39 protein-coding genes and 1 tRNA gene (1 of these 40 running past the window's edge) are annotated in these 57,671 nt (G+C 41.9%); 21 read left to right on the top strand and 19 right to left on the bottom strand.

Features of this window, described 5'->3' with window-relative positions:
- Positions 1-1,271, bottom strand: partial view of an ATP-dependent chaperone ClpB gene (gene clpB, locus BLU80_RS04970; RefSeq protein ID WP_091394406.1) — the 5' portion only. Its footprint begins 1,342 nt before the window's first position; only the first 1,271 of its 2,613 coding nucleotides appear in the window; it begins with the start codon at positions 1,269-1,271; its stop codon lies off the left edge, out of view.
- Positions 1,272-1,885: 614 nt separating this feature from the next.
- Between clpB and BLU80_RS04965 the strand changes: the two genes are divergently transcribed.
- From BLU80_RS04965 to BLU80_RS04930, 8 genes are all read left to right on the top strand, one after another.
- Positions 1,886-3,028 (top strand): efflux RND transporter periplasmic adaptor subunit, encoded by a 1,143-nt coding sequence (locus BLU80_RS04965; protein ID WP_091394403.1) that lies wholly within the window; start codon positions 1,886-1,888, stop codon positions 3,026-3,028.
- 121 nt (positions 3,029-3,149) lie between these two features.
- Entirely contained in the window at positions 3,150-6,380 is a 3,231-nt protein-coding gene (locus BLU80_RS04960; protein WP_091394399.1) for an efflux RND transporter permease subunit, read from the top strand.
- Positions 6,381-6,452: 72 nt separating this feature from the next.
- A complete protein-coding gene (locus BLU80_RS04955) occupies positions 6,453-7,853 on the top strand; it encodes a TolC family protein (RefSeq protein ID WP_211481750.1) in 1,401 nt (466 codons plus the stop codon).
- A 179-nt stretch (positions 7,854-8,032) separates the two neighbouring features.
- Positions 8,033-9,589, top strand: a complete 1,557-nt coding sequence (gene porX, locus BLU80_RS04950; RefSeq protein WP_091394396.1) for a T9SS response regulator signal transducer PorX — start codon at positions 8,033-8,035, stop codon at positions 9,587-9,589.
- A gap of 27 nt (positions 9,590-9,616) precedes the next feature.
- Positions 9,617-10,879, top strand: a complete 1,263-nt coding sequence (locus tag BLU80_RS04945) for a DUF1835 domain-containing protein (RefSeq protein ID WP_091394391.1) — start codon at positions 9,617-9,619, stop codon at positions 10,877-10,879.
- A 203-nt stretch (positions 10,880-11,082) separates the two neighbouring features.
- Positions 11,083-11,889 carry an OmpA/MotB family protein gene (locus BLU80_RS04940; RefSeq protein WP_091394388.1) on the top strand — a complete coding sequence of 269 codons (807 nt, stop codon included), beginning with the start codon at positions 11,083-11,085 and terminating at the stop codon, positions 11,887-11,889.
- Positions 11,890-12,135: 246 nt separating this feature from the next.
- Complete coding sequence (locus tag BLU80_RS04935) at positions 12,136-12,684, top strand: MarR family winged helix-turn-helix transcriptional regulator (RefSeq protein ID WP_091394384.1); 549 nt, start codon at positions 12,136-12,138, stop codon at positions 12,682-12,684.
- Between the two features lie 49 nt (positions 12,685-12,733).
- Positions 12,734-14,347, top strand: coding sequence for an MFS transporter (locus BLU80_RS04930; RefSeq protein WP_091394381.1), 1,614 nt, complete (start codon positions 12,734-12,736; stop codon positions 14,345-14,347).
- 273 nt (positions 14,348-14,620) lie between these two features.
- Here BLU80_RS04930 and BLU80_RS04925 read toward each other — a convergent pair whose 3' ends face one another.
- Complete coding sequence (locus BLU80_RS04925) at positions 14,621-15,202, bottom strand: MarC family protein (protein WP_091394378.1); 582 nt, start codon at positions 15,200-15,202, stop codon at positions 14,621-14,623.
- Positions 15,203-15,302: 100 nt separating this feature from the next.
- Between BLU80_RS04925 and BLU80_RS04920 the strand changes: the two genes are divergently transcribed.
- Together BLU80_RS04920 and rpe are read left to right on the top strand one after the other, a co-directional pair.
- Positions 15,303-16,100 carry a tetratricopeptide repeat protein gene (locus tag BLU80_RS04920; RefSeq protein ID WP_091394375.1) on the top strand — a complete coding sequence of 266 codons (798 nt, stop codon included), beginning with the start codon at positions 15,303-15,305 and terminating at the stop codon, positions 16,098-16,100.
- A 33-nt stretch (positions 16,101-16,133) separates the two neighbouring features.
- Positions 16,134-16,784 carry a ribulose-phosphate 3-epimerase gene (gene rpe / locus BLU80_RS04915; protein WP_091394372.1) on the top strand — a complete coding sequence of 217 codons (651 nt, stop codon included), beginning with the start codon at positions 16,134-16,136 and terminating at the stop codon, positions 16,782-16,784.
- Between the two features lie 36 nt (positions 16,785-16,820).
- Here the strand turns inward: rpe and pdxH are convergent, their stop codons facing one another.
- From pdxH to rlmD, 4 genes are all read right to left on the bottom strand, one after another.
- Entirely contained in the window at positions 16,821-17,489 is a 669-nt protein-coding gene (gene pdxH / locus BLU80_RS04910; RefSeq protein WP_091394369.1) for a pyridoxamine 5'-phosphate oxidase, read from the bottom strand.
- A gap of 105 nt (positions 17,490-17,594) precedes the next feature.
- Complete coding sequence (locus BLU80_RS04905; protein ID WP_091394366.1) at positions 17,595-18,521, bottom strand: rhomboid family intramembrane serine protease; 927 nt, start codon at positions 18,519-18,521, stop codon at positions 17,595-17,597.
- Positions 18,522-18,601: 80 nt separating this feature from the next.
- Positions 18,602-19,321 (bottom strand): rhomboid family intramembrane serine protease, encoded by a 720-nt coding sequence (locus tag BLU80_RS04900; RefSeq protein WP_091394364.1) that lies wholly within the window; start codon positions 19,319-19,321, stop codon positions 18,602-18,604.
- A gap of 27 nt (positions 19,322-19,348) precedes the next feature.
- The gene (gene rlmD, locus BLU80_RS04895) at positions 19,349-20,791 is read right to left on the bottom strand and encodes a 23S rRNA (uracil(1939)-C(5))-methyltransferase RlmD (protein WP_091394361.1); all 1,443 of its coding nucleotides are present in this window, start codon (positions 20,789-20,791) and stop codon (positions 19,349-19,351) included.
- A gap of 213 nt (positions 20,792-21,004) precedes the next feature.
- Here rlmD and rpsO point away from each other — a divergent pair, with 213 nt between their 5' ends.
- From rpsO to BLU80_RS04875, 4 genes are all read left to right on the top strand, one after another.
- The gene (gene rpsO / locus BLU80_RS04890) at positions 21,005-21,277 is read left to right on the top strand and encodes a 30S ribosomal protein S15 (protein WP_091394360.1); all 273 of its coding nucleotides are present in this window, start codon (positions 21,005-21,007) and stop codon (positions 21,275-21,277) included.
- 174 nt (positions 21,278-21,451) lie between these two features.
- A complete protein-coding gene (gene pnp / locus BLU80_RS04885; protein ID WP_091394357.1) occupies positions 21,452-23,704 on the top strand; it encodes a polyribonucleotide nucleotidyltransferase in 2,253 nt (750 codons plus the stop codon).
- Between the two features lie 184 nt (positions 23,705-23,888).
- A tRNA-Gln gene (locus tag BLU80_RS04880) sits at positions 23,889-23,959 on the top strand.
- Positions 23,960-24,177: 218 nt separating this feature from the next.
- Positions 24,178-25,008 (top strand): hypothetical protein, encoded by an 831-nt coding sequence (locus BLU80_RS04875; RefSeq protein ID WP_091394356.1) that lies wholly within the window; start codon positions 24,178-24,180, stop codon positions 25,006-25,008.
- 64 nt (positions 25,009-25,072) lie between these two features.
- Here the strand turns inward: BLU80_RS04875 and BLU80_RS04870 are convergent, their stop codons facing one another.
- From BLU80_RS04870 to BLU80_RS04860, 3 genes are all read right to left on the bottom strand, one after another.
- Positions 25,073-27,817 (bottom strand): family 20 glycosylhydrolase, encoded by a 2,745-nt coding sequence (locus BLU80_RS04870; protein ID WP_139188089.1) that lies wholly within the window; start codon positions 27,815-27,817, stop codon positions 25,073-25,075.
- 188 nt (positions 27,818-28,005) lie between these two features.
- Positions 28,006-31,770, bottom strand: a complete 3,765-nt coding sequence (locus BLU80_RS04865) for an AAA family ATPase (RefSeq protein ID WP_091394350.1) — start codon at positions 31,768-31,770, stop codon at positions 28,006-28,008.
- Positions 31,770-33,038: an exonuclease SbcCD subunit D gene (locus BLU80_RS04860; RefSeq protein ID WP_091394348.1), complete on the bottom strand. Its 1,269-nt coding sequence runs from the start codon at positions 33,036-33,038 to the stop codon at positions 31,770-31,772. Before BLU80_RS04860 ends, BLU80_RS04865 begins: the two co-directional genes overlap by 1 nt.
- Positions 33,039-33,307: 269 nt before the next feature.
- On the opposite strand from BLU80_RS04860, the gene BLU80_RS04855 reads away from it, so the two are divergent.
- Together BLU80_RS04855 and BLU80_RS04850 are read left to right on the top strand one after the other, a co-directional pair.
- Positions 33,308-33,637 carry a nucleotide pyrophosphohydrolase gene (locus tag BLU80_RS04855; protein ID WP_091394346.1) on the top strand — a complete coding sequence of 110 codons (330 nt, stop codon included), beginning with the start codon at positions 33,308-33,310 and terminating at the stop codon, positions 33,635-33,637.
- The gene (locus BLU80_RS04850; RefSeq protein ID WP_091394344.1) at positions 33,634-35,775 is read left to right on the top strand and encodes a DUF2075 domain-containing protein; all 2,142 of its coding nucleotides are present in this window, start codon (positions 33,634-33,636) and stop codon (positions 35,773-35,775) included. The genes BLU80_RS04855 and BLU80_RS04850 overlap by 4 nt, the downstream gene beginning before the upstream one ends.
- Before the next feature lie 82 nt (positions 35,776-35,857).
- Here BLU80_RS04850 and BLU80_RS04845 read toward each other — a convergent pair whose 3' ends face one another.
- The 3 genes from BLU80_RS04845 to BLU80_RS04835 all read right to left on the bottom strand — a co-directional run bounded on the left by BLU80_RS04845 (position 35,858) and on the right by BLU80_RS04835 (position 41,942).
- A complete protein-coding gene (locus BLU80_RS04845) occupies positions 35,858-38,314 on the bottom strand; it encodes a hypothetical protein (RefSeq protein WP_091394341.1) in 2,457 nt (818 codons plus the stop codon).
- Positions 38,280-39,344: a hypothetical protein gene (locus BLU80_RS04840; protein ID WP_091394340.1), complete on the bottom strand. Its 1,065-nt coding sequence runs from the start codon at positions 39,342-39,344 to the stop codon at positions 38,280-38,282. Before BLU80_RS04840 ends, BLU80_RS04845 begins: the two co-directional genes overlap by 35 nt.
- A 264-nt stretch (positions 39,345-39,608) precedes the next feature.
- The gene (locus BLU80_RS04835; protein ID WP_170831143.1) at positions 39,609-41,942 is read right to left on the bottom strand and encodes a TonB-dependent receptor domain-containing protein; all 2,334 of its coding nucleotides are present in this window, start codon (positions 41,940-41,942) and stop codon (positions 39,609-39,611) included.
- 279 nt (positions 41,943-42,221) lie between these two features.
- Here BLU80_RS04835 and BLU80_RS04830 point away from each other — a divergent pair, with 279 nt between their 5' ends.
- The 3 genes from BLU80_RS04830 to BLU80_RS04820 all read left to right on the top strand — a co-directional run bounded on the left by BLU80_RS04830 (position 42,222) and on the right by BLU80_RS04820 (position 46,164).
- On the top strand, positions 42,222-42,701 hold the full coding sequence (locus tag BLU80_RS04830) for a hypothetical protein (RefSeq protein ID WP_091394336.1): 480 nt from the start codon (positions 42,222-42,224) through the stop codon (positions 42,699-42,701).
- Between the two features lie 20 nt (positions 42,702-42,721).
- Positions 42,722-43,246 carry a DUF3347 domain-containing protein gene (locus BLU80_RS04825; RefSeq protein WP_091394335.1) on the top strand — a complete coding sequence of 175 codons (525 nt, stop codon included), beginning with the start codon at positions 42,722-42,724 and terminating at the stop codon, positions 43,244-43,246.
- A gap of 332 nt (positions 43,247-43,578) precedes the next feature.
- Positions 43,579-46,164: a multicopper oxidase domain-containing protein gene (locus BLU80_RS04820; protein ID WP_091394332.1), complete on the top strand. Its 2,586-nt coding sequence runs from the start codon at positions 43,579-43,581 to the stop codon at positions 46,162-46,164.
- A 257-nt stretch (positions 46,165-46,421) separates the two neighbouring features.
- Here the strand turns inward: BLU80_RS04820 and BLU80_RS04815 are convergent, their stop codons facing one another.
- Genes BLU80_RS04815 through BLU80_RS04805 form a run of 3 tightly spaced genes read right to left on the bottom strand, consistent with a single transcriptional unit; the run spans position 46,422 to position 50,024 of the window.
- Positions 46,422-46,859 carry a molybdopterin-dependent oxidoreductase gene (locus tag BLU80_RS04815; RefSeq protein WP_091394331.1) on the bottom strand — a complete coding sequence of 146 codons (438 nt, stop codon included), beginning with the start codon at positions 46,857-46,859 and terminating at the stop codon, positions 46,422-46,424.
- 40 nt (positions 46,860-46,899) lie between these two features.
- Positions 46,900-48,030 (bottom strand): cytochrome-c peroxidase, encoded by a 1,131-nt coding sequence (locus BLU80_RS04810; RefSeq protein WP_091394328.1) that lies wholly within the window; start codon positions 48,028-48,030, stop codon positions 46,900-46,902.
- On the bottom strand, positions 48,030-50,024 hold the full coding sequence (locus tag BLU80_RS04805; RefSeq protein ID WP_170831142.1) for a TonB-dependent receptor plug domain-containing protein: 1,995 nt from the start codon (positions 50,022-50,024) through the stop codon (positions 48,030-48,032). The genes BLU80_RS04810 and BLU80_RS04805 overlap by 1 nt, the downstream gene beginning before the upstream one ends.
- 952 nt (positions 50,025-50,976) lie before the next feature.
- Here BLU80_RS04805 and BLU80_RS04800 point away from each other — a divergent pair.
- The gene (locus tag BLU80_RS04800) at positions 50,977-51,435 is read left to right on the top strand and encodes a SufE family protein (protein ID WP_091394321.1); all 459 of its coding nucleotides are present in this window, start codon (positions 50,977-50,979) and stop codon (positions 51,433-51,435) included.
- Positions 51,436-51,712: 277 nt separating this feature from the next.
- Here BLU80_RS04800 and BLU80_RS04795 read toward each other — a convergent pair whose 3' ends face one another.
- Both BLU80_RS04795 and BLU80_RS04790 read right to left on the bottom strand, forming a co-directional pair.
- Positions 51,713-53,572 carry a TonB-dependent receptor plug domain-containing protein gene (locus tag BLU80_RS04795; protein ID WP_170831141.1) on the bottom strand — a complete coding sequence of 620 codons (1,860 nt, stop codon included), beginning with the start codon at positions 53,570-53,572 and terminating at the stop codon, positions 51,713-51,715.
- A gap of 199 nt (positions 53,573-53,771) precedes the next feature.
- A complete protein-coding gene (locus tag BLU80_RS04790; RefSeq protein ID WP_170831140.1) occupies positions 53,772-54,965 on the bottom strand; it encodes a DUF4185 domain-containing protein in 1,194 nt (397 codons plus the stop codon).
- Positions 54,966-55,212: 247 nt separating this feature from the next.
- Here BLU80_RS04790 and BLU80_RS19385 point away from each other — a divergent pair, with 247 nt between their 5' ends.
- Entirely contained in the window at positions 55,213-55,446 is a 234-nt protein-coding gene (locus BLU80_RS19385) for a GNAT family N-acetyltransferase (RefSeq protein WP_139188088.1), read from the top strand.
- Between the two features lie 921 nt (positions 55,447-56,367).
- On the opposite strand, the gene BLU80_RS04785 is transcribed toward BLU80_RS19385, so the two are convergent.
- Both BLU80_RS04785 and BLU80_RS04780 read right to left on the bottom strand, forming a co-directional pair.
- Positions 56,368-56,862 (bottom strand): nucleotidyltransferase, encoded by a 495-nt coding sequence (locus BLU80_RS04785; RefSeq protein ID WP_139188087.1) that lies wholly within the window; start codon positions 56,860-56,862, stop codon positions 56,368-56,370.
- On the bottom strand, positions 56,840-57,280 hold the full coding sequence (locus BLU80_RS04780; RefSeq protein ID WP_091394311.1) for a hypothetical protein: 441 nt from the start codon (positions 57,278-57,280) through the stop codon (positions 56,840-56,842). Before BLU80_RS04780 ends, BLU80_RS04785 begins: the two co-directional genes overlap by 23 nt.
- Between the last annotated feature and the right edge of the window lie 391 nt (positions 57,281-57,671).

The raw sequence follows: 57,671 nt of genomic DNA, 5'->3' as shown, positions 1-57,671 counted from the left end.
TCCAGCTGGCGGATTTTTCGTTCCAGCTCATCGAGCTCCTCCGGCATGGAGTTCATCTCCAGCCGCAGTTTGGCGGCACTCTCGTCAATCAGATCGATGGCCTTGTCAGGTAAAAAACGGTCGGTTATATAACGATTAGAGAGCTCGACGGCGGCAATGATGGCTTCATCCCTGATCAGGACATGATGGTGTGTTTCATAACGTTCCTTCAGTCCCCTTAAAATGGACACCGCATCTTCAATGGTTGGTTCATCCACCATTACTTTCTGGAACCGGCGCTCCAGCGCTTTGTCTTTTTCAAAGAATTTCTGGTACTCATTTAACGTAGTGGCGCCAATGGCTCTGAGATCACCTCTGGCCAGGGCCGGCTTTAAAATATTAGCGGCATCCATGGCGCCTTCTCCGCCTCCGGCGCCGACCAGCGTATGGATTTCATCAATAAACAAGATGATCTCCCCGTCACTGGTGGCGACGTCCTTGATAACGCCTTTAAGCCTTTCCTCAAACTCGCCCTTATATTTAGCGCCGGCAATCAACAGTCCCATATCCAGACTGTAGATAATCTTGGATTTAAGATTTTCAGGCACGTCGCCATTGATGATCCGGTGTGCAAGACCCTCCACGATGGCGGTTTTACCTACCCCGGGTTCTCCCACTAAAATTGGATTGTTCTTGGATCTTCTGGATAATATATGCAGGGTCCGGCGAATTTCTTCATCCCGGCCGATAACCGGATCCAGTTTGCCGGCCTGCGCCAGCTCATTGAGATTCTTTGCGTATTTTTTCAGGGAGCCGACTTCCTGGTTGGCCGTCTGGGAATTGACGGATCCGGCGCCCTGGCGTAAATCCTTGATGGCGGCCACCAGTCCCTTTTGTGTAAGCCCCGCGTCTTTTAGGATTTTAGCGGTATCATCACTGCCCTGCACCAGGGCCAGCAGTAAATGTTCCGGATTGATAAACTCATCGCCGAACTGACTGATATCTTTTGCGGCTCTGAGTAACGTGTTATTCATTTCGCGGCCGACCTGCTGGGCAGGCTCTCCGCTGGCAGCCTTGGGCAGCCTGCTGAGTGAATCTCTGATCTTTTGCTCGGTATAGGCAATATTGACATCGTTTTTCTTCAGCAGAAATTCAATGGCACTTTCCTTTTCGCCCAGCAGGGCCAGCAGGAGGTGATTGGTCTCAATATTTAAATCGCCGTTATTATAGGCGATTTGTTGAGCAGCCTGAATCAATTCCTGTGCTTTAATGGTATAATTATTTGGATTCATATATTATAAGTTTCTTTTTTTATGATAAGACTTGTTCAAAGAAAACTTGGTCAACCACTGATTCAAAGTTATAGCTTCTAATGCTAAACCTATTTTAAAGGTTGCAGCTGCCGGCAGTTTCCCTTCGGGATTTCCCTGTGGTGCCCTGGTGCGATCAGGCCCACTTCAAAAGAAATCCCACCCTGCACTCATAGCAAGAAATATACAAACCGGAAAAATGATGAGCATTACTGTTATATTGGCATAATTTATTGACCTTTACTGCCTTATCGTCATAAAACTTGCCCCCGAAGTGTAATTATGTCCTGAAAACCATGTGCATATTTTTGTAGCAGATGTTTGGCTTTTGCCGTAATTTTAAACGGGCGGAGTAAAGGGGACTGCCTGAGTAACAATCAGGTTGCAGAACCGCTTCTGCTGTAGCGGGGACAGCTGCGGTCCACCCGAGACTGAAGCAGGGGTTTACATAAAATTGATACTATTTTGGGAAATTTATATAATTCCGCCGTCATTATTAAACCTGTCGGGGCGCTGGCTATCCAACTGCCGTTCTGACGACAAGTAGTCCTGCCCGAATATTTATATTTGAATAAAAATAATATATTTAATTTATTATGCGTTCACTCTCTATGCTTTTAGGTGCCTGTTTTTTATTACTGGGTGTTTCCTGTAAAAGCAAGGCCAAAAAAAGCCATCAGGTCACCAATAATAGTTATCCGGTGATAATGGTAAAATCAGATACGGCGACTTTATATGCAGATTATCCAGGCACTATTCAGGGAATAGAAAACGTAGAAATCCGGCCTAAGATAGATGGATTCATATCCGGGATTTATGTGGACGAAGGAGCCAGTGTCACCAAAGGGCAGCTGCTTTTTAAAATTGATGCCCCGCAATATGAACAGGATGTAAGGACGGCCAAAGCCAATATCAATATTGCCAAAGCAGACGTCGATGCGGCGGTGATGAATGTCAATAAAGTGCAGCCACTGGTGGAAAAGGGCATTATCAGTGACTATGAACTTAAGTCTGCCAAATATACCCTGGAAGCAAAAAGAGCGGCGCTCTCCCAGGCAGAAGCTGCCTTGGAAAATGCCAGAATAAACCTGAGTTATACCTCTATTTACAGTCCGGTTACCGGGGTTATCGGCATGCTGCCTTTTAAAGTGGGTAGCCTGGTAGGCAGCTCCACTGCCACCGCGCTTACCACGGTCTCCAATATCTCGCAGATCTATTGTTATTTCTCTATCAACGAAAAGCAGGAGCTGGACTTTTTTGCCTCGGCCAAAGGAAATACCATCCAGGAGAAACTCTCCACGCTGCCGCCGGCGATGCTGGTGCTCGCCAACGGGAGTATTTTTTCTCACCGCGGTAAAATTGAATCGGCCAGCGGCTTTATCAATGCGCAGACCGGGGCCGTGAACCTGAGAGCCGTTTTTGCAAACCCCAACGGTATTATCCGCAACGGCAGCAGCGCGGTCGTTCGTGTTCCGACAACGATTGCTGATGCTATCTTAATTCCTCAGAAAGCCACCTATCAGATCCAGGGGGCTTTATTTGTTTATAAAGTGGATGCGGACAATAAAGTAAGCTCCGTTAGCGTCAGTGTGAACAGCGCTAATAATGGTAAGTTCTATGTGGTGAAAAGCGGCCTCAAGCCTGGTGACAGGATTGTGGCAGGGGGTATTGATAACCTGAGAGAAAACCTGGTGATTGAACCCAAGGTCGTGACCCTGGATCAGGCGGTCAATGATTGATAAATAATCCGTGCGGATAATCGCAAGATTTTTCTAAGGCAGGCGAGGATTTTAAAAATGTAAAGCAAAAAAATCTGGTGTTCTTTTATGTGGATGGGAGGCGCCAGAGATTCTTCATATTATGCTAAAGATATTTGTAAAAAGGCCGGTACTGGCAACCGTCATTTCTGTATTAATTGTAATACTGGGGATTATCGGTATCATTACGCTTCCTATCTCTCAATACCCGGATATTGCGCCGCCGACTATTTCTGTCCAGGCCAAGTATTCAGGGGCCAATGCGGATGTCGTTCTTAAAAGTGTGGTCGTACCTCTGGAGCAGCAGATTAACGGAGTGGAGAATATGGACTATATTACTTCCACGGCCGGTAATGACGGCTCTGCCAGCATTACCGTGAATTTTAAAATCGGCAGTGATCCGAATATTGCGGCGGTCAACGTACAAAACGCCGTTGCCAGGGCTACACCGCAACTGCCTCAGGAGGTAACCATCGCCGGGGTCACGGTTAAAAAAAGACAGACCAGTACCTTACTGGCCTTTTCCGTATACAGTGATAATCCTGCTTTTGACCAGACCTTTCTTCAGAACTATGCGGATATTAATATCGTTCCTATCATTAAACGTATCCAGGGAGTAGGGGATGCGTCTGCGTCCGGTTCCATGGATTATTCCATGCGTATCTGGCTGAATGCCCCCAAAATGGCCTCTTACGGACTGGTGCCAGCCGATATTACGGCTGCCCTTAAAGAACAGAATATTCAGGCCGCCCCTGGCCAGTTCGGGGAAAGCAGTAATCAGTCCTTTCAGTACGTGATTAAATACCCCGGAACGCTGACGGACACCAGCCAGTTTGGCGATATCGTCATTCGTAGTGATTTAAGAGGCAGGCTGCTCAGATTAAGGGATGTTGCCAGAATAGAGCTGGGTGCCTATAGTTACCTGCAGACTTCCTCTACCAACGGCCATCCGAGTGTTTCCATATACGTAAGTCAGGTGGCAGGTTCCAATGCCCGGGATGTGATCCGCCAAACCTTACAGGTGATGCAGGATGCAGAAAAATCTTTTCCCAAAGGTGTACACTTTGCCGTGCTTAAGAATGTGGATGAGTTCTTAACGGCTTCCATTGATAAGGTGGTCCATACTTTTATCGAAGCGTTTATATTGGTTTTCATCGTCGTCTTTATTTTTTTACAGGATTTCAGGTCTACGCTGATTCCTGCGATTTCCGTACCGGTGGCCATTATCGGTACCTTTTTCTTTTTAAAGCTTTTTGGCTTTACCATTAATTTGTTAACCTTATTTGCCCTGATCCTGGCCATCGGTATTGTGGTGGATGATGCCATTGTGGTGGTGGAGGCCGTCCATGCCAAGCTGGATGAGGGGTATAAATCGGGCAGAAAAGCCAGCATTGATGCCCTGGGAGAAATTTCCGGAGCGATTATCTCCATTACGCTGATCATGGCGGCTGTGTTTATTCCGGTTAGTTTTATCGGTGGTTCTGCCGGACTGTTCTATAAGCAGTTCGGTCTGACGCTGGCCATAGCCATTACGCTTTCGGCCATTAATGCGCTGACCTTGAGCCCTGCCCTTTGCGCCCTATTTTTAAAGGGACACCATAAGAAAAAAGCGCATAAGGGCTTTGTGCAAAGATTCTATACGGCTTTTAATGCTTCCTTTGAAAGGGTTACCGGACGCTATGTGCAGGCGATTTCTTTTTTTAACCGTAAAAAATGGATACCCGTTGGCATATTAGTTGTCTTTACGGCAGCCTTATATTTAATCAGCCGTACGACTCCCACCGGATTTGTTCCCAAAGAGGATCTAGGGTCACTTAACTGCGAAATTTCCCTGCCGCCGGCGGCTTCTTTGGAGCGTACGGGCATGGTGACCCGTAAGGTGGCCGCCATTGCCGCTACCATACCTGAAATCAGCAACGTGATGGCTGAGACCGGCCGCGGACGACTGGCGGGGTCGGGCAATAACTACGGTATGCTGGTCATGTCGCTGGTTCCCTGGAATAAAAGACACCGGGATGTAGATGAAATTATAGAAGAACTTTTTGCCAAGACCGCCGATATAAAAGATGCGGAAGTGAAATTCTATACCCCTGCCACGATCCAGGGGTTTGGTACCACCAGCGGTTTTTCTTTCCAGTTACAGGATAAGACCGGCGGAGATATCGCCCGTTTTTATAAAGTAAGCAAGGATTTTTTAAGTGATCTGAATCAGCGCCCCGAAATCCAGTATGCCAATACTTCCTTTAATCCGAACTTTCCGGAATATCTGATGAATGTCAATGTGCCGAAGGTCAAGGATGCCGGACTCTCACTAACAGATATAACAGGCGCCATGCAGGGTTATTTCGGGGGGATTTATGCTTCTAATTTTAATAAATTCGGGCAACAGTTTCGTGTAGTCGTACAGGCGGATCCAAAATACCGGATGACTCCTGAGAGCCTGAATGCTATTTTTGTCCGGACTAAATCCGGGCAGATGGTGCCTATTACAGAATTTGTTTCATTGTCCACTATTTATAGTGCGCAGACCATTACCCGTTTTAATCTGTTTAACTCAATTAGTGTGAATGGCTCCCCGGCAACAGGTTACAGCTCCGGCCAGGCCATTGCGGCTATTGAGCAGGTAGCTAAAGAAACACTGCCTCCTGGATTTAGTTATGAATATTCCGGTCTTTCCCGTGAAGAGCAGCATTCCGGCAGTCAGACCATTTATGTATTTATGCTTTGTCTGATTTTTGTTTACCTGTTATTGAGTGCGCAGTATGAGAGTTATATATTGCCGCTGTCCATTATACTGACCATTCCAATCGGCATGTTTGGCGCCTTTCTTTTTATTAAGCTGTTAGGCGTCAGTAATAATATTTATGTTCAGATCACCCTGATAATGCTGATCGGACTGCTTGCAAAAAACTCCATCTTAATTGTGGAGTATGCCGTGAAGCGCCGCAAGGCAGGCATGTCCATACGTGAGGCAGCGGTATCGGGAGCTAAAATGCGTTTAAGGCCGATTCTGATGACTTCCTTCGCCTTTATATTCGGACTTTTACCGCTGATGCTCACCACCGGTGCCGGCGCAAACGGGAATCATTCCATCGGCACCAGTGCGGTAGGCGGTATGTTAATCGGAACTGTCTTCGGTGTGTTTATTACGCCGGTCCTGTTTGTTATTTTCCAGGGCATTCAGGAAAAATTACGTAAAAATAAAGATGGGGACGAGGATGAGGAAGATGACGCGGCAGCGGCCTCTTCTAAAGCCTTGCTTTTAAAAGATCAGCCCCGTTCAGATACTTACGCAGGTCCCTCGGGTACGCAAAAGGGTTTGCAGCCGGGGTAGATTCAAGCAGTTGGATGACCTCCGGGCTATTAACCGGCATTATTAAAGATTACAAAAAGGATAAGAACACTGATGCATAACAAACAATCTTATTTCAAGATACTGATTTTTACCGGCTGCCTCATGATCTTTTGGGGCGGCTGTAAATCTGTCGTGAAAACCTATCAATCACCAAACGTAGAAATTGACAGCCTTTTCAGGGGTAATCATTTAATAACAAATGACAGTGCCAATATCGGGTCACTGCATTGGAAAGAACTGTTCAGGGATTCTCTGTTGCAGGCACTCATTCAGGAGGGCATTGATAATAACCTGGATTTAAAGGTGGCCTATTCCAGGATTTTCCAGGCGGCGGCCTATTTAAAACAAAGTGAATTGAGTAACTATCCCAGCCTGGATGCAGATGCGAGTATTGAATATTCAAAGAAAATAAGCACTTCAGGGGCTGTCAGTCATGTGCATCAGTATTCTTTAGGTGTGGACGCCAGCTGGGAAGCGGATATCTGGGGAAAACTGAAGAGCGCAAAAAAAGCCCAGATGGCTGCTGTCTTGTCTTCCGAAGCCGCCGCGCAGGCTATAAAGACAAACCTGGTAGCTTCCATTGCCAGAAACTATTATTCTTTAATGGCCTATGATAAGGAGTTAAGTGTTACGCTGACCACAGTAGATACCTGGAAACAAACGGTTAAAGTGATGAAAGACCTGAAAACCGGAGCAAAGGTAACCGAAGCCGCAGTTGTGCAAAGTGAAGCTGAATTATATGCAACGCAGGTGTCTGTGCCGGATCTGAAAAGAAATATCCGGGAAACAGAAAATGCGCTGTGTTATCTGTTGGGCAGAGACCCCGGAAAAATTGCCCGGGACAGCCTTTCTGTGAAGGAATTTATCCCGCTGTTTAAAACAGGCGTCCCTGCCGAGATTCTGGCCGGCAGACCGGATGTCAGGGAAGCTGAGCTGGATTTCAGGCAAGCTTTTGAATTGACCAATGTAGCCAGAACGTATTTTTATCCCTCACTGAATATTACCGCTAACGGAGGTTTAAGCAGTAATGATTTATCCCGTTTTTTCAGTACCGGCTCCTTGGTCGGGGGCATTATCGGCGGACTGACCCAGCCTATCTTTAATAAAAGAGCCAATAAAACCAGGTTGGAAATTGCCAAACAGGATCAGTTGCAGGCCTTGTATAATTTTAAGCAGAAATTACTGGGCGCGGGTCAGGAAGTGTCCAATGCGCTGTATAGTTACCGCTCTGCCACGGACAAAATAGCGCCCAGGACCCTGCAGCTGAGCAGCTTACATAAAGCCGTTGATTATACGCAGGAGTTGGTACGCAATGATTTTGCTGACTACAGTGAAGTGCTGATTGCCATGCAAAGTCTGCTATCTGCGCAGATTAATCAGGTCACTGATTTTTTGCAGCGCAATGAGGCGATTGTGAACTTATATGCTGCCATGGGCGGCGGCTGGCAATAGGCTTTGGTGGCGGGCTATTGAGTTGGTTTTGTGGATATTAATAATTTATAAATCATTGATTTACCGAAATTTATATTTAATTTAAGTTTATTTTTCTTGTAAAATTGTATCTTTAAATGCTTAAAGACTTTTTTTGAAGTTTTTAAACCGAAATTTAAATAAACCAAGCGAGAGAATAAATGGCAAATGCGCGTATTGTATGGGTGGATGATGAGATTGAAAGCCTCAAAAGCCAGAAAATGTTTTTGGAACAAAAAGGGTATGAGGTGATTACCTTCGCCAACGGCTATGATGCAATTGAATATATAAAAGAAAACAGGCCTGATGTGGTGCTACTGGACGAATCCATGCCCGGTATCAGCGGATTGGAAACGCTGGCGGCCATTAAGGAAATATACAGAAGTCTGCCTGCCGTCATGGTGACCAAAAACGAGACGGAAAACCTGATGGAAGAAGCCATCGGCAGCCAGATTGCCGATTACCTGATCAAGCCGGTTAACCCCAATCAGGTACTGCTGAGCCTTAAAAAAATACTGGATAATAAAAGGCTGGTAGCAGAAAAAACCACTACTGCCTACCAGATGGAATTCAGGAATCTGTTTATGGCGCTCAGTGACAATCCGGATGCGGAAGGCTGGCCGGAGATTTATAAAAAGCTCACCCACTGGGAACTGGAAATGGAAAAGACCGGCAGTCCGGAGATGATGGAAATCCTGCAGTCCCAGAAACAGGAAGCGAATAGCGCGTTCTTTAAATTTATCAGCAAAAATTATCTGGACTGGATTCAGGCAGGCAGCGGCAACAGGCCCGTAATGAGCCCTGATCTGATGAAAGAAAAAGTGGTGCCTTTACTGGAAGCGGGTGTGCCGACATTTTTTATACTGATAGATAATTTAAGATTTGATCAGTGGAAAATGATTCAGCCTTTGCTGGAAGAGGATTTCCGGCTCACGAAGGAAGAAACCTATTACAGTATTTTACCTACCGCAACCCAGTATTGTCGTAATGCCGTCTTTGCAGGCATGATGCCGCTGGAGATTGCTGAGAAGTTCCCGGGTCAATGGAAAAATGATGAGGAAGAAGGGGGTAAAAATCTACAGGAAGAGGAGTTTTTAACCGCTTTTATTAAGAAACTGCAGAAAAAAGATATTAAATACAGTTATACCAAAGTGGTCGGTAATCAGGATGCGCAGCAACTCGTCAGCGGCATTCATAATCTGCTGCATAATGATTTAAATGTGATTGTCTACAATTTTGTCGATATGCTAAGCCACGCCCGAACGGAAATGGAGGTCTTAAAAGAACTGGCCGGGGATGAGCAGGGGTATCGCAGCATTACCAAAAGCTGGTTTGAGCATAGTCCGCTCCGCCAGGCCCTGAAAAAAATTGCGGACCGAAAAATACGCATCGTTATCTCCACCGATCATGGGAGTGTTCAGGTGAAAACACCCTACAAGGTTATCGGAGATAAACAGACCACCAGTAATTTACGGTATAAGCATGGTAAAAACCTGAATTACAATTCAAAAGACGTACTTGCTTTTAAAAATCCAAAAGAAGGGGGGCTTCCCTTGCCTCATGTTAATAGTTCTTTTATTTTTGCCAAGGAGGATGGATTTCTTTGCTACCCTAATAATTATAATTATTATGTCAATTATTATAAAAACACCTTTCAGCATGGTGGGGTAAGTATGGAAGAAATGATTATTCCGGTCATCCAATTGGAAAGTAAATAAGAAACAGGTATATAGAAAAATATTTATATGAGTATTGACGCGCATAATTTAAACGAACAAGAAGAAAATAACCTAAATACGCAGGATCACTTGGCAAAGGATTCGGGAGAAAATGAACAAAGCCGCACAGAGGCTGATGACACGGATGAACTGCAGGAGGCTGAAATTTCAGCGCCGGATCCTCAGCAGGCAAAGGAGCCGGAGGAAGCACTGTCAGCAGACACAGAAATTTCAGAGGCGCTATTAAGCGAACAGGGTACGGGTGATGAAAAGATAATTGAGGCGGACGCGGCAAGCGAAGATGCGTTGGAAATGGATGCAGATGCCGATGCAGAAGAAGGTGAAACCCCTGCAGTACAGGGTGAGCTAAAACCTAAGGCAAAGCGAAAACGTAAGCAGTCAAAAGAAGCAGAACCGGAAAAACCGGTGACTATTTTACATATGGTATTTGATGAGCCGGGAGGCGAGCAGATCAGACAAAGTTTTGAACTGGATCCCGCCAATACCGGAGAGATTATTTATATAGAGGATAATTACAGCCTGGGGCCGGTGGGAGAACTGGAAACTCCGGAAGGCTGGCAGCTCAGAAAAGGCTGGTGGCAGGCGGTGCTTGGCCTGGATCCTGAAACGCAGCCCGAAGTAATGAGCGCGGATAAGATGAAGCTGCATCAGTTGCTCCAGCGGCTGGAAGAACAGCAGGATACTGTTTTATGGATCTGGATGGGGCAGAACGAAAGAGATGTAGCCGGATATTATTACATCATTAGTCATTTAATGGATTTTCAGGGGCGGATTTATGTCGTTTATTTAAATAATTTACCTTTTATAGATGAGAAGGGACATATTTTTTATCCAAGACAGTTATCGGAAATCCTGCCCAAGGAATATGTGAAGGCGGCAAGACTTGCCCGCATAGTTACCTTAAGTGAATTTGAACTGGATCCGGAAGAATGGGAAAAGTTATCCCAGTTACCGGGATCGGTTCGGTTACTGGAAGGCGGTAAAAAATTAGCTGTAAAAGAAAATGATTATTATGATAAAATCATTTTAGATCAATTAGGCGCTGCTGCCATGAAATTGTCCAGGCTGTTAGGGCTGCTCGCGACCAAGGCTAAACTGGGATTGCCGGAGTATTATATCATCTGGCGCATTAAATCTTTAATCGAGACTGGCCAGGTAATTAGTCAGGGAGAATTTGAGAAGGGTGGCAAAAATGTGACGCTGAAGGCTACACAGGGGCAAATGTTTGTGGAGCTTAATGCTGAGCAGGAGGAGGACAGCGCTGAATAAGCGCCCCGATTTTTTTAAACAGCTGGCTTTGAATGGCTTAAAACCGAGCTAACAAATTGTAAAGGATTTTAGGCATGGTGTTGGTATAACCATATATGTAAGTAATTGTTTATTTATCTAACTATGTGATTCATAATTATTTACATTTGAAAACCAGGTTTTGAAACATAAATTGAAAATCGAAAAATCAAAAATCAAATATAATGAAAAGCAATACATTGAAACTATGCGGGTTAGCGCTCGTTTGTTTTGTATTTATCTTTAGCAGTTGTGTTCCTAAAAGGGATCTTGTAGCCTCACAGCTGCGCACCAGACAATTGCAGAGCGATAGTGCGAGAATGGCTAGTAATATCAGTGATTTACAGGACCGGATTACCGGCCTGAAAAATGATATCGCTAATCTGAATGATCAGGTAGCCTCTTTGTCACACAATAACAATACAAAAGAGAACCAGCTGGCACAAAGTAAACAGGCCTTACTCAGTCAGCAACAGAAACTCAAACAATTACAGGATCTGCTGGCAGCGCAGAAAGCAAAATCCGATGAATTAAGAAAGAAAATGGCAGACGCCCTGTCCGGATTTAGCTCTAGTGAGCTGACGGTGACGCAGAAAAACGGTAAAGTATATGTGAGCATGCAGGAAAGCCTGCTGTTTCCTTCCGGAAGCGCTGTGGTCAGCCAAAAAGGGGTAGACGCCCTGGCTAAACTAGCGGCAGTGCTGAACACCAATCCTGATATTCAGATTGATATTGAAGGACACACGGATTCTATTCCCATCAGGGGTCGATTCCAGGACAACTGGGAATTGAGTACGGCAAGAGCCAATTCCATTGTCCGTATTCTGGTAGACCGTTACCGGGTTAGCCCGTTAAATCTGGTGGCCTCAGGACATAGCCAGTACGATCCGGTCGCATCCAACAGTACACCGGAAGGAAGAGCGCAGAACCGTCGTACGGAAATTATTCTGAGCCCTAAACTGGATGAGCTGTATAATCTGATTAATCAATAAACAGCGCATCAAAAATATTTTCAGCATCATTAAGCAGATCGCCCCTTGTCCCCAGGTTACTTAGGACAAGGGGCGATTTATTTAAGTTAAGTGGTGCCGCGGCGGCTTTGTTGAGCAGGCGTGCTGACCAGGGAGCGCAATAAATTAAATTAGTTAAATGTTTAACTAATTCGTATCTTTGTACCCGCAGACAAAAAAGAGAAGCAGAAAATAGCGCATAAAACGGGGAAGGAAATAAGGACGAAAATGGAGAAGAAAAATAATAATACGGGTAATAAGACGCCTCCTGCGCTAAAGACTGCAGCAGGTGGAAGGCAGGCTCTCCCGAAATCTGTTCTTTCAAATGAAGACAACGGGCAGACTGCACGCCTGCTTAAAAAAGCCATTACACGTTCCATCAGTAAAGTACATACCGCTACCCGCCTTCAGCTGAATCAGTCCCTGAGCAGGGCTGGTATTGATATCACCCCCGATATGTATTTAATCCTGCGCGCCCTCTGGGAAAAAGATCAGCGTAGTCAGCAGGAGCTGGCTGACGATGTATTTAAAGACAAGGCCAGTCTGACAAAACTGGTGGTGAATCTGGAAAAAAGAGGACTGATATACAGAACGGAAGGCGAGCTGGACAGGCGGAGTAAAATTGTGGCCCTCACGGCTGAAGGCCGCGCGTTAAGGCACCGCGTTTATCCAATTGTGCTGGACCTGATTGAAACACTGGAAACGGGATTTTCAACCGGGCAATTAGCCATGATGCAGCAGATGCTGGAAAAAATGTATGCGCGTTTAAAAAGATAATTTTTTGCATAAATAGTTAAATGTTTAACTATATTAAAGAGGATGAAGTATGTTAGTGGGCAGCAAACCTGCAGGTAGCAGTAGTTTTTACAAGGAAGTGCCGGGATGGCTGAGTGATCTGTCTATTTTTATATTACTGCTCAGTCAGTCTTTCGTCAGCGGCGTGTCGGCCTATTCGATATCTGAGGTGACCTCTTTTTTAGGAAGCTCCAGTGAACTGATACATATGGCATTTTATGCCAGCAGTATAGGCCTGGCGGCAGTTTTGCCGCTTTTTTACCGCATCAGAAAATATATGCGGCGTAAAAGAATGTGGTTGTGTGGTTTGATGCTGGAGCTTATTTTGTGTCTGGCGGCAGCTCACCTGAGTTCCGCAGGCGAGTTAGTGGCAGTGAGTTTTTTACTGGGCGCCGCTAAATGCATTTGTCTGATAGACGGGATCGGCATCTTAATGGCAAGATTTAATCCGGGTAACAGCAGGGGGCTTTTTTACGGGCTGTATTATTCAATTTCTTATACAGGCAGTCAGGTGGCCGGTTATTTTGCGGCTATTTCCGTGCTGGATTACGATTGGTCTTATACGTATTATATAGCGATTCCGGGGATTATCATCAGCATGGTCATTGTGGGATTTTTAATGCATCATTACAGAGCGCACAGAAAGGTACCTATTTACCAGTTTGACTGGCTGGGGATGATCTTGTTTTTAATGCTTGCCTTCTGCGTATGTTTTATTGCTATTTTCGGTCAGCGCCTGGACTGGTGGGACGCAAAGGAAATCCGGACAGCGAGCCTGATTGCCGGCGGTTCGCTGATTATGTTTATTCTGAAAATGCTGTCCACCAGAAGGCCTTATTTAAACCTTTCTACGCTTAGTAAGTTTCCGCATACGATTACCGGGTTTGTGCTGATGTTTTTATTGTATTTTGTATACAACAGTTCCTCCGTTTTCTCCGGCTTTGTTCAATCCGTAATGGGGTATGATTACAGAAACGTGGCGGCCCTGAATTTATGGATGCTGCCCGGTTTTCTAATAGCCATACCGATGGCCGGCTATCTGTTGCATCATCATTACCGTTCAAGGGTCGTACTGGCCATGGCATTTCTGCTTTTTGCCGGTTATTACTGGATGACCTATTTTCTTTTTTATCCTGAGGGCGCCATTCATTATTTTATTATCCCACAAATACTGAAGGCGGCTGCCTACGGAATGGCCATCACCACACTTTCCTATTATGCATCCACCAATGTAGAAAAAAACTATAACGGAGATCGTGCTTTTTTAAGTGTAGCGGTCCGGTACGTCTTTGCGGCGCCCGTTTCTGCCAGCTGGTTCAGCCGTCTGGTTTTGGTTCATACGACCAAACATTTTACGGCGATGACGGCGTCCGTTACTGCTGATCGTCTGGCAGGACCTGAATATATAGAAGGAGTAAGCCGTAAATTTATGCAGTTCGGCTATGACGCTGACCATGCTCGCCAGGTGGGAAGCCTGCTGCTGCATCATAAAATTTTAAAAGAAGCCACGATGCTCTCGGCCCGAGATATTTATTTATGGCTGGGAGTAACGGCCATCCTGGTTATGCTGATCATCCTTTTGATAAAAAAACTGGATATCCATTACCTGAAAAATAAGAACAGTTATGCATTGCTGGATGCTTAAGCTGCATCCGATTATCCGGAAAGATGGCTATCTCTTTTAAAAAGTATACAATCAAGCCGTCAAAGCTTTGGTGAGACTTTTTGTGCAGGGATCTTTTTGAAGGTGTAATATAGTCCCCTTTTCGCGGGGTTTGCGAATCTGGCTTAGAGTTGGCTGTTTCAGTATGCATCGAAATAGCATGCTTTTTCACCAGACCCAGGCGTATTATAAAAAGGACGTTTTAATAAACTTCCTTTTTTGATCCCGTCAGCAACAGGCAAAAGGCCGTCCTGCTCAGGCGCCGAAAGATCCCATATTGGACGAAAAGATTTTTACGGCGATGGCTAACAAAATGACGCCAAAGATTTTTCTCACCGCGAGAATGCCCCCCGGTCCCAGCATTTTCTCAAACCATCTGAGTGAAGTAATGACCAGGTATACAAAAAAGAGATTCAACAGGATGCCGCCTATGATTTCCAGCTGGCTGTAAATAGCTTTCAAAGAGATAATAGTGGTAAGTGTCGCACTGCCTGCGATCAATGGGAAAGCCACCGGCACGATAATGCCTAATTCCTGATTGCCATCTCCTTTAAAGATTTCATGACCCAGGATCATTTCCAGGCCCAATAAAAAAAGTACGATAGAGCCGGCCAGGGCAAAGGATTTAATATCCAGCCCCATCAGGTTTAGGAACTGTTGCCCGACAAATAAAAAGCCAATCATGATAATACCGGAGATAATGGTAATCTTTCTGGCGCTGAATTGTCCTTTGCTTTTCTCTTTTATGGAAATAAACAAAGGGATCGACCCCAGCGCATCAATGACCGCAAATAAGGTAAAGGTAACGGTAAGCAGGTGATCAAACTGAAAGCGCATAGGCGTATACTTTGACGCAAAATTACGAATAATTGGTAGTTTTTTGATAATAGAGCACAAAATGCTTTGCCCATGGAGTGAACATTGCTAAATTTGCCCTATGAGTAAAACAGCTGGCCTGATCAAAGGCCTATTTGGCGCCGCAGTGGCCCTTGTGTCCCTCTGGGGCTGTAAACAGGGCATGGAAGATCCGACTTCTCTGGTGTTTAAGCAAAAACAGGCAGATGCTTATCTGGAATTTTTGAGTGCACATCCCGATAGTTCAGGGCTCAGGCTACTGACTGCTCAGAAGCTGGACAGTGTCGGGCGTTATAAGGATGCTTTATTGCAGATGGATACGCTGTTAAAAGAGGATAGTACCAAGTATGGTCTCTGGGTGGTTCGGGCCAATATTTTACTGGATAGCACGGATACCAGCGGTGCTGTCGCCGCTTATGGCCGGGCACTGACGCGTTATCAGGGCGAGGAGGCGCTGCTGGCTGAGGGCGTTATTTTTGCACTCAAAAATCAGGACACCTGTCTTAAGATAGCAGAGCAGTTAAGCCGCAACCCTGTCTATAGCCATTATATTAAAGGGCTGTATGCGGCCCATCAGCTCCAAAGGGACGAGGCATTGCCTATGCTGGACAAAGCCATTGAACTGGATCCGGCATTTGCGGCTGGCTACGCAACAAAAGCAAAACTTTATTTAGCATTAAGCAAGCCGGACAGTGCTAAAATAGCCGTGCTGGAAGGTATCCGCCATAATGCACATTCCATTGAGCTGCTCAATACGGCCGGAGCGGTCTTTGAGGCCCTGCTGCAAAAGGACAGCGCCGACAGATATTATGAAAGCAGTTTAAGGATTAAGCCGTATCAACCTGTAATTGAACAAAAAATAACAAAGCAGACCCAATAGTTCAGGGCCGCTGTTGTCAAAAAAAATAATTATATGAAGCGTATAATCGCCCCCTCTTTTCTGGCTTCCAATTTTTTAAAACTGGCCGAGGAAGTTGCCATGGTCAATAAAAGCGAGGCAGAGTGGCTGCATCTGGATATCATGGATGGCCGGTTTGTTCCTAATATTAGTTTCGGGCTGCCGGTCGTAGAGCAGATAGCCAGCGCTACGGATAAGTTCTGCGATGTACATTTAATGATCGTGGAACCTGAAAAATATTTGGCAGACTTTAAAAAAGCGGGTGCCGATCAGATCAGCGTGCACATCGAAGCCTGTCCGCATCTGCACCGGGTGCTGGAGCAGATTCATGATCTGGGTATGAAAGCCGGGATAGCGGTTAATCCGCATACCCCTATTGATTTTTTACGCGATATCATTCAGCATGCAGATGTCGTCAATCTGATGAGCGTCAATCCGGGATTTGGCGGTCAGAAATTTATTGAACATACCTATATTAAAATAAAAGAACTCAGAGAGGTGATTGACCAAAAAGGGTTAAATACCCTTATTCAGATTGATGGCGGGGTCATACAGGGAAATGCCCGTACGTTGTTTGATACGGGAGCCAATGTTCTGGTGGCCGGCAGCTCTGTATTTAAAGCGCCGGATCCTGAAAAAGCCATCGCCGACTTGCTGGGCGCATAAAGCAAGGGTGGTAGCGGGCGATAAACCCCTTGTCCGTTAAGGAGCCAGCCGGCTGATTTGCCAGCTATTTTGAGTGAGGGTATATAAGATTCTGTCGTGAAGTCTGCTGGGGCGTCCCTGCCAGAATTCAATGCTGTCGGGTATTAACACATAACCGCCCCAGTGCTCGGGTCTGGGAATCTGATCAGGGAATTTTTCTCCATATTTTTTTTCATTGTCCTGCAGAACGGATCTGGAAGCAATTGGCTGACTCTGAGGGGAGCTCCAGGCGCCAATCTGGCTGCCATGGGGTCTGGAGGCAAAATACTGATCACTGAGCGCCGTGCTTACCTTATGCACTTTTCCCTTTACCCGGACCTGTCTTTCCAGTTCCTTCCAGAAAAACACCAGCGCCGCATTGGGGTTTTGTTCAAGTTGTCGGCCCTTACTGCTGTCATAATTAGTGAAAAATACAAAGCCGTTTTCTGCAATATTTTTAAGCAGCACAATGCGGGCATCCACCAAACCGTCCTGAGTGGCCGTAGCAAGCGTCATGGCATTTACTTCGCCTGCTTCGGCATTGATGGCCTGTTTCCACCATTTGTCAAACTGGTTAAAGGGATCCTGTTCTACATCTGACTTACTGAGTGTCAGCTGTTTATATTCTGTACGGATATCTGCAATATGACTGTGCAGGGCAGAGGAATGATCCGTTGACTGAGCCATGGTATCTGAAATTATAATAATGAGTGACGAATGAACCGAACCTGATAGAAGGCAGGGGGCAACCTTATCCCGTAGACCGGAAGTAATAGCACGCGGCCGGGAATTTTATTTTTGACTGGCCCGTTCCAGATATTCTTTCTCTTCCTTTGAAAGCGATTTATATCCCTTCAGCTTGATCTTATCCAGTAATTCGTCGATTCGTTCCTGGGTAATCAGTTCCGTCTTTTTAAAGGGTTGTCCTTTTGCCTTATAAAATAACTGAGGTCCTTTTTCTCTTTTATGACGCGCTTTTTTTTCGGGATTGAAAATATCATCGATGCGGTATACCAGATGATACATCCATTCGCAATAATCCCTGCCTTTTTTATCATAGCTCCACATGATAAAAAAGCCCAGCAAGGCGGAGCCTATATATGCCAGCACAAGCGGCATACCGGCTTCCACACTGGAACTAAGTGTGATGGCCATAAAAAGCACAAATAATACCCATAGCGGTATCCCGCCGCTTAGCATAGGGAAGATTTTGTATTTAGGCCCATAGGCAGTGGTCCCGGCTGCTACACAGATCAGCGCTGTGGTGGCGCCTGCCAGTTGCGCCATATGTGTTCCCTGGGGCAGTGCAATACTGGTTATTAAAAATACAAGTCCGCCGAAAATACCGCCATACAGGTACAGCGGAATCATTTTACGGTTGGCAGCCAGGCTCTGTAATATGAATCCAAAGGCGGCCAGCCAAAGCAGATTGGACAAAAGGGCCAGTAAGGACTCATGAGAGAACATATAGCTGATAATGGTCCAGGGACGGTGCACAAAAGCGGCACCTGAGGCAGGCAGCGCGAAATAATCAAATATCTCCTTATGAAACAGCGCCACATTATCTGCGGCCACATTACTGGTAGCCGTCATAAAATAGAAAATCTTAAAAAAGACCAGCAGAACAAAAAATATGGCATTGGTCATCAAAAGCAGAACCAGTGCGTTGCCGGTGCTTCCCAGCGAAATTCTGTTTTTAGGGGTGAGCGTACTGTTCATGGTTGTAAATTAAAACGTTTTAATGCGAATGTTCAGACAGATTAAATGACCGGGTAATCAGCGCCGGGCCTTTAAGCTGTCTAATAAAAATGCTTTTTATTGAACCGGTTCCAGATAAAGATAATTAAAAAGCCCGTTAAGGCGCCGCCGATATGAGCCGCATGGGCCACGTCATCCGTATCTTTAATGGCCATAAAAATCTCATAACCTATAATGCCAAGAATGGCCCATTTGGTGGGAATGGGCAGGAAAAAGTATAAGTATAACTGGGTATTGGGAAACAGGTAACCGAAACCGGCCAGTACGCCGAATACCGCTCCTGATGCGCCCAGCATCCCCTCGTTGATTTTGGCCATGTACTGCTGCAGGTAAACATCCGGTGCCCCGGCGGCCATTAGCGCATGGTATTGATGGACAATAGGGGACATCTCATATTGTAAGTATCCAAGATAGAACAAAGCCGCTCCGATACCTGATAAAAGATAAAAGGTTAAAAAGCGTTTAGCGCCAAAGTTGATTTCCAGTGCCGAACCGAACATCCATAACCCGAACATATTAAGCAGGATGTGCATGATACCCATACTGCCGCCAAAAGGACTGTGAAGGAACATATGGGTCAGTATCTGCCAGGGCTTAAACAGGGGGCTGTAAAAGGAATGCAGGGCAAAAGTATTCTCCATGAACTCGGTTACGTGCTGCCCCAAAAAACTTTGGATCATCCATACGATAAAATTGATGATAATCAGATTTTTGATGACGGGTGGAAAGGGGGGGAGTCCGAGTTGCCTGCCGTTTTGCATATGCTAATATCGTTTTATAATTTTTTATTATGCGTTTGTCTTTAATTTTAATTGTACTACGTTTTCAATGTGTAGTGTATGCGGAAACATGTCCACGGGCTGTACGCGGGTAATCTCATATTTTTCTGATAATAAGGCCAGATCTCTGGCCTGGGTAGCCGGATTGCAACTGACATAAACGATCAGCGGTGCCGCGATTTCCAGGAGCTTCTGGACGAGTTTTTCATGCATGCCGGCTCTCGGCGGATCGGTAATAATGACATCCGGGTGGCCGTGTTGGTTGAAAAAGTGGTCATCACAGATCTTTATCACGTCTCCTGCATAAAAATGACAGTTGTCCAGATGGTTTAAGGCCGCATTGGCTTTGGCATCTGTGATCGCTTCTTCCACCACTTCCACCCCGATAATGGAGCGGGCGCCTGCACTGCAAAAAATACCGATGCTGCCTGTGCCGCAATATAAATCATACAGAACCTGATCTTTTCTGGTATCGAGCTGTGCGAATTCCCGGGTGACCCTGTATAAAGTCTCGGCCTGTCTGGAATTGGTCTGGAAAAAGGATTTAGGACTGATTTTATAGCGGAAGCCTTCCAGGGTTTCCAGTATGTAGCCGTCTCCTTTGACGATAACAGGCTCTAAATCATAGAGACTATCATTTTTCTTGTCATTAATGGTGTATAGCAGACAGGTAATCTCGGGAAACTTCTCCTGCAGGAGCTGCATGAGTTGCGCCCTGTGTTCAGCAGCGTCATAGCCTAAGACGACATTTACCATCCAGTCACCTCCTTTGGTATTTCTGACCTGCACGGTTCTGATCCAGCCGGCATGTTCAGAAATGTCATAAAAGGGCAGATTTCTAAGTCTGCAGAACTGGGCAATAAATTTACGGATTTTATTGGTTGGCTCTTCCTGTAAGTGGCAGGTGTCGATTTCAACGACCCGGTCAAAAAATCCCTTGGCATGAAATCCCGCTACTCCTTTATCAGCTGCCGGGTCAAAACGTTCCCCGGTTGCCTTGATGGCCAGCATTTCCTGTTGAGAAATGTATTTTTTTGTGGAATAGGTATATTCCATTTTATTGCGGTAGCCGACGGTTTGGGCGCAGCCTATAATGGGTTGGATATCAGGAAACTGAAGCTTGCCTATCCGTTCAAAATTATCCTGTACCTGCTTTTGCTTATAAAAAAGTTGTTTTTCGTAAGGTAGTGATTGCCAGGAACATCCACCGCAAATACCAAAATGCTCACAAAATGGCTCAATGCGGTCCTTGGAATAACTTTTGAATTGTACCGGGAATCCTTCCGCCCAGTCTTTTTTATTTTTGGTCAGCTGGACATCCAGTCGGTCTCCCGGGATGCAGTTTTCAATGAAAATGACTTTACCTTCGTTTTTGCCGATCGCCTTGCCGCCAGCGGCATAATCTTCAACGAGTATGTCTTCCAGAACTATTTTTGGACGTTTTTTTCTCACTTTGCAAAGATAGTGGATGATTTTTCAAAACAAGACCCCGGATTCCGCCTATTTTGTTAGTAAATCGCTTAATTTTACCCTTCGGACCGCAAAATTGACAGCGGGAGCCTAAAAGCTCCCTAAAAATATTTTACTATATAAATAATAAGCTGTACTTTTGCCAGCGAATAATAAAAGAAGAAAATTTTAAAAGAGGTTTAAAAACAGATTTTAATGTCTTATTTAACAAAAGAAAAAACAGCAGCAATCTTTGCTAAATACGGTGGAAACGCCGCTAATTCCGGCTCTATCGAAGGCCAGGTAGCTCTTTTAACAGAGCGTATTTTGGGCATTTCCGCTCATCTGAAAGAAAATAAAAAAGATTTCTCCTCTCAGCGTGGTTTGATGAAAATGGTTGGCCAGCGTAAACGCCTGCTTGCTTACATGCAGAAGCATAACTTACAGGGTTACCGTACGCTCATTGAGCAGTTAGGATTGAGAAAATAATTTATATAGTGATCTACACTAGCTATTCCCAACGTACAGTTTATTGTTAGTTGGGAATAGTTTTTTGTAGCGAACTGTTATTCAGTCAACCGTAAGGAAGGCATTACGTGCATTTTTTTAGTTCCCGCCTTTTTATACCATGCACCGCTTCCTTACAAATTCAAAAAAATATTTATGTTAACACAACCACTAAGTGTTTCCTTTGACCTGGGAGAAGGCCGTGAGGTATTCATTGAAACAGGCAAGCTGGCCAGACAGGCTGATGGCGCTGTTACAATCCGTCAGGGAAACAATATCATTCTGGCTACCGTTGTGGCCAGCCAGGAGCCAAGAGAAGGGCAATCCTTTTTTCCTTTAAGCGTTGATTATCAAGAGAAATTTGCATCCGCTGGTCGTATCCCGGGCTCTTTTTTCAAAAGAGAAGGCCGTTTGAACGACTATGAAATCTTAATTAGTCGTCTGGTAGACCGTGCCTTAAGACCTTTATTCCCGGAAGATTACTTCTGTGATGTACAGGTTTTAATTACCCTGGTTTCCAGCGATGAGCAGATTATGCCGGATGCCCTGGCTTGTTTAGCCGCTTCTGCAGCCCTTGCCGTTTCTGATATACCTGTCAAAGAAATTATCTCAGAAGTACGTGTTGCACGTATCGATGGTAAATTTGTCATCAACCCGAGCCGTTCAGCCGTAGAAAGCGCTGATGTAAATCTGATCGTAGCCGCTACGGAGAAAAACCTGATGATGGTGGAAGGGGAGAGCAAAGAGTGTAGCGAAGAGGACCTGATTGAAGCATTAGGTATTGCGCATGAAGCTATCCGCGTTCAGATTAAAGCACAGGAACAGCTGCGCGCCCTAAAAGGTATAACCGGTAAAAGAGATTATACCAAACCTGAACAGGACGAAGAATTGAAAACTAAAGTAGCTGCTTTTGCCACTGATAAAATCAATGAGATCGCCCGTGGTAAAACCGCTAAGCATGACAGAAGTGAAGCCTTTAAAGCATTGAAAGATGCGCTGGTGGAGAGCCTGGGTGAAGCGCCTGAAGATCTGACCGTTAAGCTGGCTAAAAAATATTACGAAGATCTGCAATGGGAACTGGTACGTAACATGATGCTGGATGAGCGCATCCGCCTGGATGGCCGTCAGTTGGATCAGGTACGTCCGCTGGCTATGGAAATTGATCCATTACCAACACCACACGGTTCAGCACTCTTTACCAGAGGTGAAACCCAGTCCCTTTCAACAGTTACCCTGGGTACGCCTTTGGATGAATTGTTAATTGAAACAGCTGCTACTTCCAACTATTCCAAATTTTACTTACACTATAATTTCCCTCCATTCTCTACAGGTGAAACCAGGCCAATGCGTGGACCAGGCAGAAGAGAAGTAGGACATGGCAATCTGGCTATGCGTAGCTTAAAACAGATGATTCCTACGGGAGACTATCCTTATACCATCCGTATTATCAGCGATATCCTGGAATCTAACGGTTCCTCTTCCATGGCTACTGTCTGCGCCGGTTCACTGGCACTGATGGATGCAGGGGTTCCTGTTCCTAAACATGTTGGTGGTATTGCCATGGGGCTGATCACCAGAGAAGATGGTAAATACGCCATTTTATCTGATATCCTGGGTGATGAAGACCATCTGGGGGATATGGACTTTAAGGTAACCGGTACCAGAGACGGTATCTGTGGTGTTCAGATGGATATTAAAGTGGACGGTTTAAGCATGGATGTAATGCGTGAAGCATTGATGCAGGCTAAAGCAGGCAGACTACATATCCTGGACGCCATGTATGAGTGTATCGGACAGGCACATGATGATGTGAAACCACACGCTCCTAGAATGGTGAAGATTATTATCGATAAAGAATTTATCGGTGCGGTAATCGGACCCGGTGGTAAAGTGATTCAGGAATTGCAAAAAGAAACCGGCACGACCATCAATATCGAGGAAGTAAATGAGAAAGGTGAAGTCAGTATCTTCTCTAATGATAAAGAAGGGGTCAACAAAGCCCTGGAAACGATTAAAGGCATCGTGGCTGTTCCTGAAGTTGGAACCGTTTATGAAGGAACCGTAAAAGGTATCAAGGAATTTGGTGCTTTTGTAGAGTTCTTACCTAAAAAAGAAGGTTTACTACACATCAGCGAAATCAGTTGGAAACGTCTGGAAACCATGGAAGGTGTCTTTAATGACGGTGACAAGGTGCAGGTGAAACTGATTGCCGTTGATCCTAAAACCGGCAAATATAAATTAAGCCATAAGGCATTGGAGCCCAGACCTGAAGGAATGCCTGAACGTTCTGAACGTGGTGATCGCCCCGAAAGAGGTGATCGTCCGGACAGAAGAGATCGTCCTGAAAGAAGAGACGGCGGTCATGGTCCGAGAAATAATGGTGACAGAAACAATCGCCACAACGGATAAGATAAATCGGTGATTTATTTGTCTTACAATACAAAAAGCCCTGTATGCTTCACGATGCATAACAGGGCTTTTTTATTACGGCAATGGTATGATTTGTAAGGCATAAACGAAGAAAAATATTTATAGTCAGTAATTTGGCGTTACAAAAAATGCCTTTTATATTTGCACTCCCAAAAGGGGCAATTGCCCGATAGTATAATGGTAGTACGACGGTTTTTGGTGCCGTTTGTCTAGGTTCGAATCCTGGTCGGGCAACAACCAATTAAGGGAAAGAGGCTTAAATTTTAAGTCTCTTTTTTTGTACCCTGTTTTTTATAAATCCTGATTAATCCCTTGATATTTACGCTGCCCCGATTTTGAGGCTGACAGGGAAATGTTGTATCAGGCTTAAATAATAAAATAGCAGGTCCTGGTTTAGGTTTATTGGTGTAAATTCTGTAAATTAGTATTGAAAAACAGCTATTTACAGTATTTTGACACGTACTTTACTACATAACCTGATAAAAGCATCTGCCTATATTTATCTGGGTTGGATGCCCGGGTGCTTTTTTGCCATGCTCAGTGGCTATTTTTCTTATTGGTTTATACCGGTTTTTATCATTACATGCATTGCGCTAGGATATCTTTATCTTTCTTATTTTATGAAAATCTGGTCAAAAAAACTGGACCAGTTTGCGGAGCATTGGCAGTTCGCAGGTAAGATCAGAATGATAACAGGAACACTGCTGGCTATTGGTTTATTCTGGTTTGGTTTTTTATTACCCTACCTGTGGACGGGCAATGTGGATGGCTTAACCACCAAAATAAGACAAATACCGGCCAAGATCACGTGGCGTTATATCGGAAATTTTGAAGCGCAGGAATTTCATAAGGCCTTTAAACGGGCTGTGGCTGCAGTGGGTGACCAACCAACCGTATTCTTATTTTTTTACAGAGACTATAGTTATTTCAGTGCAGAAGATAAAAATAAAAAAGGCAGATATCCTTCTATTTATATGCACGGGAACAGCCGTTTTTCCTACGGTTTCGATCAAAGCCCCGATAATGAAAAGGTGCTTTTTAAAGCAGGGGAGGTTTCTGAAGCGGCGCTGGACAAAGTCCTGCAACACCTGAAAAAGCATTATAACTTAAGACAGGTATTATATATAGGCATCGATAAAAACCGCAGATGGGGTTTAAAAGGACCGGACGGTTTGGTGCACAATGAAGTGATGCTAGATATCCGGGTCGTATTCAACGGCGGCCATCGTTCTTTAAAATACGATGGCCGTACCGGCGATTTTCTTCAGGAAAAAGTCTATTGATGGGTCTTTGGCTATATAAAATCAGCAAATCTATTGCTTGAGTATTCAAACAAATACAAAAGCATTACTTGACGCTTGCATTTTGATACAGGCTTGCATTCTGCTCCATATTGTTTACACTACTGCCTGACTGCGGCTGTACAAACAGTGCACTGAACATCCATTTGACGGGTTGATACCAGGGACCGTCAAATTTACCCACAGGTATTTTAAGTAGTAGTGTATTCCAGCCTTTTTTTAATTGAACGGATGCAGGTGGTCTAAAGGAGTAGTTCTCGTCCTGGTAAGGGATTTCCAGATCCCCGTTTTGACCCGCTCTGGCCCATAACGGAGGCGCAATAGCATGGCCATTGATCCAGGCTCTGGCATGCATTGCATTCCAGCTGCCGGCTTTTGGCGGAGCGCTGGCTGTGGATCTGGAATAATCATAAAAACCCAGCCAGAGCAGAGCGGTCGTATCTACCGGGCTCCAGTAGCGTGCCTTCGCGTAATAGGTGGTATTTTCAGTTGGGTGGTCTAAGTAGCCTTTTGTAAAAGGATCCCAAAAATGCCTTAAAATAATTGTGCCGCCTCGCAGCGTGACTGTTGTTGGAGTGGAACTGTCGCCGGATCCGTATTGGACATCATCCGGGTCTGATTCCACCTGAAATTTCTTATCCGGATCTCCCTGATTATTATAGGGGCCGATTAGCTGAAATTCTATATCAGACTGACGGATATAAGGAAAGGGAATATTCTTATAAAATGATTTTTGGACGGAGAGTAAACGGTCTTCAAATTCTTTAAATGCCTCCAGTTGATTTTGATCTAAATGGTTGAGGCCGACCAGGTTTTCTGTTTGGCCCCCTCCGCACCAGGATCTTTCGGCAAAGGCCATCATGGCGGGAAGGGTTGGGTTTTGGATAAGATTATCCAGTGGCGCGGACAGCTTTCTGTCGTTCCACAGACATAACGTGCCTCCGATATTTAAGGAGTCGCCGGTTTGCCGGTCATCGATCGCATGGTTATAAATGGAAACAACACTTTCCTCCGGATCCATATGATTGATATATAAATTACGGGAGTCGATTCTTTTATAAGTAGCCGCAGGCAAAGGTGCGGCGGAGCCACGCCAGAGTTGCCGATATACGCCGGCAGGATATTTACCGCCCGGTTCCCACCCGATTACCTTTTTACCTTCAGCCTGCAATTGCGCTATTACACTGGGCAGAAAATCCTCCTTATGAATATGTACTTCATCGGCCCCGATATGGATATAGGGGAGATTGTAGGTTTTTGTGAAAGCTGCCAATATATTTTTTATAACTAGCAATCCGGAATCACTTTGCATGTCAAATCCCATGGCGCGTTTAAAGGCCGCGCTATGGCCAGGCATATCTATTTCCGGAATCAAGGTAATAAAGCGTTGATTACAATATTCAATGAGCTCCTTTAGATCTTTCTGGGTATAAAATAGCCCCTGGTCTCTGGTCATGGTGCCGGCAGCTGTCAGTTGGGGATATTTGGGCGTGGCCAGCCGCCAGGCAACATCTTCGGTCAGATGAAAATGAAAGATATTCAGTTTTAAATCGGCCATTAAATCAATTTGTTTTTTAATCAAATCCATGGGCTGATAGTTACGCCCCACATCAATCATGTAGCCACGCCAGGCAAAACTGGGGTAATCACTAATCTGACAGTTATCTATAAAACTTGCGTCCCTGGCCAGTTGTTTTAGGGTCTGAAGTCCGTTGAAGATTCCGTGTTTTGAGGTGGCTTCCAGCGTAATTTTATTGGAGGATATATTAAGGCGGTAAGCCTCTGTCAGACGGGGATCCTGCTTGGATGCAAGCGCACTATGAGGGAAATCCAGCTGATGAACACAGCTGATCAGAAGGACCGGATCTTCCAGGTTATTCACGGGGGATACAGCAATATTACGAGGTAAGTCCGGGCTATTTTGTAGGAAATCCAGGGCCAGGTCTTTTATTGAGTCCTGTTGATATTGAATGACGCGCAGTTTATATAAAGGGAATGCACCTGGCTGATAGTGGATGGATTTTGGCATAGGAATTAAGGCCGCCTTTTGCGTTCCACCGGTGAGGTAAGGGTAGATAATGTGTTTCCAGCGCATATATCCGGGACCCTTTAAATGGAGACCGTCGTTGGAGAGCCGGATATTCATATGGTCATTTTGATCTTTTAACTGGTCAAAAACATTGATAAAAGTATAATCCAGCTCCTGAGCGTTAGACTGTAACCGCTGGTTGATATATTTAATCTTCTGCGTGTTGGACGTGTGGCCAGTAAACATATGATAATAGTCGTTTACGGGAAAGATGCTTTGGATATAGAGCTGAGTAGCAGGACTGTTTTTATGAATCAGTTTAGCGATCAGAAAGATATTATAAAGGACGCTGTCCGCAGTTACGCCTCTGGAGAGATCATTGGTGCCAATGAGTAAGAATATTTTGCGGGGTTTTCTTTCGGTGACCTCATCCAGCCGGTTAAGCACCCCTGCGGTCATATCACCGCTAATACCTCTGTTTAGTATATTGGGCTCATCTTCAAATAATTCACTCCATTCACCACCGTCGGTGATGCTATTGCCTAAAAAAATTATTGCACCTGGTTTATTGGGTAGCAACCTGAATAAACTGACTCTTTGCTGATAATACGTAGAAAACATCGTGTCAGATAGTCCTGCCGGGACTTGCTGTGCCTGAGTGCCACTAGGTAAGGTCAGGATACAAAAAACAAACAAAAAGTAAATAACTGCCTTTTGCTTAACGGATGGCCTGAAAGTTACATTCAATAGCGTGTGTATCATACTGGAGATTTCATTTTGCAGATTGGATCTGCCTTTTATTAAGAAGAAACAGTACACTGGTTTACTATTTGCAAATATAATATGTATGACATAATAAAAAAAATAAAGAATGCGTATGAATGATTAAGTCTGTAAATTTGTTACAGTATATTGATTATTAATTTATTATAATTATTTATGCTGATTTGTTATGTTAAGGATACAATGGAAATATTACTTTTTCCACTTGCTTTTTTATGTACCTGAATCTGTACGTAGATTCTTTCGGTCATTTCTTGAACGTGGGAGATGACCCCTACTTTTCTGCCCTGATTGTGCAGCCTTTCCAGTGCGTCCATGGCTATGGATAAGGTAGTAGGATCTAAGGAGCCGAACCCTTCATCAATAAACAAAGATTCCACTTTTAACCGGTGCGATGAAAGCGAGGCAAGGCCAAGGGCCAGGGCCAGGGATACCAAAAAGGACTCGCCGCCAGAAAGGGAATAAACGGAACGGACTTCGTCTGCCATATCCTGGTCTATGACCTGAATAGCCAGAGAGTCCCTGACTCTGGACAGCAGATAGCGTTTGCTGAGTACCTGTAAATGTTGATTGGCATACCCGAGTAGTAAATCCAGGGTATATTGCTGGGCAATTTCCCTGAATTTCTTACCATCACTTGATCCGATCAGGTTATTAAGTGCTGCCCAGTCATTAAAGATCTTTTGCTGTTTATCAATCGCCTTTTGAAGCGTTCCCTGTTTTTGTTTATTTTGTAAGTCTGTATCCAGTTTGAATTGCTGCTCCAGCATATTTTTTCGTGTCACTTCCAGGAGCGCATTTTGCTGGGTCAACAGCTCATTAATTTCCGGGACTGTTCGAACCACTGTTGCAGAAGCCAGATGATTTTGCAGGTCCTTTTCACGTTCCGACAAACTGACTTTTGCGGAGAGTAACTCCTGCATTGCCGAATGAATGGTCGTTTCGTTTAAGGTAATCCAATTATCTGTAAATTGTAAAAGTTCGTTCAGTTCGGTTTCTTCCAGCTTGATAAATCCTTCTTTCGTTTGACCGGTCTCGTTGAAAGTTTGTATCCAGTTTTGAATTTTTTGTTCCAGATTGAGCTTTTGTTCCTCTGCTTTTGTCAGGTTATGCTTTACAATGGATAATTCTTTAGCGCATTCATTCCACTGAAACTCCAGTGTATCAGCATGTGCTTTATCTGCCTGCAAATTCTGTTCTGTCTGGTCAATAGCCGCCTGCAGTGATTTTTCCACACTTTGCACGGACCTGCCATCAAAAAGGAGGTTTCTTTGACGGGTCAGCTCCTCCATATCTGCCTTTTGCTGATGCACCTTTTGCTGCAACTGTTCTAATTGGATATCCAGTCCCGCTAATTCTCTTTCATAACCCTTAATTTCTGTTTTAAGCGTTTCACTTTTTCCAAGGATTTCTACCGTCTGATTTTGTCTGGATTTCCAGTCAGCTGAGAATTTTTGAATAGCACTGACAAAATTTTCAGGAGATTTTTGCCAGTTGTCAAACCAATCCGCAGTTGGAAAATAAGGATTAAGCTGATTTTGAAGTTCCTTTAATCTGGCAGATGCTGCCTGCAAACTTTCCGTATGATGGCTGAGTTGTTGTGATTGTAATTCAGACTTTGTATGTAAATTATTTAGCTGTGTCTGAAGTGAGGCTGATTGCTCTTTTTGGGCATCTATTTTTTGCAGAGTACTTTCCTGCTTTCCTTTTAGAGACAGGACTGTGGACTTCTGCAGCTGAAACTGATTGAGTTTTTCTTTGGTTTCCTTTAATTGTTGTTGCAGAAAATCGGGAATGGAATTGTTCCCGATGTTTTGCCGGGATACAGTCAGGGCCTGGCTAGTCGTCTGCCAGTTTTTGAGCGCATTTTGATATTCTATATGCTTTTGCTCAAGTTGAGATTTTAGTCTGCTTTGTTGATCCTGCTGAATGCTGATGGCCGTATGTAAAGAAGTGACTTTCTGCTGCGTCATGGAAAGCGCTGCACTGGCCGCGGAAAACTCCTCTTTGAGGGTATGGATTACCTGATCCCCTAATGCTAGGTGCGACTGGTCAGCATATGGATGACTCGTGCTTCCGCAAACAGGACACGGATCTCCCTCGGTTAAGGTTAATCGAAGTCGCTCTGTATTTTCCGCATGGCGAAGGGTCGCTTTTTCTATGAGTTCCTGAGTAGTTTGCACCTGGATGGTTAAATGATCAAGCGTTGGTTGTAAGGCTGTAAGCTCATTTTCTAATGAAAGTATTAAATGTTGATTTTCTGATAATTGCTTTTCGGTTGCGTCTTTTTCTGTTTGCGTTTTTAATAGAACTTCAAATAACAACTGCGCCCTTTCCAGACTTCTTTGCGTCTCAGAAAGCGTGTCTAGTTTGTTTTCCAGATCCTCGGTGTCAGTTTGACTTAATTGCGATTGTAGGTGTTGTTGTGCTGTTTGTAGATTTTTCAGTTCCTTATTTGTCGCTTCAATTTGCTGTTGCAAATCTGCAATGGCGCTTCTAATGGATGCTAAGCTCAGATGGAGCTCCTTAATTGTCTGCTGGTCTGCCTGGCTTTTGTCCAGAAGTTCTCTGGCCTGATCCAGCCGGTTAATAATCAGTGAAGTTTCTTCCGCTATTTTTTGGCGGTCCTGATTTTGATTCGACCAGTTTTGCAGGCTTTCCAAAGTGGCCGATGCAGCACTTAACGCTTCTGCCACTTTATTTTTATTGAACTCCTTTTCTTTTTTATTATTGAATAAATCGTCCTGGTTATTTTGTATTCCTTTGAGATGGGTGCCCGCTGTTTCTATTTTTGTATCCAGCGTACTGGCTTCAAGGAGTCTGGGACGGGCCTCTTTCAGTGCCTGCTCCTGGCTGACTTTTTGATGCTGGAGTTTTTGTAAATTCTCTGCGGCTATTTGCCTGTCAGTGGTCATTACGGACAGTTTTTGATCCAGCGTCTGCTTGCTTTGATGTAGCGTTAAAAAGGCCCCTGTCTCTTCTAACAGGCGCCTCTGATCATTTTTTATAGGAAGCACCGCTTTAACCCTTTCAAGTTGTTTGACGGTATCTGCTAATTGATCAGTTGCGCTTTGAGCCTTATTTACCTGTTCGGAAGCTTTTGTCTTTCTTTCCAGTAACAGCTCTTTTTGCTGTTGCCAGGTGATGTCTTTTTCCAGTGCGGCTATCTGATTTTGAAACTGCTCCTTTTTTGTTAGCTGATCTGCAATCAATACTTTTATTTCACTGATTTGGTCTTCAGTGAGTAGTTCAATGCCAGCGGCTTTATTTTGCAGGGATTTAAGTGCGTCCTCTTCTAACTTATAGTGTTCATATATTTTTTGGGAAATTTCAGAATAAATCTGTGAGCCCGTGAGCTTCTCCAGCAAGGCAGATTTCTCTTCTTTATCGGCTTTCATAAAGGCGGTGAAATCACCTTGGGCGAGTAAAACGCTTCGGGTAAACTGATCAAAATTCAGCCCGACCAGGCGTTCAATTTCTTTTTGGATGACAGATTTGGTTCCGGGAACTTCTCTGTCTTTTGTAAGATTGATAAGCGTATGGGTATAGGCCAGGAGTTTGCCGGTGGCTTTCTGGTGGGCTCTTCTGACGCTCCAGGTGGCTTCATAATGGTCTGCGTCTATGCCTACAAAACGAACAGTCGCACTGCCATTAGCGGTTCCGTCTCTTAATATTGATCTGGGATCACCTTGAGCTATATTTTCTCCGGAGCTGTCCTGAAGTGAAATTCCAATACTTTTGGCCTGTACATACCGGGGCGTTCTGGCATATAAAGCCAGGCAAAGGGCATCTAAAATAGTAGACTTACCGGCTCCTGTTGGGCCTGTGATCGCATAAATACCTGCTCCGTTAAGCGGCTCACTGGTGAAATCTATCGTATTTTCTCCTTCCAGTGAAGCCAGGTTACTGATCTTGATTTGTAATATTTTCATTAGGCTTCCTTTTTTTGGTTGACCTCACGCACTGTTTGTTGAAATAATTGGACCAGCGAAGCCGGGGGCGTGTTTTGGTATAGGTGTTGATAGGCCCGCTCGAATATCTCTTGGGGGCCTAATACAGAGAGGTTTTCTTCCAAGAGTGTCTGTGCTCCTGCTTCAGCTGTTTTAGCCGGGTATCTTACATCAATTTTAGCCAGTCTTATATCTTTGGTTACCAGTGCATTATCTATTTGGTGGCGTAATCCTGGCCGAGGCTCATCCAACAAAATTCTGACTTCCAGATATGGCGGATATTCTGTAGGGTTTTCTTTTTGTTTTTCCGGGAGTAATTCCAGCTCTTTGAGTACGATTGGTAATGGCTGGTGTTTTTTCGGAACGCTTAGTAAGGGGACACTGATAGGGATTTCAATGGAATGAACGTCTGCTATGCCCGTTTTGTCCAATTCAAATGTTATTAATTGATGTTTATAATGCTGCTCGGAAAAGGATAACGGAATGGGACTGCCTGAATACCGGATATGTTCTTTGCCTCCTAATTTCTGGGCTTTGTGAATATGTCCCAGGGCAACGTAACAGAGATCGGCACTGAACGCATTTAAGGGAATACATTCAATGCCGCCCATAATGGCTCTTTCACTGTTATCCATATCTGTAATCTCTGCCTGGGCTGCGTGTAAATGTCCTAAGGCAATGATTGATTGATCTTTGGTTTTTCTAGAGAGAATATAATTCAAAGCCTGTTTATAAAATTGCACGACGCCTTGGGTATAGGTCTGCGCAGTTGAATGGCCATTTTCATCTCTTTCTGAAACGGGATAATCTCCGGCCCTTAAATAAGGCACGGCCAGACACCAGGCAACTATCTGCCTCCTTTTGTCGAAAATCGGAATGCTGATCTTATCAAAATTGATTTGTCCCGATTGGTCTTTTTCGATGGTTCCTACAATGTGAATATTGGAGGATTCCAGTAAGGGTCTGGGCGCTTCAAGCCTTGTAGGAGAATCATGATTGCCGGCTGTAATGATGATCTGAAGATCCGGAATTAACCTGGTGGCCTGATTTAAGAAATGGTAGAAGAGCCTGGTGGACGCAGCTGAAGGGTTTGAAATATCAAAAACATCCCCCGAGATAAGCAGAAGTTCTATTTGTTCCGTCTGTAAAGTTTGTATTAACCATTGCAGAAACTGTTCATGCTCATACGTTCTGTCATATTCATAAAAAAGTTGCCCTATATGCCAATCAGCTGTATGTAAAACCTTCATAATGTGTTTAAATCCTTTATAATGTAAAAGAATGGCTCTTATCAGAATAGAAAAATCAGCCCTGTAAATTTAGAAATATTCAGTGAATTTAAGCGGATGCCAAAGCAGTATTTACGCACAATCATTGCTGTTTTTACAGCGGTGCCAGGCTGTTACATGAGATGTGGCCATTATCCGCTATTTTGGGGCTGCGTTAGGAAAATTTCTGAGGAAATTGCCTAAATTGCAATGGGTTATCCGTTTAAACAGGCTGCAAACGAAAAATTATCATGAAACAGACAGAAGCGTTAATCGCAAAGATTAAACAGTTTAGGGATGCAAGGGACTGGAAGCAATTTCATAATGCGAAGGATCTTTCTATGGCGCTGTCCATAGAGGCCTCGGAATTGTTGGAGCTATTCTTATGGAAGGATGCGCAAAGTGCGGATCCCAATAAAATAAAGGAGGAACTGGCGGATGTTTTGATATATGCATTTTTGTTAATGGATAATCAGGGGCTTGATTTGACTGAAATTATTGAGTCTAAACTCAGGCAAAACGAACAAAAGTATCCTGTGGAAAAGGCAAAAGGGTCTGCTAAAAAATATAATGAATTATGAGCGTGGAACAGCCGTTTAAAATCAATCGATACGATTTTAATGTAAGAACCATTGAGCTGATAAAGAGCTCAAATGAATATTTTGAGAAAAATCTCTGGCCATTGGTCTATATTTTAAAGGATGAACAAAAAAAACTGGCTTATGTAGGAGAGACTACGGATACCATAGAGCGTATGAAAGCGCATCTTAAAAACGAAAAAAAACAGAATCTGTCAGAAGCATTTTTGATATCCAGTAACAGATTTAATAAGTCTGCCACGCTGGATATTGAATCCAATCTGATTAAATACATCTCTGCTGAAGGAGAGATGCAGTTGATTAATGGAAATATTGGTATTGCCAACCATCATTATTTTCAGCAAAGAGAGTTGTATGAAAGTATATTTGAAGGGATTTGGGAAGAACTGCTGGCCCTAAAGGTGGTTCGGAAAACTTTAAAAGAGATTGATAATTCTGACCTTTTTAAATATTCTCCTTATAAGGCCTTAAGTGTTGATCAGATCCTTTCGTTAAAAGAAATTTTGCGTGCCCTCGCCTCCGACAAGATTAAAAATATAATGGTGCACGGCGGGGCTGGTACCGGAAAGAGCGTGCTGGCTATCTTTCTTTTTAAACTGCTTAATACGGATCTGGACACCTTTAAATTTTCAGAATTAGGCCCTGAAGAACAGGAGATCATTGATTTAGTTAAAGCCGTGAAATTTCGGTATCCTAATTTAAAGATGGGACTTGTCATCCCCATGAGTTCTTTCAGGAAAACAGTCGCAAAAATTTTCGCAAGTGTAAAAGGCTTAGAGAGGTCCTGGGTACTGGGCCCCGGGGATGTTGCCAAGCAGACCTATGATATTTTGCTTGTTGATGAATCGCACAGGCTCAGAAGGAGAGTGAATCTGGGGACATTATTTGGAAGTTTTGATAAAAACAGCCAGCGTCTTGGACTAGATCCACATACGACTTCTGAATTACAGTGGGTGCTTCATCAGTCCTCCAAGGATATCTTGTTTTATGATGCGGGACAGAGCATCCGGCCTTCAGATGTTCAAAAGGTCGAATTTGACCTTGTCTGTGCGGCAGAAAATACAAGTGTACTTAAATTAAAAACCCAATTACGTTCAAAAGGAGGAAATGAGCTGGTAGACTTTATTAAAGCCTTGTTACAAATTGACCAACCGGCAAAAGATACTTTAAGGAAAATTGACGTGCGCGGTTATGAACTTTTTCTTTTCGATTCTCTTTGGCAATTAAGGGAAGAACTGGAGAAGAGAGAAAAAAGCCTGGGGTTATGTAGACTGGTAGCAGGCTATGCGTGGCCATGGACTTCTAAAAAAGATAAATCACTTTTTGATATTGAACTGGATGGGGTTCAGCTCAGATGGAATACCACTAGTGAGGACTGGATTAATAGTGTAACTGCTGCATCAGAAGTTGGATGTATTCATACGGTTCAAGGATATGATCTAAACTACGTAGGTGTTATATTCGGACCGGAAATTACTTTTAATGAAACAACTGGCCTGATTGAAGTAAATAAGGAGAATTATAAGGACCGCACTGGAAAAAGTAGCATCCGGGATCAGAGAGAACTGCATGAGTATATTCTGAATATTTACAGTACCTTGATTTTGCGGGGAATTAAGGGTGCATTTATTTACGTATCAGATTCGGCATTGAAGGCCTATTTTGCCAGATATATGGAACTGTTTAGCTCCGTTAACGCTGTGGGACACAAAAGGAAAATCCCGTTGATTCATTTAGAAATCGAACAAAAGCAGCTAATTGAAGTGTCAAAAGCCGCTATTGAGGTTGATGTAAGTGATATTATAAATGGAACAGAACGTGTTATAGCCTGTCAGATCAATAAAACCGCTGAATGGGATAATGATCCGTCATTGGCATTATTTCGTATTGTTCATGAGGAACAGGAGCCCGTTCAAAAAACTGCCTCGGATCCGACAATAGATGAGACATTGCCGCAAGGTATCTGGTATGCAGCAGAGCAGCAGGTTAAATATGAAAAAAGATCCTGGCTGCCGAAAAACTTATCTCTTTCCAGGTTTGTGACCATGAAGCTCAAAAAAGAGACCGGAGAGGCGTATATTGTAGTCGCCCGTTTTGAAAAGCTTTTATCTGAGATTTAAACCCGCTTGTAAAGGTTTATTCTCCGGTAATACGCATCAAATTGCCTCCTGATATTATTGAAAGGTCGCTGTGTAATGCTATTTAATTTTTTTTAAGGTAGTCTCTATAATAACTGCAGGTATTGTAGAGCGCTTTGGTAAACTCGCTACTACTGTATTGAGTGCTGAGTGTTTTAAAATAGGGGTTCGTTAAACTATAGGCAAAGTAATTTAGATCTTCATAATCCTTTTCGTCCATATCGGCACATCTTTTCTGCCAGCATTTAGCGGCGCCGAAGATGCATTTTGCTTTTAAGGTAGCCGTCTTGGCAGCCTTTGCTGCCAGATTGAAATATTTCTCAGCGGTATAAAGTCCATAATATTCCTGAAAGACATTTGGCAGCTGGTCTCTTTGCGTAGTTTTATAATATTTATATTCGTCTGAAGTGCTATGATAATAAATGAATAGGTGGGGAGCTCTGCCATAATAGGACATGGCATATAGCCCTAAGGCATATTTATAGAGTGCTAGTGTATTGTTGGAGTCTGAAGCTATGGCCTGCTGCAGGGCTGCCATTTCTTTTGCAAAGCTATATTTAGTGGTGATGATACTGGTATCCTGGTGGTAAATAGTGTCCGTGATGTCAAGAATATGCATCTCAAAGGGATAGGACAGACTGTCCAGGTGAGGAACGTTTTTTAAAATAGCTGCAGCTGACTTAAAATCAAATGCGCGCAGATATTTAGTGCCTTCTAATTCCTTTAGGGTGCTTTCATTGTAATAGGTGTTATTGACGAGCCATTTATCAAAGGGGGAATGATTACTGTTGTCTAAATAGGACTGGATTTTATGTAAGGAGATTATATCCATTTTATCCAATAACTGGCCCGGGCGGTCGGTCAGTGACACATCCACACGATATTTTGATGGAACGGATTTGAAGTCAAAGAAATTAATATAAGAATAACCGTGGCTGGTGGTGTTTTCTCTTCGGCTGTGGGCCATACAATATAAAGCCTTAATCGTATCTTTTTGTGCCAGATATTTGGGTGCCAAAAGCAAATTCATGACAGAATAGAAGTTTTGATTCCTATCTGAGTTACTGTCAGCCAGCATATCCAGTTTTTTTAATTGCGGTAAAAGCAGGGTTTCTGTTTCCGAGGTGATAATGTCTTGATTTTTAATAATCTTCAGGATTTCAAATACCTGAAATAACTGACTTTCTTCATTATTCATACCAGATGATTTGGCGAGCGACATTTCCCTGGACATCTGCTCTACATCATCCAGCATATAACTGATATACGCAGAGGATAAATGCCAGAATGCCGGTGAACCTGATTTTTGATCTTTAATCATTTTTTGTGAAAATGCATTTAATTGTCCGAGGTATCCTGGATAGGTTTTTCTAACTGAATCTGATAAATACGCCTGCATTGCTGCCGGCTGACCCTCAAAGTATTCAAAATAGCTTAAGTACTCAATTTTATTGGACTGATCAATATTATAGGTCAGGTAGCGCTCTTCCATTTTATTGATTTCCCTGTTGAAAATGACATCCAGGCCTTTAATCGCTGGATCTAAAGCATATGCTTTTTTTATGAGTGGGAGGGCTTTGTCCGTTTCTCTGAGCGCTTGCATGATAGTCATCACGGCCCGCTCATGGTCATCACTGCATAATTCGTACGCTGACTGTAGAACAGTTTTGCTGTTTTTAGGCTGCTCATGGCGGATGCTCCATAAAAAGGACAACATGGCCGTCTGTTTAACTCCGTCCGGCCCGGTAAATAATTTTGAGTATAAATAGGCCGCTTGCGGGTAATTGTTCCTTCTGAAGTATACGCCTGCTTTGAGGCCGAGACTTCGGTAATCCGACAAAGTTCTGGAATTGGATGAAGCATTGCCTATCAGGCTGTCATATAGTTTTAGCGTACGGTCATATTTTTTATTATAGAAAGCGAGTCGGAGAATCTGGAAGGCATATCTTGATTTTAAAAATGAATCCTTTGTGTTATTCCACTTATTTATTCCGTCCTTAATAAGGATTTCTGAGGAATCAATATTTACGGTCAGGGTATCCCAATAATTCTTGGTGGTTACAAAGGGCTCACAATCCTTGGCAAAAATTAAATATTGCAGTGCATCCCTTTTATTGTTATTGAATAGCCACTGGGAAAATGTATTTTGCCTTTGCCGGACAGTCAGGTGATTCAAGTTCCCGGTCGAAATATCCCTTAATGTTTGTACCGGGTATTTATTTATCAGGCTGTCCAGATCTATAAGAGAACAGGTCTGATGGGTATAATCCTGCCATTCTTTGAGGTTATCCAAATTAAGCAAATCATCATTATTTTGCTGTTGATCATCATAATTATTGTAATACGGGTCTTCAGAAACGTAAAAGAAAGGCCTGTAGGCTACCTGTTCGGGCGCTTTATTACCAAAAAATGAGGGGTAGTTATAGTATATGGCTTCGGGAATACAACTATAAGTAAGTTTCGCAACCAGTATAGCCCCGATAATACTAAAGGACAGTATTGTAAATTTTCTCCAGTTCATTGTTGGTGTATTTAGTGAGTGTTAAACTATCCAGGTGATAAAAAATAAGCGTGGTTGTATGGTGCGTTTTTCCTTGTATTAGTTGCGCTAACTGATATAACTGATCCGGACTGCAGGATTCATGGCGGATGATAGATGTGTTTTTAAGAGGATAACCGTGCCACAATGTGTCCACTTTGATTCTGTACAGGTGTTGTCCGATGGGTTCGAAAATACTGCTGTCTCTGAGATCAGTCTGTGTCAGATCCCGGACTATTGCTGTGAACCTATTTTTGTCGTCGTATAAAAGTGACCAGCTAAAAATAGGAAAAGCAATATCTAAATTAAGCGGATAGTCCTTTAAATGGATTAGATATTTTCGGGTGACCTGTAAATCCAGGATGGAATTATTATTGCCTGGCAGTTTTAAATTCCCCATATTATAACACATGAGTAATCCTTTGTCAACAGGAGGAATCCCGCTGATCTGCGGATAACGAATTTGATGCAGCCTGATGGTACAACTGAGTTGTTTGTCTTTGAAAAAGGATTGTGTTTTGCATAGTGCCAAAATCTTAAAGTATTTCTGTTTTGTGCTTCGCGTCCAGTCGCAATCAATTTGTATTTCTGTGGGGTTTATATCGGACTGGATACATTTTTCATAGAGCAGATTTGTGAAATTCTTTACGAAATCCCGGAGGTCCGCATCATTTATCTTGCTTAATACCTCTTGTGTAATAAAGAGGACAGGTGTGTAGTGATAATTTCCGGGTCTGTCCTTGTTGATGTTGCTGACAGCAACAGGTTTTGGTTCGTTAGTCTGTGTATCCCAGATGATGTCAAAAAAACGTACATAGAGACCTTGGGCATTAAGGCTACTGAGCCTGCTTTGTTCATAAGCGGTCAAATGAAAATTGGTTTTCCAGTAATAAAAAGCTTTTTTGATATTTTGAGATGGATGTTTATGGCAGCCAGGCAGCAGCAGCAGCAGCAGCGAAGTCAGTACCGCTAAAAATAAGGTCTTCCATCTATATCGGGTTGCCTGTTTCATTACGACTGGATCTGATGATGTAGTTTTGCCTGTATCAAATATAGCATTAGTATAACTAATTGTCAATAATTTAATTATTGGGCATAATTACTGTCTTGGACAGATACAAAGAAGCCGGACGTAGGGAAATGCCTCCTTATTTGGAAATTGAGAAGCAGGTTAGAATTTTCTTATTTAATGCATTTTATCAATATCCTTTTATGGATTAATTCTTCTTTGCATGTAAAAGGTATCAAATATGGTATAACGATTTGGCTCAGGTTATTAAAGTCTGCTCCTTTCTTCCTCATTACCGGTAGCTCTGTCATTACCAGCCTTCGGACGAGATCCAAACTGGTAGGAGACCGAAAATACAACGGATCTGTTCAGTTGGAAATGTTCATAGCTTTGTTTCAGGCCATTGACTTCGGTATAATAGGTAGGGCAGCTGTTTTTAAAAATATCCGTCGCATTGAGTCCTAAAGTCCATTTTTTATTCAGTGTGGTATACATAAGCCCCAGGTCCAGTGAATTATAGGTGTTTGTGGTTCCTATATGATCAACTTCCGGAAACTGGCACCAGAAATTAACAGCTCCGCTGAAATTTTTCTGTTTATCAAAATAAAATGTATTGCCGATAGATACATATTGGCCCCATCCTTTCTGATCAGCTACATAATCAAGATCTGATTTGCTTTTGGTATAATAAAGATTAAACTGTAAAGCGGCGTCCCACCATCTGACCGGAGTTAAATTTATACGCTCCTGTATTCCCCAGGTGGAGCTATTGATAAAGTTCATGGGTGTTCTGTATACTAAAAATGTATCCAGCGATCCAACTGTTAGGTAGTCAAAACTATTGGTGGTATGGCGATAATATAAAGAGGTATAAAGTTGCTGTTTATAACTATGTCCAATTTCCAGCTGACTTGTATATTCTGGCTTCAGCGCCGGATTGCCATCGTAATAGGCATAAGCTGTTAATAAAGACCGGTAAGGGTTCAGGTTCCAGAAAGTGGGACGGTTGATCCTTTTATTGAATTCCAGATAAAATTGATTGGGCTCATTTGCCTGATAAGTGAATGAAACGGAAGGATAAAATTTAAAATAACTATTTTTATCTGTTCTTAACAGTGAAATGGAATGCCCGGTGGTTTTCGTATACTCAGCCCTTAGCCCCGCATTGAGGCTGAAATCTGCCCATTTCTTAGATCCCTGGATATAAGCAGCCTGTGTTTTTTCCGAGTAATCATAAATATTGCTTTTACTGGAATCAAAAGCAGGTGTTCCGGTAGCAATATTATAATAAAGCGCGTCGCTATATATGCTGATATCACTGAATTTAGCGCCAAGCATCCAGGTAGCAAACGGCGTAGGAATGCTCAGGTCTGCTTTAGCGGTGTAAATCAGTATGTTTTGTTTGGCCGTATTAGAAAACAGCGCATTTTGATCGCCATCCTGTTGCAAGGCAGGTTGGGCATATCCCCTGAAATTGGAATAGTCAGTTCTAAAGAAGTTAAAATAATCTGCATCAGCACTAAGCGTTGTGCCTTTGCTGTCTAAAACTGTATTATAATGCAAATTGACGGCATTTGTTTTGGCAATAGGATTATAGGTGGCATAGCTTCTGATGACTGAATCTATATTCCCCTCTTTATCTGTAATATAGTTTTTGACATCGTCATGGCCATCCAGATTGTGTCCTTCCTCCCTGTAGCCAAAATGATAACTAATTTGAAGCTGACTTTGTTTCCCGATTTGGTAGCCCAGCCCTACTGTACCATTGTAGTCATCTATCCTATAAATGCCAGTGTCATTCAAGGACCAGTTATATGTAGGGTATTGAACACCAATGATCCAGCCCATGAGCTCTTTATGGCGGTTCAGATTAACACTGGCAAACCCGTTCCATCTGTCCTTTTTATAATTGACGGAGCCGTTCAGTGTGTAATTGTCATAAGTGTTTTGTTGACCATAAGTTCCTTGAACGGACCCGCTCCAGCCTTCCAGGTTGGCAGTTTTAGTGACAATGCGGATAATACCTGCACCGCCAGCGGCATCAAAGTTGGCTCCGGGGCTGGTAATAGCCTCTATTTTATCAATATCCTTGGTGGGGAGGGTTGTTAAATAATTAGCCAGGTTCTGATCACTTATTTCAAGTAACTTATTGTTTACCATTATCTTAACGCTTCCCTTCCCGGCCAGACCTATGGTAGTACCACTGATTTTTACGCCCGGGATTTTGGAAAGAGCCGTAAGCGCATTACCACCCTGGCTGGTTACACTACCGGAGACATTATAGATGATTCTGTCTGGTTTTTGTTCAATCAGCTTCTTTTTTCCGGTAACCGTAACCTGTTCCAGTTCCTGAGTATAGGGTTGTAATTGTAGTTGAATACTTGAATCCTGGTCTAGTCTGATATAAATCTTAGTAGTATTGTATCCGGTTTTGCTGGCTTCAATAATATATAGCCCTTTTTGGAGCCCGTTAAATTTAAACGCTCCATTTTGGCTGTTTTGACCTGCTTTAACGGTGGTGTCTTCAATTAGTTTTATTTGAACGGTTGCATCTGTTAATGCCGCTTGTTTCGGATCTGTTATTCGACCCTGTAAAACCACTTGGGCTGAAAGGACTTGATTGAATCCGGCGATTATCAGAAAAGTGCAAATTAGTCTTATGAAAAGCGACATGTATATTAAATAGTTATTATGTATAAGTAAAACTCCAAAACTACTGTCTTTGAATGGATTAAATTGATAAAGAATCTTTAACGTTTGCGATTCATGCAATCGTTTGATTTGCTGAAAATCGGCTGCAATTTTGTAAGGTTTATATGAAATTTTATAAGAACCTAACCATGTAAATATTTTACCTTTGACAGGTAAAAATCAATTGTTTTGAAGCAACAGGGATTGATATTATTTATTTTATGCATTTGTTTGCTGGGGCTTTTTGCTCTTCCTGGTCAGCTGATGGCCTGCACTGGCATGCAAGGACATAGCTGTTGTCATAATGATGCCAAACCTGCTTCAAATGGAAGAACAGCTCTACAAAAAACAAAATCAGCAACGACGATACATCAGGGCTGTCAGATGGCCCAGGAAGCTGAAAAGGGTAGCCTTCCATGTGATCATTCAGCAGGTGATGCCTGTGGCCACAATTGTCATTGTACAGGGAACGGTATCACGAGCGTTTTTTTGCCTGCAATGAGCACCATATTACAAATGGACCAGGCGGAGAAAGTCGTGCCATCTTTTTTTATTCCGATAAGATTACCCAAAGGTTTTGATTTTATATGGCGACCCCCTAAAATAGAATTTTCAGTTCTGCCATTGAGCCTCACAGGCTCAATGGCAGAACTGAAAATTCTATTTTAACTTTTATAAAATCAATAAATATGAAAAAGATATTATTAGCGTTTGGATTCATCTCCATAACCTCTCTCGCAATGGCGACCCCTCCCGGAGCCGCTAATTCCTATTTCTCTACTCATTATACTTACACAAATGCAACTTTGGATGCTAATTCGGTTGTTAAGGCCTATTTATCCCTTAAGGATGCTTTAGTCGCAGGACAGAAAAGTCAGGCCGCTGAGGCTGGAAAGCGGCTGGCAACAGCGCTCACTTCCTGGGAAAAGCAGTTAGACAAAAAAGTATTTGCAAAGGATGGCAAAGAAGCACTGAATAAAGCTGTAGCTATCGGCAATGCGACGGATATTACAGCACAGCGAACAAGTTTTAAGGATTTAAGCACGCATTTGTATGCTTTGCTGAAAACCTCCGGTACCACTACCACGCTATACTGGGATTATTGTCCCATGGCAAAAGCCAATTGGTTAAGTGATAAAAAGGAGATTGAAAATCCTTATTATGGTAAAACCATGCTGAATTGTGGTTCTGTAAAAGAAACACTTGAGCCTTAATACTTATACCATAAATTTTACGAATAAAAGGTAAAATAATTAATTTCAATTATTAAAGGACAAAGCATGTCCTGATGGAAGCGACACGTGGAGCTAAGTGGAATAATTTGTAGTAGGCACTTACTTATTAGCTTTTCTATGCAAAGGTCATTCAATGCAATCAGGAGCTAAGTGGGTAATGCTGCTGACCAACGCCACTATTGGGATGGAAACTTTCCTGATGTAGTTTTATGCCATTTCGGAGGACTTTTGAAGTTTGATCGTTAGGGCATATTATCAGCGTGACAGTCAATCTTTCAGGATATGCATTGAAAGTATATTAAAAAAATCTGATGAATATATTTAGTAGGTATTTACCTGGTCTTTTGCTGGGGCTGTTGTTATTTTATTTGCAGCCCGCCGCGGCTCAGGAAAAACCAAAATTTGATCATGGAAATAATGACCGGTTTACGCCATTTGCCTCCTTTGCAGTGCCGGTAGCGCATCCTACACTGCCTGGACAGGAACCTCCTTTGGGCGTGCTTTCGAATATGGAAAAGGATATTGCCACAAAACCTGTCGAAGCTGCAGGAGCGGGTATTCACTTCGCTCCGGGGGAAATAAAGGCGAAAACTGTGCGTTATGACTTGTTTATAACGGATTCAACGGTGGGTTTTGATGGTAAAAGCAAAAGAGCAATTGCCGTCAATGGACAGTTACCTGCCCCGACACTGGTTTTTACTATTGGCGACACGGCTCTGATTTATGTGCATAATAATTCAGATGAGCCAACAGCCGTACATTGGCATGGCGTACAACTGGCCAACAGAATGGATGGCGTTGCTTATCTTACCCAGCATCCGATTGCGCCACATACAACTTATATTTATAAATTTCCGGTGGTGCAGGCAGGTACTTATTGGTATCATAGCCATTATGCATTGCAGGAACAGGTTGGATTGTATGGAGCTTTGATTTTTAATAAGAGAACGGAACCGGAAATTCCGACCATTCCTGTAGTACTTAGTGACTGGAGTAATATGAAGCCGGAGGAGATTGACAGAAGACTGCACACGGCCTCGGATTGGTTTTCCATTAAAAAGAAAGCAGTACAGAGTTATAGTGAGGCAATTGCAGCAGGTAAGGTTGGCGTAAAATTACTCAATGAATGGAAGCGAATGAAGGCGATGGATGTGAGCGATGTCTATTATGAGAGGTTTTTATTGAATGGACATGACTCCAGTAAAGTGAAAGGGCTAAAGCCTGGAGATAAGGTCCGCTTAAGGGTAGTGAATGGTTCCGCGTCTACTTATTTTTGGCTAAAATATAGTGGTAGCCAATTAATGGTTGTGGCCAGTGATGGAAATGATGTTAAACCGGTGATGGTAGATAATATGATTATAGGGCCTTCCGAAACCTACGATCTGGTGGTCTCCATATCGGGTAATAATTCCTTTGAATTTCTAGCCACTGCGGAAGACAGGACAGGAAGCGCCTCCTTGTGGTTGGGAGATGGACCGCAGCTTGCCGCAAGACCTCCTGGCAAGTTAAAGTATTTTGCTGGCATGGCCATGATGAATGACATGATGAAAACCAGTGGCAAGATGGATGATATGGGGATGGCAATGTCCTTACAGACTATGGATATGAATAGCGTGATGTATCCGGAGTTAGATGGCGCCTCCGAACAGGATAGAGATATGGCTATGCCAGATTCTACCTCTATGGAACAAAATATGAATCATGGCAAGTGGTATACTTGCCCGATGCATCCAGATATCAGACAAGATAAGCCCGGTAAATGCCCTAAATGCGGAATGGAATTAGAGCTGGTGAAATCTGAGGGCAAAGATGCTTCAATGAGTCACCTGTCAGGGCATAAGACAGCAGAAAAGGACAGGGTAGCTGAAGTCGCGAATATGGAAAGCCATGCTCCTGTAACCTTAAATTATAATATGCTGGAGGCTACCCACAAGACAACGCTGCCTGACGGACTCTGGCGGACACTGAATTTTGAGCTGACAGGCAACATGAACCGGTATGTCTGGACGATTAATAATAAGACGGTTTCTGAAACAGATAAGATCTTGATTAAAAAAGGCGAAAACCTGAGGATTGTTCTTTATAATAATTCTATGATGCGTCATCCCATGCATTTGCATGGACATGATTTTAGATTGGTTAATCAGTATGCAGATAGTTCTCCCATGAAAAATGTGGTTGATATTATGCCTATGGAGACCGATACGCTTGAATTTAACGCATCTGAAAGCGGAGATTGGTTTTTTCATTGCCATATACTTTATCACATGATGAGTGGGATGGGACGGATCTTTACCTATCAGGATAGTCCGCATAATCCTGAAATGCCACATCCGGATATGGGATATAAAATGCTTAAAATGGATGACCGCATGTTTCATTTAAAGGCTGAAAATGATTTTGCGACAAACGGTAATGACGGAAGCCTGGTATATGCCAATACGCGCTGGGCGTTTCAGGGGGAATGGCGGTTAGGATATAATAATAAGGATGGATACGAGGTGGAAACCCACTTTGGCAGGTATTTAGGATCCATGCAGTGGCTCTTTCCTTATGTAGGCATCGATTGGCGGCATAGGCGGCATAAGTATGAAGAGAAGAGTCTGTTTGGTCAGACAAACACCAAGGATGATCGTAAGGTCTTTCATGTTGGGATCCAATATACTTTGCCCTGGTTAGTTGTGGCTGATGCAAGTGTTGATCATAACGGTTATGTCAGAATGCAGTTAAGTAGGGAGGATATCCCGCTTACGCCCAGGCTGCGGGCTAATTTTATGGTGAATTCTGATAGGGAATATTCTTTTGGGGGTAAATATATATTGACTAAATTATTCTCTTTATCAACGCACTATGATAGTGATATGGGCTGGGGTGCAGGCATTACGTTAACCTATTAGCTGGATGGCAATCCGGTTACTTAGTATTGATTTTTTTCTTTTTATATATTGCAAGGCGGCATATTCATTGCCGCCTTGCTTATGCTGTTGAATTTCTAAATAGCATTCATTGGATTTGCCATTGTCGCTATGGCGGATTAATCAGCATAAATTTTAGCTTAGTTCTGGGCAAAATGAACACTCAGCGATTGAAGTTGAAAGCAGCTTCTGGCCGGCTTTTTATCTTCAGGCATCACCATACGCAATGGTCCCTTATTTTACATTAAGGGTTGTCCGTCAATTTCATAAGCAATAATGGGCAGATTTTTGACAAAACTGCTGTCAAGCTCAGCCAGAGAATAGACTACCTGATAACCATCTGCACAACTGGCCAGTACATATTTGCTTAGGTTTTCCCCACGAAGTTCATGACCTGTTGTAACACCTGCTTTGGCTAGTACATCTGTAACGTATATTCCAGTATACTGATGGGGAGACCCTGTTTTATCCTTCACCGTAACGGTATGTTCTGGCAAGGATTTTAATGATGAGAGTGTTAGCGTTAGCGGGGAGGTCACTTCTCCGGATATTCGTAATACTGCAGATTGGGATGAGTCACTGTTTAAAACCGTGTGTACCTGAGTCTTAGCCGACTGGAAGGGGAAAAATAAAAAAAGTACAAGGGCTTTGACTAAAAGTATTTTTTGGATTTTCATTGTTTTTTGTTTTTGATTGTTGAACCAACTAAACTACAATTTATTTATTAGATGTAAATGGGTCGGAAAATCTTTTATCCTGAATAAAACTTGAATCCGTTAGCATGTTTAAAAAAGCGATAAGGGAAGTTCTTTCACCCTTGGTGAAACTCAGGTGATCTTTAGGGTTACTCACTATTTCTTTGCTGTTCAGAAAGGGGCTTAAGGAAGAACTTGAAAGAATGTGATCACTATAATGGTCAATAACCTCGGCCAGGCTTTTAAACCGTCCGTCATGCATATAGGGTGCAGTAAGGGCTATGTTGCGTAAGGTTACTACCCTGAATCTGCCTTTGTCATAGTCCTGGCCTGTGATAATAGCCCTGCCTAAATCCTTTGGAAGACTGTCTAACCCGTTATTCATAAATAATTCTTCATAGGTGTTGGGGCCGCCATGACAATGACTGCAGCTGGGCCTTCTCAGATAAGTTTTGCTGGTGGGGGTGCCGTAAAATAAGGCGATGCCTTCCAGTTCCGCAGCCGTTGGTTGGTAAATCCCCTCAAGATATTGATCATACCTGGAATTACAGGAAATAAGTGTTCTCTCAAATTGCGCCAGCGCCTTTTCAATTCTGCTTTTAGTAATCTTTTCGTCTCCAAAGGCGACCTTGAATGCATTTTTATATAATTGCCTGTGTTCCAGTTTAGCAATGGACTGGTCAAAAGATTGATTCATCTCATGCAGGTTGACAAGTGGGGTGTCCGCTTGTGCTTCAAGCCCTTTTGCTCTGCCGTCCCAGAAAAACTGGTTGACCCATAGTAAATTGACAAGTGCCATTGTATTACGCGGTTGGGCAGAGCCGTCTGCCCCCAGACTAAATGCCGCGGTGTCACTAAAGGCATGTTCCTGCTGGTGACAGGATGCGCAGGATATTTGATTGTTTTTGGATAGCTGTTTTTCATAAAAGAGCATTCTGCCGAGCGCTATGCCTTCTTCAGTAGTCGGGTTATCCTCCGGGATTTGATAATGGTGCCCGAAATAGGCCGGGAATCGCAGGGTGATTATATGGGGAGTCGGGATATTATTTACAATAGTATCCCGACTGTTCGTAAATGAACTGACTGATAGCGAGCCAATCCAGATACACCCCAACAAAGTAATGGACGTGATCGTTTTTAGACTATTGCCCATCAGAGATTATATCGAAGGTTTACAAAATAGTTCCTGCCAGGCTCTGGAAATCCTTCAGTCAACTGGTAGTTTTTGTCAAATATGTTATTGATACCCCCCTCCAGGCTAAAGTATTTCCAGACATGTACTTTTGCACTTGCATTAAATAAAGTGAATGCACCTGCTGTTGTTCCGTAAGAAGTGCTGAATCGTTTTGAATCATATTCTCCGTTTATTTGTAAAGATAGAATGGATTTTAGAGAATACTGTACAAAACCAAATAACTTACTTCTGGGAACATCAGTAAAAAATAAATTCGGGCTACTTATATTATTAAGTTTAATGTAAGTATAGTTGATTCCAGTTGCAATAGCTGTAATTGGATTGTAATCGATTCCTAGCTCAAATCCCATGTATTCTGACTGCCCGACGTTTTGCAACTGTCTAAGCGAGGTTCCGGAAGTTGAATCGAAGCTTACGTTGTCCACTGAAAGGATTGTGTTATTTATTTTGCTATAAAACAATGCGGCGTTTGATTTTAACGTGTTGTTTAAATAACTGCCGTTATAAGATAAATCATAGTTTATCGCGTATTCTGCTTTTAAGTCTGGGTTGGGAAGTGCCGTTCCCATACTGAATGAATATCTGTCCTTAGTAGTGGCAAATCTTGTTTTTCTGGCAATACTAATGCTTAATTCGTTGCTTTTATCAATAGAATATTGCAACGCTCCCTGTACATTTATTGCATTATTATGGTTTGATGTGTAAGTTTCCAGTTGTTTAGTATCGCTGTTGTAATGCTGCGCTTTTAAACTAGATCTGTTATTAAAACTGAGGCCAGTAAGCAGTTTTAGCCCTTTTGATAAATTTAACTGATATTCCAGTGCTGCGGTTGAAGTGGCATCCGCCATTTTGGCTATAGGTTCTCCAAGGTCGTGTTCTCTATGGACATCTTGTTTATATTGAAGGCTTCCGATCAGGTGGTCAATTTGTCCGAATTGTTTGCTGTATTCGATTATGGCGCCTAAGGTGTAATCATTATATAGGCTAGAAAACGCGTAACCTTTTTCCATACTGGAATAGGTGTCATCATCATATGAGTTCAGAGTGTTGATGAATTTGTCATAATACAACCTGGTTTTTATGGATTGACTTGAATCGATTTGTGTGTTTGATAAAAATGCAATACTTTGTTTATCCCATTTAGGCCATCTCCAGTAGCGCGGCTTTTTAAGTAAGCTATTCAATGTGTCGCTGCCTGCATATACCGGAGTGCCTTTATTTCCATGCTGATAATTATAACTGAGCGCATATTCGCTACCTTCATTTGGTGTGAAAGCCACTTTAAGACTTACTTTCTCGTCGTCGCTATAGGAGTTTTCCCTGTGGCCACCCTCTTCATAGGCCGTCGGTTTAAAGTCCTTGGACATGGGAAAATAATCTCTTTTGTATTTTGAGATGCCAGCCTGAATATAGAATTTGCCCAGATTGCTGCCCACATTGAAATTACTTCTAAAGCCTCCGCTCAGCCATCCTGTGGCACCATTTATTTCTAGTGATTTAGTTGGTTTGCGAGTGATGAGGTTGATAGCTCCTCCCATGGCATTGGGCCCATAGTTTACAGAGGTGTAATCCTTTGAAATCTGTATACTGGCGAGGTCAAAAGTTGTAAACCTTGCTAAATCCACGTAGCCGTCATAAGGGACATATACAGGAATGCCGTCTATAAGCAGCGGAACACGTCTTAAATCAAAACCTCTGACGTATAACATGGCTTCATTGCGTTGGCCTACTTTTGAAAGCGTAATGCCTGGTAAAAGGTTTAATGCCTGGGCCGCATCATTTCGGCCAAACATTTCCATTTGCCTTGCATTAACTGAATTGAAAATTGGAGGAGTAAGGCTTGTACTGACAGTTACTTCTCCTAGTTTGAAAGTCCCTGTGGTGTCTTGTTGGGTTTCTGAACTATCGGTGAGTTGCGCTTTAAGTTTAACGGCATGAGAAAGGAGAGTCATGCAAATGGCAATTTTTAATGTTTTTCGGAGCATAAAAAATGATTGGAAGTGGATTGGTTGAATAGTAAAAAAAATATATGTATGTTTAAATTTGATTTATTTTATAATTTAAGCAAGGTTATTATAAAAAAGTTCTCAAAAATAACCACTATGTATTTTATTACAATTGTTAGTAGAATATATATTTAAATATAAAAATAATATATAAGAAAAATATATAATTTAAAAAGATTTTCTTATGGCTGGGGATTAGGAAACAATTTTATAAGTCCAGTATAGCTAATGAGTTCTTAGGATACTTTACCTGTGCGTGTTTAATTTGAGAATTGTGGAGATGGAATTTATTTGAAAGTGGCCGTCTTCTTTTGGAGTGTTGTATTCAGTTTTTACTTTTTGCGATCCCGCAATAATGCTCTGGTTTTATATGGGTGGGTTCTAATGGGTCTTAACACAGAGAATTTATTTTGGGTGTAAATTTTTATCCATTAACCGGATACAAAAACTATGGAAAAATGTGCCTTATGAGAAGGAGTAGGTGGTCAGTTAAACAATTAAACAGCCGCAGAAGCAGGCAAAAAGTAAACGCTGAACTTTCAGTAAATTGATTATTACTTGATGTATTGCTAAATGAATTTGGTATCTGAAATAAGTATAAAAAATGAGATGGCATACTTGCAGAACTGTTAAAAATAATAGTACATCTATCAGCCCCTTGCAATAAATTAATATCAATTTTGATTTATTGTAAGGCTCATATTTGTACAGTTTTAATATTTATGTTTGGCTATTTTTATGATGTTGTAAATTCTTTTAGTGTCTGGACCGTAGCAAATATGGTGTCAATTAATTTGATGGTGGGTAATTATGGGGAAAACTATCCGGCTATTTTTTAATTTGAAAAGATTAAATTTGTATACCTCACTTAATTTTTACACTAATTAACGAAAGCAATATGAAAATTGATAACATTCAGGATAAAATCATTGAGGAGTTTGCTCAGTTTTCTGATAAGGTACACCGGATTCCCTATTTTAGAAAACTGATTCAGATTGGCAATGATTTAGAGCCTATTCCAAAAGAAGAATTGGATAAAGAACATGAAGTTAAAACTTCAAAAAGCAATATCTGGATTAAGGCCAGATTAATGAACAACCGGGTATTTTTTACAGCAGAAAGTGACAATTCAATCAGCAAAGGTTTAGTCGGTCTGTTACTCCGGGTTTTCTCAGGAAATTCTCCAAGGGACATCATTAATACCCATTTGTATTTCTTAAATGAAATCAATATGTATGAAAGGTTGAATCAAGATTGGGTAGATGATTTGTTGGCAATTATTCAAAAAATAAAATTGTTGTCCACTAAATTACAGGTTCTGGAAATAACCAGAAGCGATATGGCCGATGCAGTATGAATGGGTACTAATTCAGATTATTGATTAGTATTTTAGTTTGATTGCCTGTTTTAAAGCTGATTTTATAAGCTTTATTTTCGATTATTTATTTTGAAAATTACCTTTTCTACACAAAAGGTGCTTTGTGCCTTTTGATTGTAAATGGGTAGGGAGAGTCTATTTTCCAGTCATGAAAATAAGAAAGCAATTTAAATAAATACGCTCTGCTTTTACTGGGTTGTCAATCAGAAAAGGCAGAGCGTATTATTTGAATTAGTTTAATTACATCCTTAAGGTGTTAGTTGATTCTCAGTTTAGCACCTACCGTGCACCATCTTGTAGGCATTGGAACGGCTCCTGCCTCCATGTACTTGGCATCAAAAATGTTATTGACTTCCGCGTAAACCGTGACTTTTTTGATTTGGTAATTGGCTCTGAAATCAGCGACATCATAGCTATTGGCCAATTCTCTTTTAAGAAACCTGTTTTCTAATTGTAGATTTAGATTTCCGATACCATAGCTGACACCTGCAATGAACTGATGTTTTAATGATTCTAAGCTATATTTTGATTGCAGATCGCTGGACCCGTCAATAATAGGGTTTAGATAATTGTAGCTTAAATGGTATTCAAAGGATTGTTTGTTCCCTAAATCTATATTTTGTTGAATTCTGGCATAGAGACCTTGTATTTTGTTTTTACCGAAATTGATAGGGGAGTAGGGGACGTCGGCACTTTCTCTTACCCAATCAATGAAATCGCTAATTGTTCTATAGAAATATCCAGCCTGAAATCTGAAGTACATTTTACTATACTGAATATTCCCTTCATAATTCCAGGCGCTCTCAGGCTGAATCTCAGGGTTGCCTATATTGCCTGGTCTTTGATCCAGATAAAGGTCGGTAAATGAAGGTACTCTTTCACCAGATCCGATACTTCCCGAAATTTTCCAATGTTGATCAATTAAGTATGCCAAATCAATGCCTGGGTATAGCTGCCAATCATAATCCGTATTGTAGTTTGCATAAACGCCTAAAGTGCCTTCCAATTTCTTTCCAATTGAAGATTGGAGCTCAGCATATGCTCCATGATTTTCTCTTTGGTGTTTTCCAATGTTTGAACTATTAATTTTTTCAAAGCGAGATTCCCATCCAAGTCCCAATGTCCCAATTTTTGTTTCCAGACTACCGTTCAGTTCTAACATCAATGCATTGGTATAATGCCTGGATCTGTATTTGCTTAAGTCATCCTTTAAGTATCTGTAATCATCATCACCATATCTGTCACTAATTCTTGGAGAAAGCAGGAATTTGCCAAATTTATGCCTGGAAGATAGGCTAAATACGGAGGATTGTACAACTTCTGCTGAATTGATATCACCAGGAGCTGCATAAAATCCATTGGCACCATAATGACTCCTGGCATATCCAGCCATGGCTTGAATACTATTGTTTTCGTTTAGATTATAACTGCCGTTATAGAAGACTTTGGAGGCCTTTGAATCTGAATTATAACGCTGACCGTTATAATTATTCTGAGATGCGGAAATTAGATGATTGATCTTTTTATTGCCTAGAGTGGCACTTAGTTCTGCACCTCCTCCCCAGTAAATGCCGTTGCCATCTCCGGGGTCCTTGTCTTTAAATGAACTTCCAGTATGGGCATCGATGGTAAGGGTCGGGTGGTCTGCGGTTTTGGTGACTATATTGATAGCCCCTGTCAGTGCATTGATGCCATAAATTCTGGCAGCTGCTCCTCTAAGGATTTCTATATGATCAATAGCACTTAAAGGCACTGGGATATTCATCATATTATGTGCTGACTGTGCATCGATTAATTTTACCCCATTTATAAGAACGAGTGTTTGTTCTGATGTCCCTCCATCTATAGCGATATCTGCTTGTGCGCCAAATGGGCCTCTTTGACGAATATCAACCCCGCTTATGTATGACAATACTTCATTCAAGGAATGTACCGGCATTTTCTCAATATCCTGTTGCGTAACGATTTGTATATCCCGTGTTGCCTGACTAAAAGGAGTTTGAATACGGTTTCCCTGGATAATTACGTCATCTAATTGATTGATGTGTGTGTCTTGTTGTTGTGCAACAGCTTGTAAAGAGGCAAGTGTGCCTATAACGAGTAATAGTTTTTTCATAATTGATAATTGCATTTGCCATCCTGTGATCCGGTAATGAGATTTAGAATTAAAAATAGCAGCATGAGTCTATGCTGGAAATGCGGAGCAAATGTAATGTGTCATTATGAATTATTTTACTTTTTCTTTGACGAAAATATTATGCAATCGATTCTTTTTCCTTGAGAATTGAGGATGAATTTGATTATGAATTAGTTGTCTATTTCCAGGTAATCATTAAAAAGCGTGGTCGATAAAATGTGGGTTCTGAATGTAGCTGATTTAGAAAATCTAGTGAATTGACATTATAACTAATTAGCAGTTTTCCTTTGGAAGATAAGCTGGGATGGGCTTTGGCATTATAAACTATTATTTTATTTTTGTCAGTTGGCTCCGTGCAATGCCATAATGTGTCCATTGACCCAAAAGGTCCATATGGAGTGGGCGCCAATTTTAGACCGATATAAGGTTGTATTCCATCTAATTGATAGATTAGTGCATACTTACCTTCTTTTATTTTTGTAACGCTAAGTTCATTTGATACATGGCTGGTAACTTCCTGGCTTTGGTTTATGTCGCTGACCCATGTTTGGCCATTAAAGTATTTCCAGTTTTTGGGGTTTGTAATGTCAGCAATTGTTGAGCGTGCAACGATTAATCCTTTGTGTATACCACGCACACCGTATATATAGACATAATTGTCATTTTCTTCCTTTCCTTTGTTATGTCTTACATTTTCCTGGTAAATTCCTGCACCTAAACTTCCTTCCGATACTTTAGGTAATGGAATTTGTTTTAAAATTGAAAAGTTTGCATCGGTTAATAAGAGATCGTTCCCGATTTCTTTAAATCCAAATGCCTCATTACTAACATTGGTCATTTTATAGGCGAAAATCGCTAAGGCCGTGTCCTTGTTAAGAGGCTTATTTTTGTTTTTTATAGCAATTCCATCACCCAGCCAATAATAGATTGAGTCTTCAACCGGATTACCTTGTCTATCTTTGATGTCAGATGGAATGAAAACGGATGCTGGTGTTTTGTTATTCTTTTGCGGCCAATAAAATTGAATATTATCTCTTTTAGGATTTTTGCTGTTTAGAATGGCTACTGCATTATGGATCATGGTAAATCCATTGTCAGTTTGTTTTCCATCTATTAAAGTATCTATTATGGAATCACTGAAGAGAAATAATATATTGTTTGATTTCTTACGTATGAAATTGTTTTTAAAATCTGATGGAAGAGATATTGAGTAAATGCCATCACCTCCTGTCCAGCCTGTCTGTTTATTAAATAGTTGAGTCCATTCAATAGATGGGGTTATTGAATAATTGGCTGTGTTGTGTGCTTGGGATATTCTCTGAATTTTATTTATTTGCTTATTTTGGGCATGGAGCGAAACCGCTTTGAACATTAATAAAATTATAATTGAAGAATAAACTGTTCTTTTATTGAATAATTTGACGTGGTACATAAGGCCCTTTCTTATAAAGGTAAACATTTGTTTTTATTTAGTTATTCAATGATTGGATTTAAGCTTTTTCTTTTTTTGATTTAAAATTGCTCTGTTGGAGAATCTGAAAAGAAGTGTTGTATTTTATTTGTTACAAGTTGGATTTCATTATTTTACATAATATCATCGTACTAATATTTGTTATGACATGAATCCTGATCATTGGAATAAAAGAATTATTTCTGGAGTACTTAGAAGTGTTACAAAATTTTGTTTTGTGCGTTTATTTATAAATAGAATTGAAGCAGACGTTATGCCTGTGAATGTTTGTTGTAAGTATCTATTACTGAAATGTGGCTTGGCAAAGGAAGGACTTTTACGTTCCTGGTTGTTTTGGGATCAAAAATATTGGGATATAAATATGCTTTCTTTAATTAAATAATTTCCTTCTTAGTCTAAATAATGATCTTCTAGCAGTTTTGAACTATTAATATACTTGCTGAATTTATCTCTTTTGAATTGAGTGAAAGGCCCCTGATTTTAGATGCAGTTTAGACTGTATTATATTGTTGGATTACGCAGCCATCTTCTTATAATAAGTGTATCTTTATTAATCTGAAAATTTAAATTTTTCTTGCGCCTGTTGTTTTCATTTTGCTAAAATCAATGAGCTGCTAGAAATAATGTTTAATTTTGTGTTCTGTAAATTCCATATAGGTGACTTTAAACAATGCATAGACGATTGCATCTAGTTCTGGAAAACGGATTTGTCTATATTTTGATGAAGTTCCAAGCTGATGAGTGGTTGCTACCGTACTAAAGGTAGAGCGTAGTCGGTATACTCTCCCGTTTGCTGATCTATTTCAAGCATAAATATATCAGGGTCTTTCTCTCCAGGAATCTCAACTACATTTTTAATTTGTAGCTGTGGGTCTGTTGGACAAGGTTGTATACTTATCAGCTTATGATAGACATATCTATATCTTTTTAAGTTTCTAATTTCTTTTGTATAGTTGACTCTGATTCGTTCCTGACTGTATCCCAGTCGTATTTTAATAATAATTATTTGAATATCATTGTTTTTTTTGTAGTTTATAATTAAACGTAACTGAAATATTTAATTTTGTATTAATATTATTTGGTTAATCTCATGATAAATGGTGGATGTTTGAGATAGTTATTTTGGGCAGTGTGTTATTAGTTTGGGAGGCATCTTTTATTGGTGATATGGCAATTACTATTCAATTATAAGTTATCCCAAATAAGAAATTGGCCAGAGCTCCTTTTAGACCATATTTGCCAGAATCTTTTTCTCTGAGTTTAATATTAATTTACTTCTAGCTTATAGTTTTTGTTTCCAGTATTAAAGTCTTCTCTCACGGGACTTTTTCGGCTCAGTTTTCTTTTTCGGTACTATCTTTTTAATTTCCTGGACATCGGCTAGGTCCATTTTTCTTCCCGAGGCTATTTTATTTGCCATCAAATCCTGAAGTCCAATGTAAACTATTGCTAGATCACCTTCAATTAGTTCTTGTCTGTTTATATAGGCCTCTTTAAATTCAACACCATCTATATTATTCAGAATATCTATCCGTAAAGGAGGATAACCAATCTGGGAAATATACCCCTGTTGCAAAAAATCGTCCTTTTCAAAGCCTAAAGAAGACATACCAAAAGCTTCCATGACCTTCAATAATTTTTCGGCGTTCTCTTCAGATATATTAACCCATACATCGAAGTCTCCTGTGTAACGTGGTTTGCCGTGAAACGCCATCGCATAGCCACCAACAACCATATACTCTACTTTATATTTGTTGAGCAGCACAACAAAATCCTCAAAGTCCTTTCCTAGTATCATAATCCGTTTTTATTTTGTTAACTATTGTTTTGTCCATTCTCTGGCCTTTTTTTAGCATTTGGTTGACCAGAAATGTAACCGCTTCCGCACGTTTTATCACCGGCTGGGATATCCAATAATGCCAATCATGCATTTGGTCTTCAGCCTGTTTCATCTTTACCCTTCTTAAAACAGGAGCAATAGCTCTTGAGGCGGCTACATCAACTTTAGGCTTTGTAATAATCTCTTTGCGTTCCACCCGTACTGTTTCATTATCGTAGGCAGTTTTCTCTTTACCCAAGTAGTTATTTAATGTATTGTAACTATACTCCGGGTAACTGAGACAAAAATTTCTCAGGTTAGAAAAGACTTCGGTATGCTGTTGCTTTTTCCAGTGCACAAGCACTATTCTTTTTTTGCTTAGACTATCCGTTTGCATTATCAAATATAACCAATATTATCATCATGTTGGTCAATTTATAGTAAAATATTTGATAAATTCTTAAGTTTGGCTTGGTAGTTTCGTAATGATTTTAGCCACAATATGTTCATATTTATACTTCTTGTCCACCATAATTGATCTTATGCTTCTCAGCTATTAATTTACCTAATTCCGGAATTAGAATATCTAACTATAAATCGCCAAATTGGTATAAATCTACCTACTTACCATCTTCTGTTTCAGGATTAAGCAAGGCCAATAATCTTTCAGCATTCAACTTATTTTTCTCTGTCTGAGGTGTGTTGAAAAATCCGGACAGTAGTTTTTGCTAAGTCAAAGATAGATTTTTCTTTTCAAAAATTGATTTATAGATTTACGTTGATCAGAA

Origin of the sequence: Arachidicoccus rhizosphaerae (genome assembly GCF_900107765.1) — a bacterium.
GTDB classification, from domain to species: Bacteria; Bacteroidota; Bacteroidia; order Chitinophagales; family Chitinophagaceae; genus Arachidicoccus; species Arachidicoccus rhizosphaerae.
The sequence above is the reverse complement of the archived record's forward strand: the minus strand, read 5'-3'. Positions and strand labels throughout refer to the sequence as shown.

Coding starts and splice junctions, on each gene's coding strand:
- BLU80_RS04965 (WP_091394403.1), top strand. CDS start 1,886: ATGCGTTCACTCTCTATGCTTTTAGGTGCCTGTTTTTTATTACTGGGT.
- BLU80_RS04960 (WP_091394399.1), top strand. CDS start 3,150: ATGCTAAAGATATTTGTAAAAAGGCCGGTACTGGCAACCGTCATTTCT.
- BLU80_RS04955 (WP_211481750.1), top strand. CDS start 6,453: ATGCATAACAAACAATCTTATTTCAAGATACTGATTTTTACCGGCTGC.
- porX (WP_091394396.1), top strand. CDS start 8,033: ATGGCAAATGCGCGTATTGTATGGGTGGATGATGAGATTGAAAGCCTC.
- BLU80_RS04945 (WP_091394391.1), top strand. CDS start 9,617: ATGAGTATTGACGCGCATAATTTAAACGAACAAGAAGAAAATAACCTA.
- BLU80_RS04940 (WP_091394388.1), top strand. CDS start 11,083: ATGAAAAGCAATACATTGAAACTATGCGGGTTAGCGCTCGTTTGTTTT.
- BLU80_RS04935 (WP_091394384.1), top strand. CDS start 12,136: ATGGAGAAGAAAAATAATAATACGGGTAATAAGACGCCTCCTGCGCTA.
- BLU80_RS04930 (WP_091394381.1), top strand. CDS start 12,734: ATGTTAGTGGGCAGCAAACCTGCAGGTAGCAGTAGTTTTTACAAGGAA.
- BLU80_RS04925 (WP_091394378.1), bottom strand. CDS start 15,202: ATGCGCTTTCAGTTTGATCACCTGCTTACCGTTACCTTTACCTTATTT.
- BLU80_RS04920 (WP_091394375.1), top strand. CDS start 15,303: ATGAGTAAAACAGCTGGCCTGATCAAAGGCCTATTTGGCGCCGCAGTG.
- rpe (WP_091394372.1), top strand. CDS start 16,134: ATGAAGCGTATAATCGCCCCCTCTTTTCTGGCTTCCAATTTTTTAAAA.
- pdxH (WP_091394369.1), bottom strand. CDS start 17,489: ATGGCTCAGTCAACGGATCATTCCTCTGCCCTGCACAGTCATATTGCA.
- BLU80_RS04905 (WP_091394366.1), bottom strand. CDS start 18,521: ATGAACAGTACGCTCACCCCTAAAAACAGAATTTCGCTGGGAAGCACC.
- BLU80_RS04900 (WP_091394364.1), bottom strand. CDS start 19,321: ATGCAAAACGGCAGGCAACTCGGACTCCCCCCCTTTCCACCCGTCATC.
- rpsO (WP_091394360.1), top strand. CDS start 21,005: ATGTCTTATTTAACAAAAGAAAAAACAGCAGCAATCTTTGCTAAATAC.
- pnp (WP_091394357.1), top strand. CDS start 21,452: ATGTTAACACAACCACTAAGTGTTTCCTTTGACCTGGGAGAAGGCCGT.
- BLU80_RS04870 (WP_139188089.1), bottom strand. CDS start 27,817: ATGATACACACGCTATTGAATGTAACTTTCAGGCCATCCGTTAAGCAA.
- BLU80_RS04865 (WP_091394350.1), bottom strand. CDS start 31,770: ATGAAAATATTACAAATCAAGATCAGTAACCTGGCTTCACTGGAAGGA.
- BLU80_RS04860 (WP_091394348.1), bottom strand. CDS start 33,038: ATGAAGGTTTTACATACAGCTGATTGGCATATAGGGCAACTTTTTTAT.
- BLU80_RS04855 (WP_091394346.1), top strand. CDS start 33,308: ATGAAACAGACAGAAGCGTTAATCGCAAAGATTAAACAGTTTAGGGAT.
- BLU80_RS04850 (WP_091394344.1), top strand. CDS start 33,634: ATGAGCGTGGAACAGCCGTTTAAAATCAATCGATACGATTTTAATGTA.
- BLU80_RS04845 (WP_091394341.1), bottom strand. CDS start 38,314: ATGAACTGGAGAAAATTTACAATACTGTCCTTTAGTATTATCGGGGCT.
- BLU80_RS04840 (WP_091394340.1), bottom strand. CDS start 39,344: ATGAAACAGGCAACCCGATATAGATGGAAGACCTTATTTTTAGCGGTA.
- BLU80_RS04825 (WP_091394335.1), top strand. CDS start 42,722: ATGAAAAAGATATTATTAGCGTTTGGATTCATCTCCATAACCTCTCTC.
- BLU80_RS04820 (WP_091394332.1), top strand. CDS start 43,579: ATGAATATATTTAGTAGGTATTTACCTGGTCTTTTGCTGGGGCTGTTG.
- BLU80_RS04815 (WP_091394331.1), bottom strand. CDS start 46,859: ATGAAAATCCAAAAAATACTTTTAGTCAAAGCCCTTGTACTTTTTTTA.
- BLU80_RS04810 (WP_091394328.1), bottom strand. CDS start 48,030: ATGGGCAATAGTCTAAAAACGATCACGTCCATTACTTTGTTGGGGTGT.
- BLU80_RS04805 (WP_170831142.1), bottom strand. CDS start 50,024: ATGACTCTCCTTTCTCATGCCGTTAAACTTAAAGCGCAACTCACCGAT.
- BLU80_RS04800 (WP_091394321.1), top strand. CDS start 50,977: ATGAAAATTGATAACATTCAGGATAAAATCATTGAGGAGTTTGCTCAG.
- BLU80_RS04795 (WP_170831141.1), bottom strand. CDS start 53,572: ATGAAAAAACTATTACTCGTTATAGGCACACTTGCCTCTTTACAAGCT.
- BLU80_RS04790 (WP_170831140.1), bottom strand. CDS start 54,965: ATGTTCAAAGCGGTTTCGCTCCATGCCCAAAATAAGCAAATAAATAAA.
- BLU80_RS19385 (WP_139188088.1), top strand. CDS start 55,213: ATGAATCCTGATCATTGGAATAAAAGAATTATTTCTGGAGTACTTAGA.
- BLU80_RS04785 (WP_139188087.1), bottom strand. CDS start 56,862: ATGATACTAGGAAAGGACTTTGAGGATTTTGTTGTGCTGCTCAACAAA.
- BLU80_RS04780 (WP_091394311.1), bottom strand. CDS start 57,280: ATGCAAACGGATAGTCTAAGCAAAAAAAGAATAGTGCTTGTGCACTGG.